Here is a 57671-nt window from a genome sequence, read left to right as displayed (position 1 = left end):
AATGCCCGAAGTGTATGAACAAAAATTTAAAAATATATGAACAGTTAGCAAAGAGTAGAATTGTTTCAGCTCGTACCGGAAAGGTATTAGTAAAGAAAAAATTTTTAGAAATAACATGTTGGAATTATCTATGTAAATGCGGTTGACATAGCGAGATAACTACCCCATAATCCGAGAATGATAATTAGCTTATGAAAGGAGCTATTAAATTAATTTAGACCATTTAACATTTTAAAAAACAAGGGGGTTTTACAAATGAGAGTCTACTTATTTTCTATAAATTTAATAGGTGGCAAACAAAAAGGGATAGTTTTTGTTGAGGAAGAATGGGAAGTGACAAGTAATTTAGGAGCCTATTATGGTTCGACTGAAGAAGAGTTATTAGCAAATGGATTGGAGTACAAAGAAATCAAAGATTTGAGTGAACTTCAGCCTTTAACAAGAAATCCTGACATGCTCACAATCTTTAAAAATACATTGACTAAATCAGCAAAGAGTAGGAAGGGAGGAAGTTGTATAATACATATTTTTGATCATTTTTTGTAATAACCATCATGATTAAAGGTCTATTGATCAAAAAAATATCATTTTACCCTTGTGTTCAACTCAACCTCCTGTAAATAAGCGTTTTTTATGCTTATTCTATTTTTAAGGAAAGGGAGGATTATGTATTGGAAGAGGGAATCTCAACTGAATTTATTAGGAGCATGTTTTCTACTACAACAACATGAAAAAGGAAAAGTGGAGATTCATGAACAGACTTTAAAAGAAGCTCAGAAATTAGTTTTATTGGCACAAGCAGAGTTTATTGCTATGAAAGAACAGATTAAAAATAAATAAACACAAAAAAAAGCCCAGTGCACTGACCTAAATAAATGAGACAATTTAAAAACACCTTACGTTGAAAACGGGTATTGAATACCAGGAAATCAATGTGGAGGTGTTTTTTATGGGTACAAGAGTAAGTTATCCGGCTGAAGTTAAAATGAAAGCAATCGAAATGAGACTAGCAGGCATTTCGGTTAAACAGGTAATGGAGGAATTGAATATCAAAAATAAAACACAATTAATGACTTGGATGAAATGGTACAAAAACGGAGAAATGCATCGTTTCCATCAACCAGTAGGTAAGCAATATACCTTCGGTAAAGGGCCAGAATATGATTCAGAAGAAGCGCGACTACAAGTTGAGAACCGCTATTTGAAACAACAAATCGAAGTATTAAAAAAGTACAAGGAATTGGAGAGGAAGTGGTTGGACAAGTAGCGGTAGAATTAGTGGAATCATTAAAGGGTTCCCTTAGTATAAAGTTGATTTGTAAGCACCTTGGTATTGCTAGATCTACGTATTACAGATGGAAAAGAGAATCTAACGATCCTCGTAGTAAGAGGAGTATTGAACAGCGAATTGGCGTACTGTGTAAACAGCACAAGTACCGGTATGGCTATCGTAAAATAACAGCCTTATTACGAAAAGAAAAGTTAATAAACCATAAAGTCGTTCAGCGAGTAATGCAAAAATATAATTGGCGGTGCCATGTGAAAATAAAGAAACGTAAAAGAACAGGCCAACCTTGCTATGTAGCAGCAAATATATTGAATAGAAACTTCAAAGTTACAAAGCCCCTACAAAAGCTCGTTACGGATATTACTTACTTACCTTTCGGCGGTAAGCCATTATATCTTTCAAGTATCATCGACTTATTTAATGGCGAAGTCATTGCTTATTCAATAGGAGAAAAACAGGATACTACTTTTGTTTTAGATACTTTATCACAATTAAAGGATATACCTGATGGCTGCGTTCTCTACAGTGATCAAGGTTTAGTTTATACCTCATACGATTATCAACAAGCAGTAAAAGCAAAAGGCATTACCATGAGCATGTCCCGTAAGGGAACGCCGGCTGATAATGCCTCTATCGAATCGTTTCATGCCTCTCTAAAGTCAGAAACGTTCTATCTTGACGGTTGTACCAGAACGACAACGGCCATTGTCATCCAAACCGTTCAAGAATATATTAACTATTATAACAATACTGGAATTCAAACAAAACTAAACAACCAGTCACCGATAAAATATCGACAACTGGCTGGATAGCTGTTTTAGGTGTTTTGATCCCTGTCTTAAAAACGGGGGTCAGTTCCTTTTTCTCAGTAGGGTCTTTTTCTTGGTTTCAAAAGAGTAAGCAATCGTTCTTTTTGTTACCCCAATTTTAATTTTGTATCATCCGGATGGACATAATCTAATTCTCTTTTTATTGATAGTAAAATGGGGGATAGGTTTGCCCAGTTAAATATAGAAATTTATTTTTTGCCTAAAAATGTGAAGGTACTTTTTATATAATTAGCAATTCTTTTTGTATGCGAGAAGTTATGAAAGAATATTCGGATTTAGAATCATGCCTATCCATTATAGGGTTAAACCAGAGGCAAAACGCAACTACTATATCTAATAAGTGTTGACTTACCTTTTTTGTTTAATAACTATTTTCTACTAGAAAAGGCTTTTCGGCATGGTGACTTCCAGCAGTACGAAATAATATGCAGAAACCCTTAAAGGCGGAATGAATGTTCGAATGAAGTATAAGGTAATTGGGCAGAGGAAAGTAGTTAACGTAATAAATACTGATCACTTGTGTTAATTCTCTACGTCTGTTTTACTGCTGCGCAGCAATAGTACGATGAATAAAAAGCATGTTATACATAAGGAATAGAAAGAGTTTTCTAGCAAACTCAAATGATCATTTTTGAAATAGTCCCTAATCGTTAAGAAAGAAAATAGTATCGCAAAGAAAACGATAAAAAAGTATTTGCCGAATGTCGTCAATTAAAGCACCTCAATATGTATTTTATAGAAATGATAACATAAAAAGGATTTTATACTTAATGAATAATAAATAAAAATGAAAAGTAAAGTTAAATATTGAGCCTTAAAGGGTTTCTTTCTATATAGGAATTAAATAATATTAGCAGTCTTAACGCTCTTGCTGCTTTGAAAAAGTAAAAAACTATTACCAATGGAACAAAATTGTTCAGTATAGTTTCAGCTTGATTTCCAATACTAATTCTGTTTCAAAATACATTATTTAAGGAAGGAGGATTTAATGGTGAAATTTCTTACACTGGGTGTAATTGGAGCAGCAGTATGGGGTGTTGCTAAAGGGTTGCAGAATGGTACTCTTCAACAATTCACTAAAAATATTTCAGGCAAATTAAATATGCAGAATGCGGAGCAAATGATGCAGCCGCTGCAGCAAATGTCACAGCCATTCCAGCAGATGAATGAATCTTCACAACCGATACCGCAGCACAACCAGCAAATAAATCAATCTTTAAAGTAAATAAATTTCTCCTATAAATTGAAGCAGTATAGTACCTGATATATCCATTAAAATAGCAATATTATGACTCTTTTCCCTATAGACCTGTGTTTTGGTCTATAGGTTTTTACAGCAATATAAAAGCTCAACTGCTATGGGCTTTGAGACAAACTATGAGAAGCGCAAATTTTATAAAATACATAATAAAGTAATGATACTGTCATTTTTATGGAGGAAAGCAAGGTGTCCTAAATACATTTTAAGTAGTTAAGGGGAAAGTAAGTTTCAAAAAACATCGAGTAATTGAGTGGCTGTTATATTTTTATGAACATAAGAAATCTTCATATACATTCAGTCACCAACAGCTAATAAATATGTTGTTTTCATTCCATACACGCCCCTTATATAGTTTCTATATATGTACTTTCGGGCAAGGATGCAGCGAGTTTCAAAAATATGATATAAAAAGTCGCTGCGCATTGGCTGTGTTCCACTACCTTTTATATTTTGCTTCGCACAATTTCGTTACTATAAAGAGGAACGTTATTGTGACATGGTAACTAAAAGTAGAATACAGCTACTATTGTCAATATTATAAAGACTCTCCCATCCTGGGAGAGTCCTATTTATCTTAGTCATATATAATACGAAGAGCTTGAATATCTTGACAGTCTACGACGAAAATTGAGCCAGACGCTGCTTCTGGATCAGCAAAGAATGCACAACAATCATCCCGTTCGAAGAAGAGAAACACTAAGCCTTCTATGACCTGACCACCTTTTAAGAAAATATCAACTTCTGTTCTCCTCGGTAATTGTCTTAATCTATCACAAATACAACCTTTACAGTTGTTTTTACATGAACGGCTGCAATGTTGATCCCACTCTTCACCCCAAGGCTGATTAAACTTCATAGCTAAACCTCCTCGGTTATTTACTTTTTTGTAAGACGGGCCTTACATCATTAATATATGAACTAATAGCAAAATGAGGCGTGTGATATACCTAAGATAGAAACAAATTTCTTTTTACTATAGGAAAATATGTAAAACAAATACGGTTCGGTAATTGATTTATTACTATACTTATGTTGTGAAAGAAGGCTATAAAAATTAGAGGTTATTTGTTAAGCAATAGTTAAAGGCAACGAGGTTCAGACGAAATAATTCACTCCTTTTATGGTCCTTCATCATTATTAATTAAGAATTTTTTAGTAAAGGATTTGTGAAATAAAGGAAGTGAACGGGTGAAAGAAAGATGCAAGTTTTAGAAGAAAAAACTTCCTAAATAAACGAAAGAATAAATGATCTTCTACCTAACAAGTTTAAATCACGCTAAACGGGAAAAATTAAAATATGGAGGTGATTATTTTGGCAGAAGAAAAGCGAACTAAAAACGAATTGACTGAACAATATACATCGAATCTAAACCCTGATGATTTAGATGTACGTGACGAAAATGATATGACACAAGAACAAAAACAGAACTCTCCTGAAGCAAAACAGCACGATGATAAAAGTAGATCATCGAACAATAAAAACAAATAATTAAGTATGCATTTTACATCGCCACAATCTTGGGATTGTGGTTTTACTTTTAGACATAAGAAAAGCCTCCAAATAACTGGAGGCTTCAGCCTGTTGACAAACGTTTTCATCCAGCGTTGCTTGCCTCGCTCGTCTGCTCCTGCCGCTTTGCTTTCGTCGCAAATAAAGAGCCATTCGCTCATGAACTTAGGTTCTATTCGCGTCTTCGTTCGGCGGTGCGCCTTGTCTGGCAAACGTTTTCAAGACAGGCTGGCTAAAACTTTACTTTAAAAAACAGCTGAAAAAACGTGAAGATAAAGTCAACAAGTGACTTTGTCTTCACTCTGAAGCCTCCAAATAACTGGAGGCTTTTTATTAATCCTTGTTACCGCATATAACTAATCGATATAGCAGGCTGCACAGCCATTTGTACTTGCTGGGTGTGCGGGCGGGGAGGGAGCTTTGTTTCTATGAACAGTGTTGAATAATAAGCATCTCCAATTGTAACGAAATAGACTAAAAATAATAACTTTTTCAGTCAATGATCCAAAATAACTTCTTTTCTCCTTCTTGCAAACAAATTCAGTGAAGCTTCACCAACATTGCAATTCTAATTATATATACGTGTAATTCTCTAAATGGTTTCATATTTTTCATTATAGTTTAAACAACCCATTAGTTTAGAATATCCGCTAAACAAATGAGCGGATTGAAAGAATGATACTTTAGCTTATCGATAGCTCTTTACTAGAGAATTCTGCTTGGACTTTATTGAAATGTAAAGGCTCGTACTCCTTGGACATATATAAAGAAAATTCGTACATCTTATGGTAAGTAAGTTGTAGGTTAGCGAAAAATATGTTTTACTTGCATAGGAAATAATTGAGCGAATAGGGGTTAATTATGCAGCGAGTGAAAGGTTGGCAGTTAGGAGCCGCCATTGCGGCAATTTTCTTTGTGTCACTGAATTTACGGCCATCCATAACAAGTATTGGACCGCTTTTGAATACGATTTCGAGTGATTTGAACATTACTAATACACAGGTAAGTCTCCTTACCTCCATACCGGTATTTTGTATGGGCTTGTTTGCACCACTTACCGTACCGGTGTTGAGAAAGCTTGGCTATAGATGGGCTGTTAATTTATTGATCATAGTAATTGGTATTTCAACTGCCTTAAGAATTATGTTCGGCAGTTATGCGGCTCTAATTATAACGAGCTTTGTGGCAGGACTGGCTATTGCTATTATTAGCCCGATGATTAATGCTTTCATTAAAGAACGTTTCCCGCAAAAGCTGGAACCTGTCATCGGCGTATATTCATTGGCGATGGGTGCAGGAGCCACCCTAAGTGCAGGCTTTACAGGTATCTTCTTTGAAAAGTACGGCTCCTGGCAGATTGCATTAGGATTGTGGGGACTCCTTTCTATACCCGCTTTGATTTTATGGACAATAGCTTCAGGAAAACAAGAGCAGCTAGCAGTGCGGCAATTGCAGAGCACAGAGGTGCGAAATCCGTGGAAGACAAAGCGTGCCTGGTTTATCTTACTATTCTTTGGCTTGCAGACTTCTTCCTTTTTCAGTTTGACGACATGGCTCTCACCAGTTGCACAGGAGCAGGGGTTCTCGCTTGTAACAGCAGCTTCAGTGCTGACTGTAATGTCCATCGTACAAATAATCGGCAATATTATTATACCGATATTGGTTAACAGACTCCCGGACAGGATCAAGTGGTTATATGGCCTTCTTTTAATCGGTACGATTGGCGGGGGCATTATGCTGATTGATGCTGACTGGGCAATGTGGACAGGTGCTGTTCTATTTGGCCTGTCATTATCTGGACTATTCCCGATTGGGTTAATGCTGCCGCTTGATGAGGCAAAAAATAATGAAGAAGCAAGTTCCTGGAGCTCGATGGTATTGTCCGGCGGTTTTATGATGAGTGCCATTGTACCGCTTCTCATTGGAGCTGCTTATGATATGACGGGAACACATATTGTATCGAAATGGATTTTCATTGCATTGTTTTTATTGATGTTTCTTGCCGTATATATGGTCCAGGTCAATAAACGTCATGTATAATAGAAAGCAGTTCGGGAAACCGGACTGTTTTTTTTCGGAGAAGGTTTAGCCCATGTGGAGGAGAATATGAAACGAATAATTAGCTTATGTTTACTGTTACTGGTGGGCTGCTCCGACAGCGGCTTTGAATCGGTGAGCCAATCGCTGCCAGAAAGCGAGCCCGTAGAGCAGGAGACAATGAAACCAAATGTCAAAGTCTATAGTGTTGGAGGAAGTACGGATGGTACCGTTTTTCATGCGGATGGGCGTGATAAATGGATTGTAACAGAGGCTGCTGTGTTCCGAGATCATCCTGTTGCATTGATCGAAACGAGTGAGGGGCAGCAGGTAGAGGCGGAGCTGCAGGCATTTGATATAGAAAAAAATATAGCAATTGTACATATGCGTAATAGTGCAAATGTGAAAGCTGCGGAGCAGGAGAATCAGCAGGTGCTTGAAGTAATGCTGGAAGCAGATAAGCTGACAGCACGTGAAAGGTATAGGCTGCATGATGCATTTAAAGATACCGAAGTACCACAGAAATACGATTTAAAAGTGCTGGAGGAGTACGATAAACCGACCTTCACTTACAATCCGGATGCTATTGAATATTTCATCTATACTTTTAATGAAGTATTTAATCAATATGTTGAAAACGGTGATTTCTCGTTGATAGATCGCTATATTTTATCGGATTTATTAAAGGAGGCGCTGCAAAAAGAAGAAGCGCGGATTGTAATAGAAGATATGAAAGTAACTGAACTCGGACAGTCCGGTTTTGAATGGTATGTAAAAGGGGAGACAAATACATTTTCTGTGACTTATAAAATAAATCGTGTAAACGAAAAGTACTATTTGTCATATATGCACATAGATAAATAATTTTATTATGTAAACAAGAAGTAATTAAGGAGGGATTGGATTGCTGCAAAAAGCAATTGATGCATTACAACAATATTTCGGCTACTCGTCGTTTCGTGAAGGCCAGCAACAGGCAATCGCCTCTGTGCTGGCAGGGGACGATACGCTTGTCATCATGCCAACAGGAGGAGGAAAATCCCTCTGTTATCAAGTACCAGCACTGACATTGCCGGGGACAACACTCGTCATTTCTCCACTGATCTCGCTTATGAAAGATCAGGTTGACATGCTCCAGGCAGCAGGGATTAATGCCGCCTTTATTAATAGTTCTTTAAGCTATGAGGAAGCAGAGGATGTCTTGTACCAGGCGAGAATGGGCCAATTAAAATTGCTGTATATTGCACCGGAACGGCTGGAAAACGAGGCGTTCTGCATGACACTTGCCCATTTGCAAGTGCCGCTTATTGCTATTGATGAGGCTCATTGTATTTCTCAATGGGGACATGACTTCAGGCCAAGCTATAGAATTGTCAACCGAATCAAAGATTTATGGGCGCTCCCGCCGACGATTGTTGCATTGACGGCTACTGCTACGCCACATGTAAGAGAGGATATTTGTAACTTATTAGACATTTCAGATGATCATACATTCATTACTGGCTTTAGTCGTCCGAACTTAACGTTCTCCGTGCTGCGTGGGGAAAATCGCGATCAATATATTATGAAATATGTAGGGAATAATAAACAGGATGCAGGCATTATCTATTGTGCAACGCGTAAAGCGGTAGAGCATATCTCTTCATTATTAGCGAAGAAGGGGATAAAGGCAGGAAAATATCATGGTGGCTTAGCGGATGAAGAAAGGACAGAGATGCAGCAAAAGTTTTTAGAGGATGAGCTGACTGTCATGGTGGCAACAAATGCCTTTGGAATGGGGATCAATAAGACGAATGTGCGCTTTGTCATTCACTATCAGATGCCGCGTAATATGGAGAGCTACTATCAGGAAGCAGGACGCGCTGGACGTGACGGCCTGCCAAGTGACTGTATTTTGCTGTATTCTTCAAGTGACGAACAAACGCAGCGTTTTTTGATTGATCAAGCACAGGATCGTTCACGGATTCCGTTAGAGCTGACAAAACTACAAGAGATGATTGATTACTGCCATACCGAAGATTGCTTGCAAAATTATATTACAAGCTATTTTGGGGAAGAAACGACTGAGTTATGCGGGAAGTGCAATCGCTGTATCGATGAACGGCCACAAGTTGATATGACAGTGGAGGCCCAAAAGGTATTGTCATGTGTTGTTCGGATGGGTCAAAAGTTCGGTAAGGTACTCATCAGCCAGGTGCTGGCGGGCTCAAACAATAAAAAAGTGCAGGAATTCGGCTTCAATAAACTTCCTACATACGGTATTTTGAAGGAAATGAATGCAAAGGAAATTGCTCATTTTATTGAATTTTGTATTGCAGAAAAATTGCTGGCAGTTAGTAATGGGCAATTTCCAACAATTTTAATGACCGAGCAGGGAAAAGAAGTGCTCATGGGTAATCGGAAAGTATTGCGTCGGAGTGCTCCGCTTGTAAAAGCGATATCGGATGAGGATCCGCTGTTTGAGCATCTGCGTAACATACGAAAAGAAATTTCAGCAGCTGAAGGGGTACCTCCTTACGTTGTCTTTTCGGATAAGACATTAAAGGAGCTAAGTGCAAAAAAACCGACAACATCCGAAGACTTTTTAGAAATTAACGGCGTAGGGGCAAACAAGCTCGAAAAATACGGTGATGCATTTATAGAAGCCATCTCGCAGTGGAAACTGGAGAAAAGCAATAAGTAAGAAACATGCCTCCTTTCCTTGCAAAGGAGAAGTCAGAGTAAAGACAAAGTCGTTTTACGACTTTGTCTTTACGTTTTTTCAGATAGATTTTTAAAATAAAGGTTTAACCAGCCTGTCTTTAAAACGCTTGCCAGACAAGGGATACCGACGAGCGAGGCAAGCAACGATGAATGAAAGCGTTTGTCAACAGGCTGAAGCCTCCTTTCAAAGGGGGCTTTTCTATGTTTGCCGGTGAATATAAACATAGAAAAGCGTGTTAAAACCCTTGCATATGAAAATTTACATACTTAACGTACTTTTTATTTAAAAAAAGATCTGGGGATGATGTGCTGCTTGGCATAATATTAGGAATCCAGGATTTTAAGAAAAACATTATCTTTTCTCTGATTGCTTGCTTGTAAATATAATTTTATTATGTAAACTGAAGTAATGATAAAGAACTGCCCGCATGCGGGCAGTTCTTTTATTTCCAATGATCTTGTAAAAATTCATCACGTCCGGATTTTTCTCGGTCTTCCTTATAGTGGCCAGGTTCTTTCTTATAATAGTCTTGATGGTAGTCCTCGGCAATGTAAAACGTTTCTGCAGCACGGATTTCTGTCACAATAGGCTTTTTGAATCTGCCGCTTGCAGCAAGGTCAACCTTCGATTTTTCAGCTTTTACACGCTGATCTTCGCTATGAACAAAAATGGCCGTCTTGTAAGATTCGCCGCGGTCATGGAACTGCCCGCCATCATCTGTTGGATCAATCTGCATCCAATAAATTTCTAATAATTGCTCATAGCTGAAAATTGAGGAATCAAATTCAATTTGAACAACCTCCAAGTGACCTGATGTTCCTTTTTTTACGTCTTCATACGTAGGATTTTCTATGTGACCGCCCATATAGCCGCTCGTTACCTTATGTATGCCTTCCCACTGATCAAACGGCTTCACCATGCACCAAAAACAGCCGCCAGCAAATGTTGCTTTTTCCATAATAGACACCTCCTAAAAAATATCATAATTGTAGCATGCCGATACGTTTATATACAAAGAATTGGATTAGCAAATTAATCGGCAAATTTGTACCATGCGTAGTATAATGAATGAACAATAATTGGAAACATAATGAGACATTGGTGCGTCCAATAGATGAGTAATTATAAAGGGGTTTTATTTTATGGAAGAACAAAAACAGCGCCGGTACAAAAAAAGAAAAATGCGTAAAGGCCGTGTTTTCATTACAGTGTTGTTGCTCTTATTAATAGCAGTAGGTGTCTACGGCTACAGTCAGTACCAGGCTGGCTTAAAACTAGCGGGTGATGCCAATTCAACTATGGAAGTAGAAGATTTTGTACCGGATGAAAAAGATGGGGAGACTGTAAATTACCTCCTGCTTGGTGTGGATACACGAGGAGAGGAACAATCTCGTTCCGATACAATGATGCTTGTCTCTTGGCAGAAGAAAACAGATGAGATAAAGCTTGTATCTTTCATGCGGGACATTTACGCTGAAATTCCCGATTATGGAAACTATAAGTTGAATACTGCCTTTTATTTAGGCGGGGTGCAGCTAACCAAAGATACGATAACAGAGATGTTTGACGTACCGATCCATCATTACGCATTGATCGATTTTAAAAACTTCGAATCACTCATTGACATAATGGCTCCAGACGGGGTTGAAATTGAAGTAGAGAAGGATATGTCCGCACATATAGGCGTTACGTTAACCCAAGGAGTGCATCAATTAAATGGACAAGAGTTACTCGGGTATGCACGTTTCCGCCATGATGCGCAAGGGGACTTTGGTCGAGTAGAGCGTCAGCAGAAAGTGATTGAGGCGCTGAAAAATGAACTGCTGTCTGTTGGAAATTCAAAAAATTTACCGAAGCTGGTTGGTGCCGCACAGGGGTATGTCACAACTGATGTCTCATCTGCTGATCAATTAAAAACAGTACTAAGCATGGCAGTAGGCGGTGTTGATGTATCAAAAATGACAGTCCCAGCTGAAGGAACGTACACAGATCAGAGAATCAGTGGACTTGGGTTGGTTCTTGATATTGATCAAGAGGCTAACAAGCAGTTACTGCAGGATTTTTTAGAAGGTAACTAGAGTAAAATCATACAAGATATAATAATTAGTGCTACAATATAAATACAATAATCAGAGAATGTGTCGGGGTGGTTTTTTGGAACAGGAAAGTCAGAAAGAGCAGTTGCCGCAAGAGAAGTCCCATTTTTTCTCTACACGGTTCATCCGCTTTCTTGGCGGTAAAAATTTATTATTCTTATTAATTATCACTTTGTTGCTCGGCTGTGTCATTTTTATCTTTGACAAAATAGCATTTATATTCCAACCGATCCAGGTGTTGTTTGAAGTTGTGATCCTGCCGGGAGTGCTCGGCGTTATTCTTTATTACTTGCTTCGCCCGTTCCTGCGGATTTTAATGCGGTGGAAAGTGCCTCGCATTTGGGCTATTCTCATCATTTTCGTTGGACTTATCAGCTTGATTACAGTCCTGATTTTATTAGTGTTCCCTTTCCTCCGTGAGCAGTTTACAAATTTACTTCAAGAGTTTCCGATCTATTTTATGTCGCTTCTTGATGATGTAATAACGTTTATAAATAATTCGCGGATCAATGAATATTTGGCGAATGCCAATATAGACTATAATAAGGTATTGGAAGATATCACGGACAACTTAACGACTACAGTCAAAGATACTGCGACGACTCTGGCAACGAATGTTGCATCAGGTCTTACGGGTTTTGTCACAACATTAACAGGAATTTTACTATCGCTCGTTATCGTGCCATTCATTTTATTTTACTTATTGTGGGAAGGCGAAAAAATGCCGCATTTTATTCTTCGTCTATTCCCGCCGCGCATGCGTAAATTCGTGGATGATGTAATGGTAGACATGGATAATCAAATTAGTTCCTACATTCAAGGGCAAATTTTAGTATCCATTTGTATCGGTATTATGGTAACGATTGGGTTCTTTATTATCCAGCTGCCTTATGCACTTCTTTTAGGTGCCTTAGCAATGTTGACAAGCGTTGTCCCGTATCTAGGTCCCGTAATTGCGATTACCCCAGCACTAATTATCGCCATCGTAACTGATCCTTTTATGGTTATCAAGGTGGGTATTGTATGGACGATTGTACAATTAATCGAAGGGAAGTTTATTTCGCCACAGATCATGGGTAAATCTTTAAGTATACACCCGATTACGATAATATTTGTGCTGTTGACAGCAGGCTCCCTGTTTGGAGTAGTCGGCGTCATACTTGGTATTCCTTCATACGCTTTATTGAAAGTAATTGTTCAACACTTCTATCAGTTATTCAAACAGCGCTATAATAAGTTCCAAGTAAATGAAGAAAATCAATATGAAGATATTCACTAATCGGTAGCTTAAGCTGCCGATTTTCTACAAAAGGGGATGAATAGTATGATTAACAAGTGGTTTACAACAATGGAATCTAACGGAGTAAAGATCGACACGGTTGTCGACAAAACAGACTTAGTAGAAGGAGAGATACTGACTGGAAAGGTATATGTGACGGCAGAGTCAGATGTTGAGAAAATCGACTGTATCATTTTGCGTGTATTAAAAAGGGTAGGAGATTCAACTCAAATTATCGGTAAATCTTCAGTGGAGCTTGTAGGAAGTGTTCATACGAAGGGGTCGGAATTTGTGCCGTTTGAAATTATTCCGGATGATCGATGGGCATGTGAAGAAACAGATGAGATTATTTTCCAGACTGTTTTAGTATTTTTGGACGGAACGGAAATAGAGGATGAGGGTGTTATTACATATACGTTTTTGGAAGAATAAAAGGACGCGGCTGAGAAAGCCGCTTCTCAGAGTGAAGACAAAGTCGCTTTTCGACTTTGTCTTTACGTTTTTTTAGATAGATTTTTAAATGAAGGTTTACCCAGCCTGTCTTGAAAACGCTTGCCAGACAAGGCGCGCCGACGAGCGAAGACGCGAATAGAACCTACGTTCATGAGAGGACGAGCGAGGCAAGCAACGATGAATGAAAGCGTTTGTCAACAGGCTGAGAAGCTGCTTAGATAGCAGCTTCTTTTTTTATTGTCATATTGGAAAGTCTTTGGACAGCTTGCGTCAATTTTTCAACTTCCTGTACTAGGGCCAATCTCATATAACCTTCACCAGCAGAGCCGAATGCAGTTCCTGGTACCATGACGACTCCCGTTTGTTTAATGGCTTCAAAGGCAAATGACCTACTATCGATGTCGTATGGATGTTTTGCCCAAACAAACATACCGCCTTCACTTGGAGCAACTTCCCAACCGATAGAAGTGAGGCCCTCCATTAATGCTTTATGGCGTGCAGCAAATGTTGTACGCAGGCTGGCAGTAATTTCTTCAGCATGATCTAAAGCTTTAGCAGCGACTAATTGGATTGGCTCAAATATACCGAAGTCTAGATTTGATTTTAATTGCTTCAGAATAGAGATCATTTCTGCATTGCCGACGATGTAAGCAATCCGCGAGCCGGCAAGGCTGAAGCTTTTCGATAGTGAATTAATTTCCAATCCCACTTCCATAGCTCCTGGCGTAGCAAGGAAACTAATTGGAGCATCCCCTTTAAAGTAAAATTCTGAATAAGCAGCATCGTGTAAGACAATGACATTGTGTTTTTTCGCAAATGCCACCACTTCTAAAAAGTACTCTTTAGAAGGCATTGCCGGTACAGGGTTACCTGGCAGATTTAGAATAAGCAGCTTTGCTTTCTGTGCCACTTCTTCAGGGACAGCAGACAGATCAGGAAGGTAACCATTTTCTTTTGTTAAAGGCATATAATATGGTTCCGCTCCAGCTAAATGAATCCCGGCATCATAAGCGACATAGGCTGGGTTTGTTGTCAGCACTATGTCCCCTGGGTTACAGAACGCAACCGGGAGATGGACGAGTCCTTCCTGAGAGCCAATCGTTTGTACCACTTCTGTAGCAGGATCTAAATTAACCTGATTAACACGTTTATAGTATCGGCTCACAGAATCGTTAAATGTTTGAACGCCTGTTAATGTATAGCCGTATGATGTTTCTAGTTTTGTTAGTTCAGACATCATTTCCCGCAGGAAGGCGGCTGGAGGAATATCCGGGCTTCCAAGGCTTAAATCAATTAACTGCATACCTTTTGCTTGTTGTTCTCGCGCACATTGCTTCAAATCTCCAAAGATAGCTGGCGCAAAAAGGGACATTTTTTTTGATGGTTGAACTTTCAAAGTAAACACTCCTAAATATTAAAATATAACTAATATTGTACCATAACAGTTCTATCAGAAATGGTGGATTTCAGAAAATAGAATCTTTTCATGCTATAAAGCGAATTCTTACAATATCGCAGGAATTTGCGTAAAATTTTGTTCCTCAACTTACGAATTTTCGTTTACACTGAAAAGAAGAGGTGAGCCAGATGGAAATTTACTCATTAAGCGGCCCAAGCGGCACCGGAAAAAGTACTTCGGCACTAGAATTTGCCCATGAGCATAATATTGACGGCATAATAGACGATGGGCTGCTCATTGTAAACGGGGAAAAACGGGCAGGCGTAAGCGCAAAATTCGAGAAAAACACGATTAAAGCAGTTCGCCGTGCAATTTTTCATGAGGATTGTCACAGGGAAGCTGTACTAGAAGCACTTAAAGAAGCAGACATACATTCATTACTGATTATCGGCACCAGTGATAAGATGACAAAACGAATTGCTGAACGTCTTGGCGTAGGGCCTATTCTGCATTATCATTACATCACTGATATCCGTACATCGCAGGAGATTCAGTTGGCACGGTTTATACGAGAAACCCAAGGAAAACATGTCATGCCAATTCCAGTCATGCAGGTAGAGCAGAACTTTTTTAAACGCTTTATTCAAAAAGGAAAAGAAATCATTTTTAACAAGAAAAAGATAGGGGAAACAACTATTGTTCGGCCTGATTTCCATCACGAAATTATTGAGATCTCTAAGGTAGTATATGTGCAGGTGCTCGAACATGAGCTAAAAAAGAATGCACTTGTACTCCGTCCGGATATTTTAAAGCTTTCTGTGGAGCTGATTCCAACAATGACTATTGAAATCTCATTAAAGGCCCCTGTTACATATAGTGTGCCGGAAGTACTTCGAGATTTACAACAACAGATTTCTGAAACATATCTTCTTCATTTTGGTATTGCTCCTGAGGAAATTGATCTTATTGTCAGAGGGATTAAGTAAAGGATCTTGCTGGAAGGATCTTTAGTATTTACTATATAATATCTTCAATTTCCCCAGTAAGTTCTGGGAAATGAAAAGCCCCCTCTAGTCAAGAAGGGGCTGATTATTACTTCGGCTGGCGTTTAAATTCAGGTTGCCGTTTTTCAACAAAAGCCCGCACGCCTTCTGAGAAATCAGTTTGGGAAACAAACGGGGTGGAGTCCTGCCAAAGTGCAGGTGTCGAATCGATACACTCACGAACCGAGCGTTTTACGGCGAGTAATGAATCCGGTGACATTCCAGCAACTAGTTTACCCATACGGATAGCGAAGCGATTCAGGTCTTTTTCAGCAACTAAATAATTTAACATCCCAGCTTTGTACGCCTCTTCAGCCTTATACATACGCCCTGTAAACACAAAATCCTTCGTAGCGCTCGGGCCTACAAGGTCCACAAGACGCTTCGCGAACTTGTTGTTTAGGGTGATACCAAGCTTACCGACCGGGATGCCCATTTTCGCCTTGTCAGAACCGATCCGGATATCGCATGCCAACGCAAGCTCAAGACCAGCACCCATCGCCGGGCCGTTAATAACACCAATAACGGGAAGGGGAAGATGTTCAATAGTGGAAATAGTTTTTTCCATATGTAAGAAAGCTTCCTCGGCTTTCTCTAAGGAAATGGAATTAAATTCTTTAATATCCGATCCAGCAGTAAAGTTTTCTCCTGAGCCGCGCAGAATTAACACTTTGTTTTTTGGGTTTTCAAGCGTTTGCAGTGCAATCTTTGCCAGCTGATCCCACATATTTGCCGTTAAAGCATTTTTCAGTTGTGGACGATGGATAGTAATGATGGCTAGACCGGCTGTTTCCTGATAAATAATCTTCGCTTCTTCAGCTTCCAATCGAGTCGTACGTACTTGCATGCTATGTCCCCCTGTAATTAAATTATCCTTATTATATACTACAATAATAATCTCACATACAATTTAGCGAATATTCAAGTAAAAAACCGTAAAGATATCCATTTTTTCGTATCTGTTACAATACAGAAAACTTGCTATGCTAACCATATTAGCATAAAAAAAGGGATTTCTTAATAATTAATCAAAAAAGGAAAAAGAGACCCAACAAAAAAATTGACATTTCAAACATATTATCCGACAATAGAGAGTATAAAAATAAATATTTATACGCGCCACTTAAACTAATAAACAAAAATACACACGCAAGCCACTAAGGAGGTTAAAGCATTGGCAGATCATTATACTGAGGCTTTTCGTGCTTTTCTAATTGGGTTGAACAAATCACAGCACACAATTAAACAGTATGTTAATGATGCGAAACAGTTTGAGAAATTTTTAGATGAAGAGTCTTATCGCGAAAGCTTTTCTGAAGGATTAAAAGCGTATATACATCATTTGCATACAAAGTATACTACTGCAAATTCCATCAATCGGAAACTGGCTGCACTTCGTTCATATTTGGAATTTCTTTATAGCCGGAAATATATTAAAGTTTATGATGAAACGTTATTAGAATCTGTAGCGAAACAGCATCCGAAATTAGTTGCTTTAACAGATAAGGAATTGCGTAGCGTATTGAACTGCTGGCATCAAATGTATAGTATCGCGGAAACAGATGAAAATGCATGGCTGGCCATGAGAAATCTTGCCATTACGTATACAATTGCAATGCTTGGTATCAAGCCGGCAGAGCTTGTGAAGATGAAATGGTCCCATATTAATGAAAAGGAAATGACGATCAATATTATGGAACGTCTTTCTTACAGAACATTAGAGATGCCATCTGATTTACTGTCAATTTTATTGCAGTATAAAAAGGAAACAGAAATCTTCTTTTCCCAGCTTGAAGAGATAGATGAAATGTGGCTTGGTGTCGGTAACAAACTTGGAGAACCAATTACAGTCAAAACGGTAGAACGTATTTTTCTCCAACTCTCCAAGCTGCTAGATTTTAAAGTAACATGTACAAATTTACGCTACACAGTTATTGAAATGTATATGAAACAGCAAGAAGATGACGATTTATTTGCCAAATTCGGGTATGCACGAAAAGGTGTGCTTATAGAACGGCATAAACGTCTACTAAAGGAGGAATAATAGTATGGACATCAGCTTAATGGAAGCATATATTATAGAAACACTAAAAGGATACGGAATTTCTTTTGAAGAAGTAGAACAGCGTATGGCGGAAGACCGCCTGGCTGAATGGCAGGAGCAATTCAAATTCGACTTCACGCTGTTAAAAGAGATGGAGACGGAAAAATTGCAACAAGCCTTTTCTGGAAACTACCGTATTAAGTTTGTGACAATTAATGGATTGAAAAATTTATTGCGCATGCGTTTTGATATTCAAGATATTCATTATAAGGAAGTGGAGAACGGTTTGCTAAACCTATCGATTGATGAAACAATCGAGAAACAAATCCGAGGCATGCTTTCTTCAAACTGGACGGTTAAGCGTGCAGGGGATGAAATCTCAATTTTAGTTGAGGGGTAAGGTAATGGAACTTTTACTTGCAGTGATCATATTTTTAATCGTTATTGCGATTTTATGGGCAATTGCAAAGAAACTCATTAAATTTGCATTAATCATATTCATTTTTTATATTCTCTATCAATTGTTCATGAATATGTCCAGTGTATAATACAAGGCCTGCTATCAAGCGATAGCAGGCTCTTTGTGTTTTGTTTTATGAAACCTCTTTACAAGTAAATACATAAATCTTCGCAAAATGTAATAAACTCAATTCTGGCGGCCTTTGTTTAAGTCCGGACAAGGCTCTATCTCTTGCTAAGGCTTCTGCCCCCATCATTCTCCCAGCGGTCAATGTCCCGCTCATCATATATTTCCCCATTGCAGGGAAGCGTGCCGAGGCTTAGTACCAACTTTCGCATATTAATAACACTGACAATTTTACCATCATCCTTTTATAAAAATTTGATAGCTATTTCTATAATATGTAATGAATAGATTTACGTTCGTACATAAAATAAACGGGTTCTAACTAATAAGCCTGGCTTATGCCAAGGATTTTAGGGTAAAGAAAGTGTAAATAATAGGACAGCAATAAAACTCCTATTACAGGATATACTTTACTGAAAAGATAGTGCTAAAAAAGTTTGTTAGGAAATTAGTTAAAGGAGGAGATTCCAATGAACGTAATGTATTTAGGGGGATTAGTGTTTTCATTTGTATTGTTCATCGTAGGTATGCTGTTCTCTTCAGAAATCCCTGTATTATATTTCTTCGGCATTCTCGGTTTGGCAGGTACAGCATATTTTGTGACAAGAATTATTTCCGACTTATATAGAAGTCTCCATCAGTGAATACTAGCATTTGTATGGGATTAAAAAACAAGAGGAGTGTTTACATCCTCTTGTTTTTTGTAGGCTGAAACGGCATAAATATTGTTTATCGTAATTTGATCAGGGAAATTAGCTAATATATAAAGGCCAAAAGGAGCGTTATACAATGAAAAAAACGGTTGCAGAAGTAATAGTGGAGCAGCTTTCCTACTACGGAGTTAAAAAAATATATGGGGTAACCGGGGATGCAATTATTGGGTTACTTGATGCCATCGCTAAACAGAACGAAATTGAGTTTATTGCAGTAAGGCACGAATCAGTAGCGGCATTTATGGCCTCTGCTGAAGCAAAATTAACAGGGAATATTGCTGTTTGTACAGCTACAATGGGTCCAGGTGCAACAAATCTCTTGAACGGTCTTGGAGATGCCTATTCGGATAAGGCGCCTGTTTTAGTTATTACCGGCCAAGCTCCTACAGATAAAATTGGTACTGATTTTCAGCAATATGTCGACCAGCAGGAGTTATTTAAACCATTCGCAGCCTACTCTGCCAACTTGTCAAATGGAGATACAGTGGTCGATATTATGCAAAAGGCAGCACAAGTATCAGTACAGCAGCGTGCTGTTTCCCATATATCGATTCCTAAAGACCTCTTTAAAATGGAATCTGCGGCTCAGGCAAAACCATTACCGACTGTTTTAAAAGGGACTTTCTCCATAGATCTTAAAGGCTTAGAAGAGGTAGTCGCGGTTATGAAAAATGCCAAAAAGCCAATGATTCTAGCAGGAGCTGGAGCAGAAAAAGCTGCTCCTACTATTGTAAAGCTGGCTAAGCAATGGGGGGCAGGCATACTTTACAGTCTAGGAGGGAAGGGCATTTTTCCTAATTCCACGGAGCATTTGCTGCAGGGAATCGGGGAAGGTGGCAACCCTTATGCAAAGGACATTTTTAAGGATGCTGATGTTGTGCTTGTAGCTGGAGCAACATGGTGGCCGGATGGATATGTACCCGTAAACGCAAAGATTATCGTAATTGATCTTCATATCGAAAATGCTAATAAACGGATGCCTGTCGATTTTGGGATCAAAGGGGATACCCAGCATATAGTTCCAGTCCTTCTGCAGGGAATCGCAGACTACGTAACGAATAAAGAATGGGTGGAGCGTGTCACACAGACGAAGGAGAAATGGGAAGAAGTCAACGAGTCTGAAGGGCTTGTCAATGGATTCCCTGTTCATCCGTCTAGAGTTGTCCGCGCGATTGAACGAGTAGTAGAGGAGGATGCAATTATTGCGCTGGACACGGGGAATGTAACTGTCTGGATGAATCGAAATTTCCGTCAAAGCAACCAAAAAATCTTATTCTCAGGCTACTGGCGTTCAATGGGGTTTGGACTGCCAGCAGCTTTAGCAGCAAAATTAGCTTGTCCTCACAAACAAGTTATAGCGGTTGTCGGAGACGGTGGTCTGCAAATGACATTGGCAGATTTATTGACAGCCTCCCAATATAAAATAGACATTACCGTTATCGTCTTTAATAACGGTTCCCTTCAGATGGAAAGTGATAAGATCCGGGCAGCGGGCGATGAAGAGGAAGGAACTCAAATGCTGAATCCGAACTTTGTCAGCCTTGCACTTGCCTGCGGATGGAGAGGTTATCAAATAGAAGAAGGCCAAGAAATGGAATTAATTTTAGAGGAAGCTATCCGAATCAAAGGCCCAACGCTAGTTGATGTATTCACAGAGCAAGCCTTTTTCCCGGAAACAGAGGAATAAACAGAGCAGCTGCATCTGTCAAAACGGATGTGGCTGTTTCATTCATACATACTTTTGCCTTCTTTCACGGTGAATGTGTTAGAAGGATTGCTAACCTAATAAGGAAGTGAAATCATTATGCCGAATATGAAGCAGCTAATGAGTGGACACGATGGCTAAATATAAAATTTACATGTTAATGATTGGTATTATGTTTTTTTGGGGGATGAATGTCGTTGCACTCAAATTGCTCGTTTCCTTTTTTAACCCATTAACTATGACAGCTTTTCGAATTTTCATTGCCGCTCTTACAGTCGTTCTAATAGTAATAGGGTTAAAGAAATTCAGATGGCTTAACTGGCAGGAATGGAAGTGGGTATTACTGGCTAGTCTTCTTGGCATCGTCATCCACCATATGCTCCTTGCTACAGGAATGGCCGGTACATCTGCCGTGAAAACGAGTATTATTATAGGGTTTAGTCCGCTTGTCACAGCAATCTTTGCCTTTTTATTTCGCTTTAGCCGCTTTCAAATTCTTCAATTTGCAGGGTTTGTAATAGGGGCTTTTGGTGTAGTGATGGCGGTATTAAACGATGGAGGAATGGGAGATTCGCTCGAGTGGGGAGATATTCTCGTATTTCTATCAATCATCTCACAGGCGCTGAGTTTTTTAGTCATAAGAAAAGTATCAGCAGAGGTAGACAGCTTTTTACTGACAGGCTATATGCTGCTTGCAGGTTCGCTCTTCCTGCTGCTTGGCAGTTTAGCGATAGACCCAGGAAGCTGGCGTGAGATTTTTGGGGCTCCGTCAGAATACTATTTACTCCTAATAGGATCAGCAGTGCTGGCAACAGCTATTGGTCAAACCGCCTATAATTATGCTATTTCTCAGATCGGTGCGGCAGAAACAGCGATTTTTGGAAACTTTAATACGATTTTTGCTCTAATAGGTACTGCAGTTTTCCTGAAAGAAGTGATTCGTGGAACACAACTGATTGGGTGCTTGCTTATCATCTTTGGAGTACTGTTAGGAACGGGTGCTTTGCAGGAAATGATCATTAAAAGAAGAAGAATAAAAGAGCAGCTATAAAAGTATATGCAGGCCTTGACATAAAAAAACACCTCTACGTTGAATCATGATATCCTATACTCATTTTTCAATGAAATGGAAGGTGTTTTTAGTTTTATCAAGTTTAGGCCAGTGAAAGACTGGCGAAGGCAATTTAAATAGATGCAAAACGTTATCTAATTGTAGAAGTATACAGCTAATCACACCTGCTGCGACAAACTCGTCTCAGCACTAACGTTACAGGATTATCTTTTATTATTAATCTAGATTTAAGTCCTTTGCCAATAAAGAATACATGAATAAATCATCATACTTACCGCATGTATATTCATAGCTTCGCAGGAGCCCTTCTTTAGTAAACCCTTGTCTTTCAAATAGTTTCTGGGAGGCAAGATTCGCTGGTTCAATCAAAGCTTCAATTCGTTGAATGTCCATGTGTTGAAAGCCGTAATGGATAACTGCGTGTAAAGCTTCACGTGCGATTCCTCTATGCCAATAATCACGGCTCAATTCTGTTCCGATTTCAATGCGGCGATGTTTTGCGACACGGTTTAAAAAACCGCAGCTTCCGATTACCTTCCCTTCCTCTTTTAGGGTAATACCCCATCTGATCCCCGTCCCGTCTTTAACAATCGAGTCGTACCAGGCAATCTCCTCCAGCGCATCATTTGTTGTTTGAAAAGGCTCCAGTCCAATATGCCTCATAACGTCCTTATCTGATAAATACAGCAGCATGCTTGCCGCATCTTCTTTCGTTACTCTTCGCAAAATCAATCGTTCTGTTTCCAATGTCGGAAATGTAGTTATTTTCATTTTCTATGTAGCTCCTTTCATTCGAGCTGCAAAAATTCAGCTCCATGCAATTTCCAATATATTGTAGCATAAATAGCAAATTGATAAATGACAAAGGAGCAGGTTAAAAGAGGTATTGAAAAGATGGCAGGACAGGTATAAGATAGCGTTCACCCGGCTAGCGCTTTATAAATAATCTAATGTATTGAGAATCAGGATGACACCGATAATACTCATACCCCACGATAAGGCAGAATCTGTACTAGCATCCATTTTTGTTCGTAAAGCTGCCAGCGGTTTTTGCATCCATTTTGCAAAAAGAACATGAAGAAAATATAAAACGACCGGCGGTAATAGTATGAGAACATTATAGCCAATTAGAGTCGGAAGCCACTCCCACATTGGCAATTCAGCGGTCACCATCAAACCGATTGCGGCGAAATAAGGTACTGCCAACCCAATCTCGAGCAGGGCAGTTGTAATACCGATCCCGATCATTGGAAGTAATCCTGACGATTTTGGCAAAGTAGACGTTTTTCCGCTTCGTTTCGGAACATAAAAGCTGCCAATAAGTAAAAGCAGACCGATGAAAAATATAACCCGGCTCATCAATTGGCTTCTGAAAACCTCAGCCATAGAATCCAATACATACTCAAGTCCAAGCATTAACAGTAAACCACAAATAAAGTAAATACCCCCAATGGTCAAAAGGTAAACAAATAAGCGTGTGGCAATTTTCCGCTTATGAGTTAACAGTAAATAAACAGTCACGCCTAGTGCAGTGGGACTGAGCATATCTAAAATAGCTAGGCCGCCAATCATCAAAAGCATTGAAACACTCATTATTTTTCTCCTTCCGTCTGGTGGCCGGATAAGTATACAGCATAAGCACTATCCATAAATTCGAGTATCGTCTGCTCAATCGGATACATGCCTGCTTTTTGTGATTGCTCTGGAGACATGCGTGTTTTCCAGAGTTTATCGATGAAATCGTCATGTCCGCCAAATGATTCAAGCCGTTTTTCATCCATCCTTCCTATAATAGCTTGGACGTTAGGGGAGTGAACCCCTTCATGCATACAGTGAGTAAGCTGATTGATGAGCGAAATCCATTCCTGGGTTTCAACGGAATCCTCAGCCATATTAGGTACCTTTTTTAGAAGTGTAAGTTCTTGGTTCGTAAATAATGATCTTCGAAATTGCTGTCTTATTTCCTCATGTTGTGCAGAGAGCTGCAGAAGATTTTGAATGGCTTTATCCTCGTTATTTCCTTCCAATGAGATACTATTAATCAGCTCTCTTAAAGCAGTCTCCATATTGGCAAGCTTCTTTTGTTCTTCTAAGACAGATGCCAGCTGATTCTTTAAGCTTTGGCCCCAGTCCCAATCTGGAGAGTCTAAAATCCTCTTTATTTCTTTTAGCGAGAAACCGCCCTTTTTTAAAAATTGGACCTGCTGCAGCCTCTTTAATTCTTCAACAGCATACAATCGGTGTCCGCCTTCAGTTTTTGCAGCAGGCTGAATTAATCCGACTTTATCATAGTAGCGAAGGGTCCTTACTGTAACCCCCATCAGTTCAGCAGCTTTATTAATATGGAGCATCGGAATCATCCTTTCAAATTAAGATGTTTTAAGCAAGACAATCAACCTTCTTAACATCGTAAGGTAGAGTAAAAGTGACTCAATGCTGGCTTTTCCCCGCTAAATATTGCAGAAGAAATCCAACCCCTAAGCCGATCAACACAAATTGAAAGGCATTTCCTGTCAACAATCCAATTCCTGCCCCGATAATCACACAACCATAAATTATTAAATCATTCATTTTCATTCGTTGATAACCTCCATTCATATGCTGGGATTTTATGAACATCTCCTTCAGTTATCAATAAGTATAATAAATGACGTTGCGTCAGCTTCAAGTGTAATTATTAGAAAACCTACATGAAACCAAAAAATACAGAGCCGGCTTAAAAGAAAAAATAAGAATTACCTTGCAATCAAGCTTTTCGGTACTCTTACTAAACTGAAGAGGCATAGAACCATATAAATTCCGGTACATAAAAAGGCAAATGAATGAATAGGCAGGGAGAAAACCTTATTTAGTCCGAACAAGGGCATGATGAAAAAAACATAAAGCGGATACCGGATTGCACCCAGGAAATCCAAGAAAGCAATTTCGATAAGGGAAGATTCCATCGCAAACAAAATTCCAGTCAGGCAACTGCATATAGTACAAAGAAACAGGATTGTTTTATTACGTAAACTAAACAACGCAAGAAGATATATACCCGTAGTTAGTAAACCTACTATACTTGGTTCGACATCTGGGTATTTTAAGCCTGCCCAAAAGTTCATTCCCAACGTAAGAGAAAATAAGAGCAATATGATAAGGCCACGCATTATTTATCATTCCTCCATTTAGTATGTATTAGTGTAAATTTACACTAAAAGGGAGCAAAGTGTAAAGGGCTTTTTAGCTCATTCATCATTGCAACCGATTGTTTGTACTGATAGAAAATTAAACAAGAAGATAGAGGTGAACGGGGAACAGTGGTAACCAAGAAGGACAACACTTATTCAAAAATTCGAAGGCAGCTTTTTTCACAGGGCAAGTAATATGTCGCAGGACAATGGAGGTCACTAAGAAAAAGAATGCACTGGTGAAGTCATTACTGGCAGGAAAGAAAAGATAGCAAAACGAGGAGAAAGCGGACATTACAATAGTACATAATGAACAAGCGAAGGAATGAGGAAATTTAAAGAGAGTCTTTCAGAAGAGTCATGTTATGTCATTTGTATGAAAACGCAGAAAAAAATCTGCTTTCTGGTAATGGGGGGAACAGTGAAAAGGTGAATTGTACATGATTAATAATTGAATAATGGATCTAGCAGTAAGCGAGGCTGTCCCCATAGAGGAGAATAGCTCAAGAAAAGATTAATCGATCCTTGACCTGTTGTTTCTATCCTCCATGGAGGCCTTGTCCTTATAAATAATCGAGGCAAACAAAAATCAGCAATAGACCAAACATACTAACAAACCAAGAAAGCGAGGTATCCCTGTTGTTTTCTACCTTGGATCTCCATTTTTCGAACCGCTTGTACTTTCCATTGGAAAAGAAGCGGAAGAATAGAAAAACGAGGATGGACGGTACAAGCATCAACGCATTATAAGCGATAAGGATCGGCAGCCATTCAATCCATGTCAGTTTAGCTGAGGTCATTAACCCGATTGCTGCAAAATAAGGGAAAGCCGTGCTAACTTCAACCAATGCAGTCGTAAAGCCGATTGCAACCATTGAATACATGTTATTTAATGTCGGCATTGGACGTTTGTTTTTCTTTTTCCCTTTTCTCGGTAAATAGAAGCCTGTAATAAATAAGGTTGCCCCAATTAATAAAAGGCCCCAACTAATCAAATTATCTTGGAAAATGTCACTTAAAAAACGGAGAATATAGCCAAGCCCTAACATTAATAAGACGCCGACACCAAAATACAGGCTCGAAACGGTAAATAGATAGACAAATAGATGCCTTGTCACCTTTTTTTTCATCGTCAGCAGCAAGTATAGGGTAATTCCTAATGTAGCAGGCAGCAGCATATCAACAAAGGCTAATCCAGCAATGATATAGAGCAGAGTGCTCATAAATCCTCTCCTTCAGTGAATTTAAAAACAGATCGTAAGGCAGCAGTCTTCCTAACGTTAACGTATTTCGGTTGCATTCTGCATATGTTTTAGATTCTATAGAACCGGCTATTCAGAATATGAAAGAATGACATTTATTAGAATCTGCTGCCGATGAATTTTTGGCTTCATCAGTACATGAACATGTTTGCTCAGGATAGACAGGAGCGGAAGAAAATATGACGAACAAATAGATATAGGCAGATCCGTGAAATCAGATCCGCCTGTATAATGACATTGTAACTAGATAGAAACGTATAAGGGGTTACGTTGCAGGTAATATACTTTCAATATAGTGTTCAATGGATTGATCGGTCATTTCGCCCGTCACAATCCGTTTGACCTTACCCTCCGGATCGATGAGAATCGTGGTAGGTAAGGGGCTAATATTATAGGCAGTTAGTACACTTTTGTTTGCATCTATAACGACAGGAAAAGTCATGCCCATTTGCTCCACGTATTTTGACACTTCTAATTTTGACTGCGCGATATTCACCGCAATCATTTCAAAGTTCTCCCCAGCAAATTGATGATATTGGCGCTCCATTGCCGGCATTTCACGCTCACAAGGTTCACACCAAGTTCCCCAGAAATTCAGAAATACCCCTTTTCCCTGTTTAGTATAATCAGAAAGGCGATAAACTTGTCCGTCTAGACCAGCCAATTCGAAGTCAGGGGCAGGATCACCAACTTGTAATACCGCCACTTGATCTTTCGTTAGCGAAGAGTAGACAGTATAGGCAATGGCAGCAAAGAGTGTAAGTAAGATAATGCTTCTTGTCATTCTTCTATTCTTTTTCTTCATTTTTCAGCATTATGACTCGGTCGATAGAAAAAATTCATGAACTACCTCTTCAGGTGCATCTCCCACAATTCGAGCCACTTCTTCTCCATTTTCAAAGTAAATGAGTGTTGGAGTAGATTCGATTTTATACTCATTCCAAGCCATATCAAACTCCAACACATTTAGTTGATCGATCGTTTTGCTATATTGCTCTGCAATAGGCATAAGAACAGGCGTGAAAGCTTTACAGTACTGACATGTTGGACTGAAAAAATATGCATATGTACCTTCATTACTGTCGATTTTACTTTCCAAATCATCAGGGAGGATAATATGTTGGTAATTTTCATCTGCTAATAACTCGATGGTAGATGGCTCTAAGTTATCTGTACCGTATGGATTATCATTAGCTTCTAGAATGTCATTTTGCGATTTATTCGTCAGCAAAATAATTCCGATCACCAATACAGCAATAATTCCACCTACTATAGCTAACTTTTTCAATAATATTCACCTCCTTGCTAGCCATTGTAAAAAGAAAATATTTCGAATTCAAGATATTCTGCTGATTATTAAACGATTATTTATCAATTTGTGGAGAAAATAGGGAGGTTTTGTGAAAAGAGAATTTCACATTTTTCATTAATGCTAATGAATAAGTGGATATCAAAAAGGGAAATTCAACTGTACAGCAAGATACAAGTAATGGTACTATTTACATTATGCATCTTAAAAACATGTTAATTTTAATTAGTTTCATTATGAAGAAAGCATTTCTTTATCAATGGCAGCGGATTGAGAAAAGAAAATCCGATCTACTGTGAATCCATGATAGATTAATAAACTTCTTATCACAGAGAGCTGTACCTTTGTTGGCTCGAAAATATATTCATTTATAAACGAGGTTATTCATTAGTGGAAGTAAGGAAAGAGAAAATTGAATCGCTGAAGTTTATGCGCGTGACAGCCATGCTGCTCGTCGTACTCATTCATGTGACAGGAGGGGCTCTAGGAAAGCTGTCTCCAGACGATCCGTTCTATTTTATATACTTAATACTCAATCGGTTCACTCGCTTTGAAGGTGCGGTATTCGTATTCCTGAGCGGGTTACTATTGTTTTACAACTATGCTTCACGTCCCTTTACAAGAGAAACATGGGAAAACTTTTATAAAAAACGCTTTCTCTATATTTTGGCTCCATTTTTCGTATGGTCTATCTTTTATGAATGGTTTGCGGTCTATATAGGGATGAGGGAGTATGAGGGAATAGGTCCGGTAGTAAAAAGTATAGTGACAGGACAATCGTTTTATCAATTGTATTTTATCCTCATTTTAGTGCAGCTATATTTTTTATTGCCATTATTCATTTACTTGATGCATAAATTTCATTGGTTTAAAAAATATTTGCCGATTATAGGAATCGTTGTTGAAGTAGTAGTGCAGACAGTAATGAAGCAAAACGGCATTCATTTTGGCTTCCCGCTGTTTACAGTCTATATTGCAAGCTTCTTCTTCGGAGGGTGGGTAGGCGTCTACTATCCAATCTTAAAAAAGGAATGGTCGAAACGGTGGCTGCTGTTAGGCGTTATGTGTACGGTCATACTCGGTCTGGTATACACGGCACTGTATTATTACCGCAATATCATTGGTTTGACAAACATCCCATATATACCATTTAAGTTATTAGCAGTTGTCTATTTTTTAGCAGCCTGCTATGTACTCTTTAAGGTCAGCATCTGGCTTGAACATCGTGGATCTACGAGGCTGAATAAATGGGCGGAGCATCTGCGTATTTACTCTTTCGGCTTTTACCTGGTCCACCCATGGCTTTTATATGTATGGCAGCAGATTTTGGTGCCGGAAACGATTACTCAATATCATGCCTACATGCTTATTTGCTATCTTGCTGTACTATTAAGCTGCTATTTATTCATTCGTACTGTGCATCTCTTGTTCCCGCGGGCATGGATGCTGTTTGGCAAGCTGCCGCAAAAGTGAAAAAATGAAAAAAATGCCTTCAGAGATGAGAGGCATTTTTTTTATGGAATATGGTAAATTTAATTCTAATTTCAAAGCCTAAGAGCAGGGAGTATGTCATTATTTATAAAGTCCTCTTGTGATAATGAAACAATTATCTTTGTTTTTTATCAATTAATATTGAGAGAACTTCATGGAATTTACTTTTATCTTTTTCATTTTTAAGTACTTTATCAAGATCTACGGCTCCAATAACATAGCGGATCTCCTTATTTTCCATAAAAAGTCCCGTATGATTGGAAAAAAGGTCTTGAAACCATGCTTCACACCTCAGTTGCTTTAAATTCTGGTTAATTTTTTCTTCTGTAGGATAAGCATTTTTTCCACCCCAAAGTGTAATGAAGGTTTGCAATATGTCGCTAAGCATCCAATCAGCTCCTTAAAACTAATAAGAATGAATGATACAGTAGGTTCCCAAATTCCGGCACTTCGAAAAAGCACGCTCTATTGTGTTTTGCCCGTAATAAATGGCTAATGTATTTGTCATTTCAAGAGATGAGAAATAACTTTCGTCCATTGTATTAATACAATCAAAATATTCAAAATCCCTTTATTTAAAGCATTAAATATTTCGTGCCTACCCGGTAAGGCTTTTCATCGCCTTTTGCAATTCACGAATTAACCGGAAGGCTACAGGGCATACGCTTCCGTTTGACATAATGACACAGCGCTTCTTTAGATTAATTTCAACTACATGGTTTAAGTTAATTGTACAGCTCTTATGGCAACGAAAAAAATATTCGGAGAGCGTATCAAGTTCCTTTAGTTTCCCGTAAAAGACATGACGTCCATTTTTCTCATATAGTTCAAGTTTGTGCGGATGAACCGAAGATTCAATATAGTAAATATCTTGGAGTCTAATATTCTTTATCTTTTCTCCAACCTTGTTTTGCAACCATTTCGAGGTGTCTACTGTCCCAATTTGTTTATGCTTTTCAAAGGCTGCCTGTAATGCCTTTATTACATCTAGCGCCATTTGTTCAGGGGATTTTTTGATGATAAAATCTAATGCCGCAAGCTTATAAGTAAATGTTAAAGGCAGCCGATCAGCGTGGTTTGTTATGAAAATTATATGAGCAAAAGGATCCATGCGCCTAATTCTTTGAGCTAACTCCATTCCATCTATTTGATCATTCAGCTCAATGTCCAATAAATAGCAGTCAATTTTGCTGAATTCGTTATGCTGAATGAGATCCTTAAGAGAACCTGTACATATAGAAATTTCAATTGAAGGCTCCTGAAAAAGAGCATAATTTCGAATGCTTTTTAAAAGTAATTCTCGATGAAATACATCATCTTCCAGAATAGCTACTCTCATTTACTTTCCTTCCTTTCTATTAATAATTCCTGTATAAACCATTCGTTTTCTAAATATGTATTTAGCGTAATAGCAGGGTACTTTGACAAAATTTGTTTTACATTATATAGTCCAGAGCCTCTGGAATTTTCTTTAGTAGAATAGCTTTCCTCAAATAACCTGCTCATGTCTGGAAATGGCTGCTTGAGAGTATTATTGATTACAATCAATACACCATTATTATGAGTATTTAAAAAGGCAACTTGTATTTGAGAAAATTCCTGCACCGCGCTTGCTTCAATTGCATTATCCAATAAAATCCCTAAAATTCTTGACAAATCGATTTTATCAATTGATATATAGTCAATTTTTTCGGGGATTTCTACTTGTGCTGAAACGGAGAGATCGCCCGCTTTAAGTAATTTTGCGGCAAGCAAGCCCTTGATCTCCGAAATGTACATATTCTCGAGAGAAGGAAAAACCCCAGGCTCATGATGACCTGTCTTTAAGACAAATTTATTAAAATAAGCGGCCAAGCCTTTCATATCCTGATTTTGAATATAGCCATTTAGGGACAGGAGGATATTGGCATAATCATGCTGCAGAGTTCTCATTCTTTTATTTGTTTTTTCTAATTCGGTAGAATACATTTCAAAATAGTAGCGTTCGGCTTCTTTTTGCTTTAATTCAACTTCTTTTTTCCAAATCGATGCAATCAATTTAAATGAAAGTAATAAAAATAAAGAATAAACAATAAGGATTATAAGATTTAACATAGTAACTTGCAGCTCGCCATTAGCAGCAGGTACAGGTATTTGTAAGTAGAAAATGAAAAAAGAAACGACCGCTATTAGGAATAGATAGCGACTCCATTTAAATTTAGCCATTTCATCTATTTGTAAGAATAGAGAAGGCACCCGTTTTTTATAGAGGGAAAGACTACCGAAAAGCAGCCCTAAAATAATGACTCCGTGTAACGTGAGCGGAATAGGAACCGATGCTGCAACAAATAAAATAAATGATTCAATTACAATCGTAATTAGATGGATATTGATAATATGTAAAAAAACAAACCAGTTTCTTGTAAATACATAAAATAAACTCTCGCCTAGGAAAACGCATAATAGGATAGGGAGCCACTGCATCTCCTGAAATTCTGCAGCCGCGGTCGCGATAAAAAGATTCAGTAAGAAGCAGGACATCAGCCGTTTGAAAGAGGGGTTAATATCCAACACGTAAAAGAGGGAGATAAAAGTAATGATAAAATTAAAAATTGCCATCGAATAAATTTCCATTATTTTTCTCCTTTTAGTGAAATGATATCATTTATTGCGTTTAAGATGAGTTTTATATCGTTCATGATAAATACCATACAAGTAGCAGGACGCTTTTTATAATAAATTTGGTTGCAAATTTGTCATAGAAAGTTGGAAGTAATTTGAATAATGAAAGTTTATTGTAAATTAGCAGTGTTTCCCTATTTGTTTCTTTTACCTTATTACTCTTGGCAATTATTCCGTTAGGGCTGTCAGTAAAATCTAAAGGCGGCGTAATTACAAAAATCGGTATGGTGATCGCTTATCTAGCATTTATTCTCCAAATTAGTTACTTCCTTTTAAGGTGGATGGCAGTGGGACATGCTCCCGTCAGTAATATGTATGAATTCATGACTTTTTTTGGTATCATGCTTCACGGCGCATTTCTGGTGAGCCATTTCATTTACAAACAAACGATGATTGGGCTTTTTTCAATTCCAATTACCCTGTTGATAATCGGATATGGCAGTGCTTTTTCGAATGAAGCATCTCCATTACTGCCTAGCCTGCAAAGCAACTGGCTGGCAATTCATGTTATTACGGTAGCGGCCTCCAGTGCCATTTTGTCGATTGCCTTCGTAATGGGCCTTATGTATTTACTTCGTACCATTGATGTTCATCAAAGATCTGTACAGAGTATCTGCCTAGAAGCTGTCTTTTATAGTTTGATGATCGTGTGCGGTTTTGTCGTTAGTTCGGTATCGTTCAATCTTTTCTACACTCCTGTAACCATGCAAATTAGTAATATTGAAGAGGCTGCTCAAACCGTCACCTATACGATGCCCCCTATAATAGTCAATGAATTGGCTGAAATTAAAGATACTGGAGGTATATGGGAAATCCCAAATACTATTGATGCAAGGAAGCTTACTACCATCCTTTGGTCGTTCATCGCTGGGACTATTATATATATCTTTGTCCGTTTAGGAACAAGAAAAAGTATCATTCAATTAGTAAAGCCTTTTACCCAAAAGGCAAATCCACTGCTGCTTGATGAAATAGCTTACCGAGCTATTTTAATAGGTTTTCCATTATTTTCTCTGGGTGGACTCTTTTTTGCGATGAGATGGGCACAAATTGCTTGGGGAAGGTACTGGGGGTAGGATCCAAAAGAAGTATGGGCGTTGATTACCTGGCTCTTTTATGCTGCATTGCTGCACCTTCGTTTATCTAAAGGATGGGAAGGACGACGGACAGCTTGGCTATCCATTATCGGTTTCGGGCTCATTGTATTTAACCAGGTATTTGTAAATTTAGTGATTGCAGGTCTTCATTCATATGCTTAGAATAAAGGGGACTTCTCTTGAGTTAAGTATTATGTAGCTTTTAAAATCTCTGTTCTTAAAAAAGGCAGGGGATATATTTCTCTATTGCCTATTTTATAAATATTGTAAGTTATGGGCATTTTTATAATATAGTAAATCATACTAGATAATTATTCAACTTTTTTGCAAAAAGAGGTGTTTGAAAATAAGTATATCAATTGAACAAGAGATGTATGATGCAGTGTAACAGTTAATTGAACAAAGATATCCGACTGGCTGGGGGGAGCCGCGGAAATCCGGGTCGAAGACGGAACAATTTATACGAGTGTAGCCCCAGATTGTATAAATGATTCTACGGCACTGTGCATGGAAACAGGGGCTATAGTAGAAGCTCACAAATTCGGTAAGAAAGTGACGCACTCTATCTGTTTAGCGAGAGCTGATGAAAGTTCTGAACTGAAAATACTGTCACCCTGTGGCATCTGTCAGGAGCGGTTGTTTTACTGGGGACCCCAAGAGTGCAATGTGCTAGACCAATCCAAAGCAAGCAGTCCATTTCAAGCCGTTAAGTGAATTGCAGCCGTATCATTGGACAGAGGTAGATCACGATGAGCTGTTAGAAGAGTGGAAAAGTAGATAATACAACTGGTTACTTCAGTAAGCCTGACAATGAAACCGCCCATATAAGCAGTGGGCGGTTTATTTCATTCAATGGTATTTAGTTTCTACAGAGGTGAGGAAAACATAAAGTCACTTATCTAAAAGTTTTTGAACTTCCTCCGTTAGTATTTTAATACCTTTTATTAACTCATCTTCCGTACAATATGCAAATGACAAGCGGATATGATAAGCATCATCCGGCCAATAAATATAGCCTGGGTTGATCAATACCTTTTTCTTCAAAAGCTTCATAAACAGCTCAGTCGTCACAATCGGCTCATTAAATTTTAGCCAAATATAAAATCCGCCTTGAGGAGAGTTCCAGGTAGCCGCATGGTGTAAATGCGTCTTCAATGACTCATCCATCAATGCTGCTCTGTCTTTCAAATGGCCCTTCAGCTTTTCAATATGCTTTTCATATAAACCCGACCGTAACCAATACTCGACAACTTGCTGCGAGATAGCACTAGATCCATAATCAATTTGCATTTTAATATCTGCCAATCGATGAATGACAGGTGTAGAGGCGATTACCCAACCGATGCGTAATCCAGGGCTTAATGTTTTTGAGACGCTGCCAATGTAGATAATTTGGTTTGTACGGTCCATCGATTTCATCGCAGGCGGGGATTTTTCGAATAAAAGCTCAAAGTAAACATCATCTTCAATAAGTGGTACTTGGGCGGCTTCACAGGCACTCAACAGGCGCATTTTTTCCTCAAAATCCATGGTTGTGCCTGTTGGATTATGAAGGGTAGGAATTGTATAAAGGATGGATTGCTTCTTCTGATGAATCTGTTTCACCATTTCTTCAGGCCCTATATTTTCTGACAGGCTGTATAAATTCATTCCGAACGATTGAAACAAATGCAGGGAATTTAAATAAGAAAATTGGCTTTGAAAGACAAAAGAACCCGGCTTCAGCAATCCAAGTGCAATAAGCTGGAGCGCTTGCAATCCGCCAGAGACGATGCAGATGTTTTCCGGGGAGGTGTCAATTCCCCGTTTTTTAACGTAGTCGCAAATTGCCTGCCTAAGCGTATAGCTTCCTTGCGGAGAAGAATAGCCCAGTGCTTTTCCGTCGAAATCAAGATGACGGAGTGATTCTTGAATATCATCGGTTGGTAATAAAGAAGGACTTAGTTCGCCAGTGCCTAAACGAATAATGGAATCCATTTGTTCGAACTCATTAATCAATTGGATTGTATGAAAGTTGGCTTTATGTATTCCTGTTTCGATAAAACGCTGCCAATTAGGCTCCTTTTGTTTTACAAGAATATGCCAGGAGTCATTTGCTACATATGTGGCAGAGCCCGTTTTAGAAGCTAATAGTCCATCAGCTTTTAATTCATCAAGTGCTTCCTGAAGCGTACTTCGGTTGACACCAAGTGAAAGAGCAAGTTTACGCTGAGGAGGCAATTTTGTACCAATTGTCCATTCACCCTGTTGAATTTGTTCTGTCATCCACTGAGCGATCTGCTTGGATAAACTCATAGGTGATGAGCGGTTCGGCTGCCAGTTCATTTTTTCCCTCCTCTAAAATTGGATGGATAAATCCCCAACCAATTGGACCTTTTCTTCTAGTTATAACACATGTAGGATATACAAGGAAGGAGGTGAGCGGATGGAGCCGATTATTCACGGAGTTTTATTAGCTTTTGGACTTATTTTACCTTTGGGTGTTCAAAATGTTTTCGTCTTTACGCAAGGGGTTACACAACCTGGTCTTATCAAAGCCTTGCCCGCTACTATTACAGCAGCACTTTGTGATACGCTCCTCATTATACTTGCTATTTTGGGGTTATCATTAATCGTCTTGCAGTTTGAATGGCTCCGTATTGTTTTATTAGTCGGAGGGATTGTATTTCTTTTCTATATGGGAAAAGTGATTTGGTCATCAGAAGCAGCCAATATGCAAGGGCAGGAAGCATTGTCGGTAAAGAAACAGATTCTTTTTGCGCTTTCTGTTTCATTACTGAACCCACATGCCTTATTGGATACAATCGGTGTTATTGGTACAAGCGCAGTAAAATATAATGAACAAGATCTCGTATCGTTTGCACTTGCCTGTATTTTTGTATCGTGGGTTTGGTTTTTTGGCTTATCAATATTAGGTGCCACAGTAAAGAAGATCAATATCTCTCCCAAAGTATTCGTCTTGTTTAATAAATGTTCTGCCTTATTTATATGGGGAACAGCACTTTATTTGGTGAAAAGCCTTTTTAGTTGAATGCTATCTTTAATTTATTTCGCCAGATTTAAGGATGATTTCGCCAAATCAGAGAGTAATTTCGCCAAAAAAGCAATTAAATTCGCCAAAGACATTACATAATGGCAAGTAGAGTACGTAAATTGGAAAGGGGACGGGGAATGAAGTTATTCAATCCTGAAGTTTTAACAACCTGGCTGCCGCCGCACTCCATTGAATGGTATGCGCAGGTGAGCAGGCTGCGGCCACGGCGAGTTTACAATACAATGCAGTTCTTACGCAAAGGAGATTGTCGGTTTTGATGTTACGAAAGGGTTTGTGGATATTGGACAGAGCAATAGCAGAGCTAATGTATCCTTTGTAGTTGGGAGCGCAAAGAAGGGTTTACCGTTTGAAGAAGGGGAATTCGACTTTGCTTATATTCGGAAAGGGCCGACTTCTGCTTACCCAGATCTAAAACGGGTAGTAAGAGCAGAGGGGAAAGTTCTCGGATTGCATCCTGGAGACGATCAGGGAAAAGAGCTGGCTGAGCTTTTCCCTGGCCTTTTTCCATTAACGAGTGGTACCCCAATTTTAGATATGATCCACCACCGTCTTGAACAAAGCCGCTACCAGTCCGCCACAGTAGAAACCTTCAGCACCATCGAGTATCTGGTTTCGCCTGCAGACGTCATTAAGGTAAGGTGCTTCGGCCAATGTCCTGATGTTATGGAAGCAGTTCTTGAAACAAATCTTTCAGACATTACAAAGATTTTTGAACAGCATGCTTCGTTAAAAGGTTTACCGGTCACATATTCACGGTATATTGTTCGTGCCATTGTATAGAAAATAGGAGAGCGTTATGAGGCCTAACCATACAAGAGGCAAGTTTTATTCTTCAAAAAACTCCATATGTGTTTTTTCATTTTTATAGAAGTCTAATCGATCCTGCAAACTACCGGTATGAAACTCAAATTTATGACCATCCGGGTCGGTAAAATAGATGGATTTCTTATCTCGTTCATCTCTTATTCGACCTGGTAATGTATTGACCCTCTGGTGCTCCAGTCTTTTAAATACCTCATCAAAATCAGTTTCTTCTATTGAAAAGGCGATATGTGTATAAGAGTGACTAATTTCATTCCGTGGTATGTCTTTCTCTTCATTAAGGGCAAGCCACATCCCGCTTAGATCAAAATAGGCAGTCGTTTTTCCTTTTACCAGCAATTTAGCACCCAATACATTCCGATAAAACGCAATCGACTTCTCTAAATCAGAAACTGAAAATAACAGGTGGTTTAGACCGTTGATTTTCAAAATAATCACCCCTGTATCATACATTTACTTAATAGCTACCTTACAATTTTACCATAGCTGACCAGATAGAATGAGAGGGAAAGCAAGCGGAACAATTAAATCCTTCCTTAACAAAAGGAGTAGATGGTAAGTACTGGTTCTTCAATCCAGCATCTTTACATCTACTCCAATTGCTCTTGCGAGGCGATATACTTTCTGTACTTTTCCACAATCCTGCTGAATTGTGAGGCAATGACCTGCTGGAACAGCATACCGAAAACGATCGGTATCGCTACCTTAGGGGGGAAGTAAGAACTCGCGATAACGATACCAATGGCAATGTTTCTCATCCCGCCGGTAAAGACGAGGGTCGACACGACTGTCGGATCTCGCCAGATATAATGGCCAAGCAGTATCCATAAAATATAACCGGAAACAGCAACGAAAAAAACAACACCTATAATACCCGCAAGTTCCCATGAAATGTCTTTTATATAAGGAGCAATAATACTGCTGTTGATAAAGACTATAAAATAAAGAGATATTTTCGAAAACGGTGCAAGTTTTTTGCCGAGTGTCTTCTCGACTCGCCCATCAGTGTATTCATTTAATATCATGCCAAGAATTGATGGAAGGACAATCATCCATAATAAGTCAATAATTAAGGAGCTCATGTCTATATCAATCGCCTGTCCAACTACAATATGGACAATGGCAGGCATGATCAGTGGAGCCAGTAATGTATCAATCAAGATAATGGACAGACACAGCGCTTTATTACCATGTGATATGCTTACCCAAATAAAGCTTGTTACACCTGTGGGTACCGATACGGAGAGTACAAATCCGATCATGAGAAGGTGGTCATCAAAAATCAATGTCGACACAAAATACGCCCACAGCGGCATGATGACATGAAGCCCAATAATCGTCAATAAAATCATATAGGGATAACGAATGAAAACCTTCAACGCCTGAAAATCAAGGCCAAGACTCCCGGCAAATGTCATGAAGGCGAAAAGCCAGACCACGAGAAATGTCAGCTGGGCTCCTATATCCTCGAACACTACTCCTAGTATAAGACTAAGCGGCGTCAGAATCGGCATTAATTTTGTTAATCGAGCATTCAACGTCTCCAGCATATGCAAGCCTACTTTCAAAATTAATAAAATGTCTCTCCTTCAATGATAACACTCATTGTGAGAGGAATTAAAAATTCGAGCAGCTTTATTAGCAAAAGTGTATCCTTTTTCTGTCCGGTCTAATCGACACGGCGACTCTTACTAGCGGTGCATCGGCAACTTTTAAGAGGATTTTCCGTCCATTGTATAATAGAAAACACATGGAATATATTGATAACAATCCATTTGTATTTCCATTACTGATCATTTATGGAGTAAAATCAAGTAAATACGCCCGCAAAAATCGATCGGCTGCAAACAGGTTTTCCTGTAACAGGAAATGGCTCATGAAAGTCAGACAATCGATTATCAGCATTGAGCGTAAAAGGGGGATTACATGAAAAAGGTACTTTATATTATTGCAGGTTTTATCAGTCTAGTATTAATCGGCTTTGGTATTTTGGCGTTTATTTTCATAATGGAAATGAAGCCGGATAAAGAACAGGAGCAGGCTGTGATGGAACAGGGAGAGGACTATATAAAGGAATATTTGTCAGAGGATTTTGTGGTTTATGATGCACTTTACGATAACATGGGAAATTTCGAGTTCGAATATGCAGCAATGGCCGAACAGAAGAGCTCCGGTATTCAATTTTTGATTTACGAGGATAGTGAAACCGGAAATGTAACGGATACATATATTGCAAAGAGGTGGACTACAGAGCTGGAAAAAGCAGCCCGACCATATATAAACAAACAGATTCCGGAGGCATCGGACCTTTTTGCTTATTTTGAAGACAATGCGGGAGAAACATTTGCCGTAGATCCTTTAGCACCATCTAGCTATACAGACTATGAGGTGGAACCGACGCTATGGATGACAATTTCGAGGAAAGCAAAGGAGGAGGACGATCAATTGTTTAACGCATTTATCGACCATCTTCAGGCAGAAAACATTCTGAAGCACGGGTCACTTATTGTAGAGTATATTTCAGAGAAGGGCGAACTTCTTGAGGAAGAAGGTTGGAGTAAAGAGTTTTAAAAACAATACTAATTTTTAGTGGTCTCTAAATAGTCAGGCTTCTAATTAATGGTTTCTCTAAACAGTAGATAGAAGGCCTGCTAGCATTCCATACAAAAGTATTCTGGCAGGCCTTGGTCTCTTTGCTCATTCTTCTATAGAAAGTGTTTCAGAAATGAGCAGTCCTTGTTTTCCTTCAAGCAAATGCCAATCCTTTACTGCTTCTTTATCTAGTATTAGATGGGTTAGGCTCTGTACTTCAAGTAGGGGCTTAATCGATGTGATATTTGTTCCTCTTATGTCTAGTGTTTCAATGCTCTTATGCCGAGCTAGTGGAGAAAGATCCGCTACTTCTGTATTGGCGATTAGAAGTGTTTTTAGATTAGGAAGATTTCTCGCAAACTTCAAGGAGTGAAGGGGATTATTACTTAATGCGATGTTTTCAAGCTCAGAAAGGTTTTTCAATATATCTGCTTCCTCGATTTGGTTAGTTGAAGCATAGAGGACATTCAAGCCCCTGAATTCCTTCAAAGGGATAAGAGAAGTCACTGCATTATTGCTGATGGATAAAATTCTCAAGGAACTAAGAGGTTGTAATGGAGATAAATCCTGAATGTCATTATCCTTTAACCAAAGAGTGTGGATATTATAGGGAAGGGAAAGGCCGTCAATATGCTGCAGATGGTTATTCGAAAGGTATAAAGTGTCTAAGGATTGAAATATTTTAAAATCGAGTTCCGTAATCACATCTTCATTATCTTGAATATTCAAGTAGCGTAACTGATCTAACAACGATAGCATAGCAAGCTCCTCAAGAGGGACATTTACCCGCAGCATTTTTATATCCTGCATCGCTTTTAATGCAGCTGGTAAACTTTTATCATCAAGGTTGATTGAAAAATCAATCATATGTTCAATATGGTCAGTTTGCAGGTCTTGTGTAGGGATATTTTTTTGTGAGGCGATATCCTCTTTTAAAGCATGAGAAATTTCCAAATCTGTATTGACCGAGGCAGCTGATTTTGAATGTTGAGTAAAAGAAGCATCACAACCTCCTAACATCAAAAGTAATATAGGAATTACCCATTTCCTCATCATCACACTCCAACTTTATATTATTCGGACCGATATGTAGGATCCTTTCCATATTTATATTTGAAAAAACAGTTTTAAATGAATCGCTCTGCCATTATTTAAAAAAGGACCAGCCTAAAACCATAGTAGGCGGTCCCATTTTTATTTAATCAGGTAGTATTGTGTCTGGAAACTTATATTCTTAGCAGCCGGCTTGAGGAAATTCGCTGCTAAAAGTGATAATCGTCTTCTGTAATGAGGATATCTTTTGGATCATAAGGCTCTATATGAACGAAAGCCAATGCTTGTGAGTCCATAGCTTGCACGTTTTCTTCAATTGTCTCAGCAATGTCGTGGGAACGGCGCACACTCAAGTTCGGATTGACAGCAATGGTAATATCTAAAAGCATAAGGCTGCCATGCTGCCTTCCCCGGACTTCCCGGATTTCTCGAACTTGAGGAATCGCCTTAATTTCTTCTCTAATATGATCCAACATATCGCTGTCAAAACCATCTGTCAATAAATACACGGCTTCTTTAAAAATTTCTATGGCCGTTTTGATAATAATAATGCCAATGAGGATAGCTGTTATCGTATCGACAATAGGGAAACCAAAAATTGCGGCTGTAATCCCGATGGCCGTACCAATGCTGACTAATGCATCTGATCGGTTATCATAAGCTGCAGCTTTGACAGCGGTGCTTTTCACTTTTTCAGCCAGCTGAAGATTATAGCGATATACACCATACATAACCAGGGCACTAAATATTGATACAGCTATGGTCACGATATCAGGGCTTTCATGGGTTGTAGTGAACATATTTTTTGTAGCGGTGATAAGAACCTCGATCCCTACATAAATCATAACGAATGCAGCAATTAATGAAGCAACTGTCTCGGCACGCAAGTGGCCATATTGATGATTATGATCAGGCGGCCGCTGGGAAATACGTAATCCAATCAATACAGCAATGGATGCGATGATATCGGTAGTATTATTTAATCCGTCTGCACGCAAGGCCTGTGAATCACCGAAGTAGCCGACAGCCAGTTTTAATGCGCTGAGTACAATATAAGCGGCAATGGATAAATAGGCGCCTTTTTCCCCGGCACGCAAGTTTGTATATAACTCCAAAATGTTTCCTCCTCGCAAAACTCCTATAAATACGAAAGAGGCCACACCACCCGCAGGTGATGCAACCTCTATTATGTAAGTTGGGAAATATTCAACTTATTTAATATAACACATTTCAGTGAAGAATGGCTAAAAAATATGAATAATGAGCAGTTACATTCTGGAGTGAGGTTTTAGTCCTAATAAAAGAGAAGCCCCAACTACCCTATACGGGGTTGGGGAAGTGAATTACTGTAGGAGAGTAGAAGCAAGTTCAATGAAATACTGTATCGACTTTGGGTTTGCCATGGCATCACGATTAATAGAAGAATTAATATCTTTCCCAAGCAGGATTTTCCGCACTGGAACCTCCAGCTTCTTACCGTTTAACGTCTTTGGTACTTCCTTAATTTCGTAAATGGCATCTGGCACGAAGCGAGGGGATAGGTTTTCGCGAATACGACTGTTAATCGTCTGTTTCAGTTCTTCTGTTAGCGTCGCTTCTGGCTTCAATACGACAAACAGGGGAAGGAACGATTCCTTGCCGCTGTACTCCAGGTCAATAACCAGACTCTCTAGGATTTCAGGAATCGCTTCAATGATTTTATAAATTTCACTCGTACCCATACGCAGCCCAGAGCGGTTAATTGTTGAATCCGAACGTCCATAAATGATACAACTGCCATCATCATTTATCTGAATCCAATCACCGTGCCGCCAAATGTTTGGATATATTTCAAAGTAACTTTCCAGATATCGTTCGTTATCCTTATCATTCCATAAGAACAGCGGCATAGATGGCATTGGCGCTGTTACAACAAGCTCCCCTACATCATTGAATAGGGGGTTGCCATGATCATCATACGCTTCCACTTTTGCGCCTAATGTACGTGTAGGAATGATACCTGCGCGCACCGGCAGTACTGGTGAACCTCCGACAAACGCTGTACATACATCTGTTCCTCCACTTGTAGATGCCAGCCAAATGTTATCCTTCACGTTTTCATAAACCCATATAAAAGCATTCGCTGTCAGCGGGGAAGCGGTTGCTAAAATTGAATGGAGACTTGAGAGAGAGAAATGCTCATTAGGCTTGTAACCAAACTTCATACACACATCAATATAAGCAGCGCTTGTACCAAACAGTGTGGTTTCTGATTTATTCACATACTCCCATAGGACGCCTAAATTAGGGTAGGAGGGGCTGCCATCATATAGAACAATTGTCGATCCCGCAACGAGTCCGCCGAGCAGTAAGTTCCACATCATCCAGCCTGTTGTTGTAAACCAGAACATGCGATCATTCTCCGTCAAATTCTGTTCAATCATGAGCGTCTTAATCTGATCAATAAGGATACCGCCATGTCCATGTACAATTGGCTTTGGCAGCCCGGTTGTCCCAGAGGAGTACAGAATCCATAGCGGATGATCAAATGGTACTTGTTCAAAGAAAAGCTCTGCTTCACGTTCCATTATCTCATCCCAGCTTGTCGTATTTAAAAGCTCAGCAAGCGGAAAACAGTTCATATAAGGGATCAAAATGGTTTCCCGAATACTCGGAACCTCGTGCTGAATGCGCTCTATGACTTCCTTCTTACTATGCAGCTGTCCATTATATTGGTAACCATCAATCGTAAATAAAAAGACGGGGTCAATCTGTTTAAATCGATCAATAACACTGTTTGATCCAAAGTCCGGGGAACAGCTTGACCAAATGGCACCGATGCTTGCGCAAGCTAGAAAGACGATTACTGTCTCAGGAAGGTTTGGCATATAGGCAACAACCCGATCGCCTTTTGTTACCCCTTGCTCTTTTAAATACTGGGCAACTGCAGCCGTCTTTTGTTGGAGTTCACCCCAAGAAACCTCTGTATATTCTTTATGCTCGGATTGGAAGATGAGAGCTGTCTTCTCAGGTGCTGCTTTTCGGAAGCTATGCTCAGCATAATTTAAATGTGCCCCCTTGAACCAGTTGGCACCCGGCATCTCCCGCTCAGAAAGGACTTCCTTATAAGGAGTGCTTGCTTTGATTTCCCCGTACTCCCAAACGTATGCCCAAAATGTTTCAAGCTCGTCAGTTGACCATTTCCATAGCGCTTGAACTGAGGAAAAGTCCAGCTGTTTATGCTCCTTCAGCCAATATTGAAAATGGGTGAGGTTACTATTTGCAATATCTTTGTTCGTTGGCTGCCAAAGAATTCTTCCATCAATTGTTGTACTCATACTGTCATCCCCCTGGAAAACAAAATATATAAATGCGTGTAAATATCAGAGAATTCACACGAAAGATACCATAAAGAAGCAGGGAAATCAAACGCTCCTTGTAGAATCAAAGGAAGAAAGACTTCACCTAGAAAAAGTAAAATGAGCAGCTTATTTTTATGATTACCCGCCGACATACAGAAATCTAGGTAGTCGGTGGGATGAACTCGTAATCCAGATATTGTATAATAATAAATATTATTACTTCGAAAGGAGAATGCATATGCTAGGATATTTCATGATAGCGCCTTTCTTAGTTTTAGTAATAAGTATAGCTTTTTCATTCTTGTATCGAAAGAAAAAGAAAAAAGACAAAGGTTTTGCATTTGTTTATTACGGTCTTAGCTACAGAAGAAAAGTGATTCGAACACTATGGACGCTGCCTGTGGTCTTACTGATTCTTGTCGCTTTTACAGTTTTTATTGAGATAGATATCCGGGAAAAGATTCTCGTCTGGTTATTCTTACTGACACTCTTTTTTGCCCAGTTATCTTATAACTATTATAAATGGAAGAAGCATGAACAGGAAGGTATAGAAGCTGGTTAGCCAGCAAACGAAAGAGGTGGAGACTCCTTTAATCATTTTGAACCGCAGTAATTAAGTAGTTGCTCAAGCGGATTAGTAGTAAATTAGCCCAATTCCTGAGTGGATTTATTATACTAATGGATAAATAAGCGCATTTTAAAGTTTATAATATAAAAGGTGAGGATGAAGCAAATGAAACTTGCGATGAAGTATGTCATTCTTTATGTAAATGATTTTGAAAAAACGATGCATTTTTACAAAGATATTTTAGGATTGCCTGTCAAAATGCAACAGGGGTCTTATGTTGAATTCGATACAGGCGTAATAACGCTCTCCATTAATACCCGCCAATCTGTTAAAGAAGAAATTGGACTAGATGTACCTGAATCGCCTTTTTCAACCCAAACTCTCGAAATCGGATTTATTGTAGAGGATGTCCCTGCGACAATTGACAAGCTCCGTGCTCTCGATGTACCGGTTATTAAAGAGCCTGTGACTAAGCCATGGGGCCAGACTGTTGCATACGTAGCTGATCCAGATGGACATTACATTGAAATTTGCACTTCTATGGAATAGTGTAGTTTTGAAATAAAGTCGTATTGATTATAAAAAGTTGATCCGGAATTTCCTATCTGTAAAAAGAGTAGATTTCGGTTTTTCTTGTATATTCTTAAATAAGAAGTGAATCACATATATTAATTTTATGCTAATGCATGGTATGAATGACTCCCACATTGATATATGGGGAAATTTAAGTGAAAAATAAAGCGAGCATGATAAAAGGGGAGCTCGCTCTATTCTTTTTTAGTAAATACCAAATCACAAAAATAGCTGCTAATTACTAAAAAAACATTATAATATATTTGGAATTTTGGAATATCAGCATTAAATACAGTAAAACTCTTGTCCTAAGTAGGGGTATCAAAATACATAAAAGGCTAAGTTCTTATTACGTTAAGTTTTCAATCAGATAGCTCTTTCAGTACTTTCATACGATAATCTTTACTACTAAATACCTTTGACTCAAACGAATTGAGATTATTACTTAACAATAAACGTTCGATGAAATTAAGATCATCGTTTAGAATGACTAGTTCATATTGATTGCCGTCAAGGTTTTCAGCATACATTGCGTTGTTTAGAACGAACATCGTAGATCCCCCTTTTGCGCCAATATGAGCAAAACGCTTATGATTATCCTTGTTTAATTGCATCGGCCATTCCAGTAAATCTCTTATCGTTTCAGCGGCAACATTCGGTAACTCGTCATTTGAAATGATAGCAAGTAATTTACCATAATCATCTGCGGAAGCACCAATTAAGCGATCTGACCATACCCTTTGTAGGTCGGGAGACAAATCAAATGTTATATCATTTACGTTAAGTGCACCTGTTTTCATGTCTTGACTTAATTGCTCAGATAAAGAACGGTAGTCATCGATAGACAGCTCTTCGAGTTTATTTACTAATTCTTTCTCGTCCATATCTTCCTTTTGAATATGGCCTGGAATGAGGAGCGCGCTGACAATTGGATAAAAGTCCTCATGTTGTGAAATGCCTAATGCTGCTGCGCGTGCATTGATAGAATCAATGCCAAGCTTGTTGATTAAATAATCTGTGTTGGCATTTGAACTGTATGTAATCATACCTTTTGCTACATCATGGAGTGATACTTCATGATTTTTTATTTTCCCCTCACTTTTCATGGTGCTTAACCATGCTTCATGAGCTCCGCCATCTGAATTTTTTAAATAATAGCGGTTTAATTCATCTAATGATACGGTGTGATTCCTCTGAATGATGTTTGTATCTACTTGCATGGCATATTCAACAGCAATTAGTATTTTGACTGTACTTGCTAATGGTCGTACAATATCAGATTGGTACGTAATAAGTGGTGTACGATTTTCAGCTAGATATAGAGAAGAGCTTTGCGGATTTTCTTTTAAATGTTTTAGTACATAATCAGGATTGTCCCGGAATATTGCATAAGCTGTGATTCCAGCTACAAGCAGCAGTAAGCCATAAATGGATAATCTTTTCTTTGTATATGTTTTACGATCTAATAAAATCATTGCAAGGAATCCAAATAGTAAAGCTACAACATAATTTACATTAAAAAATGATACGGCAATGATAATTCCAATGACACTTCCAACCGTTACAATTGCTTTTCGTATTTCCACAGCGGACCTATTTTTTTGATTAACTAATGGTAACACCGTAAAAAAAACAATTCCTAACAATCCAATCCATGCCCAACTATTCATCCACAACCGTCCTCTCTCTATTTACAAAAATATGATTTAATATTTTCGCTTTAATATCGAAATGTTTGTTGCATGAAAAATCATCAATCCGGTAATTAAAAACCAAATAACTAATTTATACGTATCATAATTAAGTTGGAGAATAAATTGGTCATATAACTCAATCCCTAACCAACCTAGTGGAAGCAGAGGGAATACAAGCCCATAAGATTTATTTGATATACTTTTTCCACGTTCGTCTTTGCTTTCTTCTCCTACTTCAAATTTCAATACAACAAAAATGGCAATAAAGAAAATAAGTACATAAAGAATACGCAAAATAGCAATGAAAACATCCATAGTTAACGCTCCTTTTCAAAATCATATTGAAAAACTTCTTGTAGTTCTACGCCAAACAATAATGCAATTTCAAATGCTAACTTTAAAGAAGGGTTATAACGATTTTTCTCAAGGGAAATGATTGTTTGGCGGCTAATGCCTAATTGATCTGCTAACTCTTTTTGAGATAAACCTCTTTCCGCTCTCAATACAACAATTCGGTTGTGAATTATTCTCTCTCTATTTAATGGCATCTACGATCACCTCTTATCAAATAACAATGTAATATATTTCTTACTTATAGTAAAGTATTTTTTACATTAAGTAAAAGATAAATTACTTTAGTTGGGTAATACATGGAACCATGTTAGGCTGGAAATCAAAAAAAAGGTTAAGGAAAACGTTATACAAAGTAAATTTTTCTAAAAATAAATATCCTTTTTTACTGTGCATGAACTAAATCAGGAAGATTACTATATAACGTTTTACTTAGCATAATTTCTAGCTGAAGCGAGTTAATGTGTTGTAGCGGCAAACAGTCCTGGTTGAAAATCTAATACAAATTGCAGCAAGAAAAAGAAATAGGTTGACATATTACCCTATGGGGTATATCATGAAGCACGTAAGCAATACCTGAGACTTTGATAAAAGGGTGAGCATTTATAAGAGATGGTGCAAAAGCAATTCATCATGTAACTCGCATTAAAGGACAGCTGCATGCAGAACTTCGGATTAAGGAGAAAGATTTTAGGGAAGTCATCTCGCGCCATTAATGTCACAGCAACCGAAAGTCTGCTAATTTGTATCTAGATAGAAAGATACCAGGGGAGATGAAGCCATTATACAGCCTATGGAGCTGGTAATGAAAAGCCGATCAAATCGGCTATATTTTTCCGCAAAAATAATACCCTAGGAGGTAACTGATATTCAAATGGAGAAGAAAAGAACGACGATCGTGTTATTTAGTGGAGATTACGATAAGGCGATGGCTGCTTATATCATTGCGAATGGGGCAGCTGCTTATGATCATGAAGTAACAATTTTTCACACATTTTGGGGAATCAATGCTCTACGGAAGCAACAGCCTGTACAAGTGAAGAAGGGCTTTCTGGAGAAAATGTTTGGCAAAATGATGCCAAGGGGTGCCGAGAAGCTGGGTATTTCCAAAATGCAGATGGCAGGGATGGGCCCACAAATGATCAAGCATGTTATGGCAAAGCATAATGTACTATCATTGACCCAGTTAATCGAGATGGCACAAGAGCAGGACATCAAATTAGTTTCGTGTACGATGACAATGGATTTATTAGGTCTTCAGAAAGAAGAACTGCTTGATGGGGTTGAATATGCAGGGGTAGCCGCTTATTTAGCAGATGCGGAAGACGGCAACGTAAACCTGTTCATTTAAGGAGAAAGCAATGGAAACTTTGATCATCATGGTTGTAATGATTGCCTTCTTTGTTTGGCGGATAAAGCCGGGTAAAGGGATTAATTCAATTTCAGCAGCAGAATTAAAAGGGATGTGGAATGATAAAGACAAGGTTTTTATCGATGTTCGAACATCTGCAGAGTATAAATCACGCAGTATTAAGCAATTTAGAAACATGCCGCTCGGCAGTGACTATACCAAGCTGCCGAAGGATAAAGAGATTGTAGTGATTTGCCAAAGCGGTATTCGCTCAGGCAATGCGTGTAAACAGCTGAAAAAATTAGGCTATGAAAAAGTAACAAATGTCCGTGGCGGAATGAATGCATATTAGGAGGAAATGAAAATGAAAGAAATTACAACAATCAAAGTGCAAGAATATCTTGAATCCGGCGAGCAATTGCATCTTATTGATGTACGAGAAGCTGCAGAAGTACAGGAAGGTCATATTCCTGGGATCGTAAATATTCCGTTAGGTACATTGCCTGAGCGGTTGAATGAGTTAGATAAAAGCAAATCATACATCATGGTATGTCGTTCAGGAGCACGAAGCGGCCAAGCGACAGCTTTCCTTGAAGCTGAAGGATTTAATGCTGCAAACATGACAGGTGGAATGCTTGCTTGGGAAGGCGAAGTGAAATAAAAAATTTTTGATAAAAATAATACCTACGGGGGTTTTTGAATGATTAAATCAGATATCCAATTAGATGCAAAAGGTCTTGCTTGCCCAATGCCAATTGTCAGAACAAAAAAAGCAATGAATGATGTTGCCGAAGGCCAGGTATTAGAGATTCAGACTACTGATAAAGGATCAACAGCTGACTTAGCAGCTTGGGCAAAAACAGTGGGTCATCAATATATCGGTACAAAAGAAGAAGGCGGTGTACTTTACCACTATATCCGCAAATGTTCTGCAGAAAACAGTGATTTCATTGAAAAGGCATTTGAACAAACAATTTCAAACGAGGAAATTACTGCACGTAATGGTCTTATTCTAGACGTACGTGAAGCAGCTGAATATGCATTTGGTCATATTCCAGGTGCTAAATCAATTCCAATGGGTGAATTGGAAAAGCGTTTAGCTGATCTTGATAAAGAACAGGAAATTTACGTCATTTGTCGTACAGGTACACGCTCAGACTTGGCTGCACAAATGTTAGCCGAAAAAGGATTCACAAACGTGTATAATGTTCTGCCGGGCATGAGTGGCTGGAACGGAGAATTATCAAAAGAGATATAAGGAGGTAGTTTTTATGTCAAATAAAGTCGCAATTATTGCATCTACTGGAGGATTGTTTGATGCATACAAAGTATTCAATATTGCCACAGCAGCAGCTGCTTCTGAGAAGGAAGTCGCCATCTTCTTTACATTCGATGGATTGAATCTGATTCATAAACAAGCTATGTATAATTTAGAAATGCCTGCTGGCAAAGAACATTTTGCAGAAGGCTTCGAAAAAGCTCAAGTACCTAATATTCCTCAGCTTGTAGAAGTGGCAGGAGAACTAGGTGTTAAATTTATCGCTTGTCAAATGACAATGGATATCATGGGCCTCTCAAAAGAAGATTTTGTTACTGGTATCGAAGTAGGCGGAGCGGTTACATTTCTTGAATATGCAAAAGATGCATCACCTGCATTAACGTTCTAAAATTATTAATCTAATCAGTTATTGTTCACAACAAATCGTCTTTAAGAAAAAGTGTGCAGGGATTTAGTATTCCCTGCAAAAAAATTAATAAAATCAATACCTTAGGGGGTAATGGAATGACGGTTAATAAAATGACGGCCGCACAAGTGGCGCGAAAAGTAATTGAAAACAAAGAGTTATTCATTTTGGATGTACGTAATACGGATGCTTATGAAGACTGGAAAATAGAAGGGCACAAATTCGACTACTTAAACATTCCCTACTTTAATTTATTGGATGGTGTGGAAGAAATCATAGATAAAATACCTGCTGATAAAGAGGTTTTAGTTGTATGTGCCAAGGAGGGCTCTTCGCTCATGGTGGCAGAAATGATTTCCGATGCAGGGCGTGATGCGTTTTATCTAGAGGGCGGCATGAAGTCGTGGTCCATGTACCTTGAGCCTATTAAGGTTGGGGAGCTAGCTAATGGCGGTGAATTATATCAATTCGTAAGACTAGGTAAAGGCTGTTTGTCTTATATGGCCATCTCTGAAGGGGAAGCAGCTATCATAGATGCAGTACGGTTTACTGATGTGTTCACGAACTTTGCGGAAGAAAAAGGCGTGGAAATCAAACATGTATTTGATACACATTTACATGCAGATCACATTTCAGGCGGCCGACATATTGCAGAGCAAACTGGTGCAGCATATTATCTGCCGCCAAAAGACGCTGAAGAAGTGGTATATGAGTATACACCGCTTACAGAAGGCTTAACAGTTACACTTGGCGCATCCCAAATTGAGGTAGGGGCTCTATACTCTCCTGGTCACACAATTGGTTCAACATCATTTGTAATTGATTCACAATATTTGCTGACTGGGGACATTCTGTTTATCGATTCAATTGGGCGTCCCGACTTGGCAGGGCTTGCTGAAGACTGGGTTGGCGACTTACGGGAGACGCTTTACACTCGTTACCGTGAATTAGCAGAAGACTTAGTTGTCCTTCCAGCTCACTTCATGATTATAGAAGAGCTGAATGAAGATGGGACAGTAGCAAAACGTCTCGGTGATCTTTTTGCAGAAAATCACGGTTTAAATATAGAAGACGAGGCAGAGTTCCGTAAAACCGTGACAGATAATCTGCCGCCACAACCAAACGCGTATCAACAGATTCGGCAGGTGAATATGGGGAAAATTACGCCGGATAATGATGAATTAACGGAAATGGAAATTGGTCCGAACCGCTGTGCCGTCCGCTAAAAGTGAGCAGCCTCTGCCACGTCCTGTGGCAGAGGCTGTATGACCGCCGACATGGCTTTAAAATAAACGAGAAAAAGAGGGAACTACAATGAAGGTGACAAAAACATTAGACGCTAAAGGATTCGCATGTCCAATGCCAATCGTAAAAACTAAAAAAGCAATTGACTCAATTAACTCAGGTGAAGTTCTGGAAGTGTTTGTTACAGACAAGGGGGCATTAAATGATTTTGCCGCCTGGGCAAAAGCAGGAGGGCACACAATTTTAGAGCAAAAAGAAGCAGCAGGTGTACTTACTTTCTATATTCAAAAAGCATAGTCCACTGGATTGGCGAGTAGCAGCAACTACTCGCTTTTCTACTAGATACGACCATTGAGTGAGAACTCTTCGTTTATTTCATGAAATAACTCTCTCAAACAGAAAGAAGGAAAATAGATGGATTTGTCATTAACGTATATCATCGTCATCTTTGCACTTGGTTTCATAGGGTCCTTTTTATCAGGAATGCTGGGTGTCGGTGGTTCGATTATTAAATATCCTTTACTTTTATATATTCCGCCGTTATTTGGGCTTGCGGCATTCACAGCCCATGAAGTATCGGGAATTAGTGCCGTACAAGTATTGTTTGCCTCTATTGCAGGGGTATGGGCATACCGGAAAGGCGGGTATTTGAACAAGCAGCTCATTCTTTATATGGGGGGAGCCATTCTCGTTGGCAGCTTTATAGGAAGCTATGGATCAGGATTTTTATCGGAAGAAGCAGTCAATATTGTATACGGTTCGCTTGCATTAATCGCAGCAATTATGATGTTCATTCCGAAGCAAAAGGTCGATGATAAACCGCTGAGTGAAGTAACCTTCAATAAACTATTGGCTGCAGTCCTTGCTTTAATAGTCGGAATCGGATCGGGGATTGTAGGAGCTGCAGGAGGCTTCCTGCTTGTCCCGATTATGCTGACAGTGCTCCATATCCCAACACGTATGACAATTGCAACAAGTCTTGCCGTTACATTCATCTCTTCAATCGGTGGCAGCGTTGGAAAGCTTATAACTGGTCAGGTTGATTACTGGCCGGCGTTCATTATGATTATTGCAAGTTTACTGGCCGCTCCACTCGGCGCAAAAGCGGGTAAGGTATTAAATACAAAGATACTTCAAATTATATTAGCAGTTATGATTGCAGCTACGGCCGTTAAAATTTGGGTCGATATTTTATGGTAGGTGAGGAAAATGAAAATTGAAATCTTTTCAGACTTTGCATGTCCGTTTTGTTATATCGGAAAAAAGCGCTTGGAACAAGCAATTCATGAATCAGGATTAGAAAAAGAGATTCATATTGAATACAAGTCTTATCAATTAAATCCGAACTCTTCAAAAACAGAAACAAAGTCATTTTATGAAGGTATGATGGAGAACTATGAATCTACACGTGAAGAGATCGAAACGATGACTTCCTCTATTCAAGAGCGTGCGAACGAAGTAGGATTGATGTATGATTTTGAAAAAATGAAAATTGGAAATACAGAAAATGCCCACCGCTTATCTAAATGGGCGCGTAAATACGAAAAAGAAGCAGCTTTTATTGAGGCGATGATGAATGGGTATTTTACAAATGGTCTGAATGTAAATGATTCTTCTGCGCTTGTCCAGATAGCTAAATCAGTCGGCTTGCCTGGAGAGGAGGCGAAATCCGTAATAGAGAGCAACCGGTTTGCCGAAGACCTAGCAAAGGATCGATATGAAATACAGCAGCTGCAAGTACAAAGTGTGCCGTTCTTTGTATTCGAAAACAAATACGGCATTATCGGGGCTGAGCCTCTCGAAGTTTTTACTAGAACATTGAAGCAGGCAAAGGAAGCGGCAGATCAAAAGCTAAATATCGCAGGTGGCGATGATGTGTGCGGGCCGGATGGCTGTAAATTTTAGTAGCAGGAGGTCGGCAGATTGTGATTCTCCAGCTGTGCTTATCCGTTGTCTAGACGGGTACGTACAAAGCATCGTGGTTGAAAAATGCGGAATATTCCTTTGTCCAATTTTTTTACTTAGTATGTAAGTGGAAATGTAGAAAATAGTGACCGCATTGTACTTATGAACCCCGAATACCCCATGCTCTTTCCTAGGAATCACACTGTGGGAAATAGTGTAGAAATCAAGTTGAAAAGCGTGAGCCGGTTGTGACACAATATAGTTTTAGATAGAAAATAGGCAGGATGGGCAAGTTGCTTATCCTGCTTTTTGTAGGTGATGCAAATGGAATACTTCTCGATTAGTTCAATTAATATACCTATCTCCTGGATTGCTTTCTTCGCTGCCATTCTGTCCCTTGAATGGATTAGCAGAAAGCTTGGCGACTCCTGTAAGAAGAGTCTCGATACAATATTCTGGCTTTATATCGCCGTATGGAAGGGGAGTTATGTACTGCTCTTCTGGGACTCTTTTATACAGGCACCGATGTCTCTCCTCTATTTCGATGGCGGCATAAAAGGGCACCTCATCGCTGTACTTGTATTATGTATGTATATTTGGAAGAAACGGCAAAGCCTATCCATCTCTACAATGTGGCAACTATGGCTTCGTTTCCTTGCGATCTATCAAGTAGTATTTACTCTATTCACGCAGCAATGGTTACTCGCAGTATTATGGATTGCTTTACTTATAGCTGCGATGTGGAAAAATTATCAATCCATCTGGCTTTTTCACGTTCTTCTTCTTATATGGCAATATACATGGAATGATGGACTTCTCGTTACTTTTATTCTTTTCTTTTTATTAAAAATAATAATGGTCAATCAAGCACAACGAAAGCAGTTATTCGCACTCGGTCTTATAGCAGGATTAACAGGTGTGCTGCTTGGAGACGTAGAGTTCAATAGAAAAACGGAAGCGACTGAAAGAACTGAAATTTCACTGGAAACGAAAACAGGCGAAGTATATAACTTAAAAGAAAAAAGAAACAAAATCACCATCGTAAATTTCTTTGCGACGTGGTGTCCACCGTGCAAAGCAGAAATGCCGCACCTGCAATCCTTCGCTGAACGGTTGCCGGAACAGGTAGAGCTTATAGGCGTTAATCTAACTGCCAGGGATGATGGGGAAGCTGCACTTTCCCGGTTTATCAAAAAGTATCATGTAACTTATCCGATTCTTTTGGATGAAAAAGACCAGGTCGGAATAAATTTTGACATTCTATCAATTCCAACAACAGTCATACTAAATGAAAATGGGCAGGAGCTAGAACGCATAGTCGGTCCTGTCAGTGAGGCTGTTCTTTTTAAACTACTGGAAATCTATTTAGAAAAGAATACAGTACAATAACACGCTTATATTTAAAATTATTGTTATAATAGCATCATGGAAACAATATTATTTGAACTATTTGAAATAAACTTGCTAATTGCTATTCTAATTAGCATATTATTAAACATTTTCATTAGTATTGCCGGTGTGCTGCCAAGTACATTTATTACCGTTGTCAATTTAGGCACCTTTGGGTTTGCATTCGGTTTAATACTCTCTATCATAGGAGAAGCGATTGGGGCAATCGTCAGCTTTTATTTATACCGAAAAGGACTGCAAAAATGGAACATAACAAAAAAATTTACCCATCCATACTTTAAACAGTTGTTACAGTCGGAGGGAAGAAGTGCGATGCTGCTTATTTTTTCCCTTCGATTAATGCCTTTTATGCCGTCTGGAGCGGTTACATTTATCAGTGCTTGCTCTCGAGTAAAGGCAGTTCATTTTGCTATCGCCAGCACAATAGGCAAAATCCCTGCCTTGCTTTTGGAAGCATTCGTGATCTATGGTGTATTTCAGCTGGATACGCACATTCAGTTTCTATTATTTGCAGTTTTGGGATTGCTGCTCATTGTTGTCTGGCTCAGGCGCCGCTTTACTCAAGGAAAGATATAAAATGAAAATTAACACCGCGTATTGATCTTTAACATGTTCAACAATATGCGGTGTTTTTTAAGATGAAGGGCAGTTAATTAATTGTCTCGAATTCGAGATAAAATGCTTGTCTTCTCATCATTTGATTAGTAAAGTGGTATTCGAGAAGAGAATAATAAATAATACGGAACATAATATCGGGGGTTCACTCATTTGGCTGCGGCTCACTCACTTTACCCTTAAGAGTAACTTGCTAATTTAACAACTGCACAATGTAATATGTTAATTCAAATACACACTTATGAGTCGATAACACAAAGTGAGTTAGTTCGAAAAGTTACGGTAACACAGGATCGTACTTCTCGTACGCTCGCCCGAGAAAGGAAGCTTTTAAACCTTTCCCTTGAGTAGTTAATCTAATAAAAGGAGGAGAACTAAATGTATACAATTCCAGGGCATCATCATATCTCTATGATCACAAAGGATGCGAAGTATAATAACTATTTCTATCGAACAGTACTTGGGCTGCGTCGTGTTAAAAAAACAGTCAATCAAGACGACCCATCCATGTATCACTTATTTTATGGGGATAAAACAGGGAGTCCAGGTACTGAGCTATCGTTTTTCGAAATGCCGTATGTTGGACGTACCCACCGAGGTACAAATGCGATTACCCAAATCGGCTTACTTGTCCCGACAGAAGAAAGTTTAGTCTTCTGGAAAACACGGTTTGATGAATACGGTGTCCATCATAGTGAAGTTACAAATTACGCTAACCGCGCTGCACTTCATTTTGAAGATGATGAAGGATTACGCATGGTGCTCCTCGTATCGGACGGGAAAAAAGTAGGGCACTGGGAGACGTGGGAAAACTCTGACGTTCCTGTTGAACACCAAATTCAAGGGATGGGCAGCATAGAAATCACTGTCCGCAAGCCTGATAAATTAGCCAGAACCTTAACAGAGGTATTTGGCTATATAGAAGTTTTACGCACTACAGATGAAGCTATTTTCCAATCAGTCAAAGGGGAAGTATTCGGAGAAATTTTCGTGAAGTTTGCCGAAGGTCCGACTGAAAGACCCGGCCGCGGCAGCATTCATCATTTAGCAATTCGTGTAAAGGACGATGCGGAGCTTGCCTATTGGGACGAACAAGTAAGAGCAAGAGGATTCCAGTCATCCGGGATTGTTGACCGTTTTTATTTTAAGAGTTTATATTTCCGTGAATCAAATGGTATTCTATTTGAAATTGCGACAGACGGTCCTGGCTTTACGATTGACGGAAATATTGAGACTCTTGGCGATACATTAGATTTACCGCCATTTTTAGAGAGTCGCCGTCAAGAAATTGAGCAAAACCTAAAACCCATTGAGTAAAGTTAATTATTAAAAAGTGGCTGCCAATCCGTAAGTTTTTAGTGGCCGAGAATACTGTACTATTTAAATTAGATTCGACAACATGTTCATTATTTCTATATAGAAAATGGAGGCATGCCTTGAACGGGTATGCCTCCTCATTTTGGATTCAGTTATTTTCTTGCTTTCCGAAAGCCGTCAAATATATTAATAACCGCCGCTATTAAAAAGCCGCAAATGCTGCCCCCGATCATCCATAATTCTAATTTACTTACCGATACCTCGAATACACCCGATAATTCATCCATAAATGTAGAATTGAATAAATTTGGATTTTTAATAATCATAATAAATGCCACAGTCACTACAATTTGAAGCAGGGCATTAAACCATGCCATAGCTTTCGTCCATTGTCTTTCGATTAATTTATAAATAGACAAGGAAATTTCAAGACCAATGATCACTAGAATAATCGGCCAATATTGAAGAAGCACTGCTTCATCCATTGCAGGGGCAATAAATTCAAGGCCCTCAGGACCGTTTCTATAAATACCAAGAAGATGATCAGCATAGAAATAGACTGTTGCCCAAATCGCTGTCCAAATTAATCCACCGAATACTTCATACTTTGGAATCGCCTTTTGTTTCGGGATAAGCGGTGTATGTTTTAAGTCTTCTACTGTCCATTCAGTAAGGTGCGGGGTAAGGGGGTGAGAGTCATCTGACTTATAAACTCGTTCCATAATCGCGAAAACGACGGTTAGCCAGAAGAATACCTGCATGCCAACAACAATAATTCCCCATACTCCTTCAGCAATCAATAAGATAATCATATTTAAAACAGAAGTATCCCTGTCATATCCGATAATGTGTTCTGCTGCAAGTACAATAAGAGAAATAGTAGCTGCAATAGGCAGAATCATTTTTAGCAGTGAAATATATGCGTCAAAATAGCGGGGTCCAATCAAGTACCTCGAACGGTCTCGGTACCCTTCGGCAAGCGCTGCCGGACTGCCCATCTTTTCGAGCACTGTTTCAACGTTTTTATCAGTATAGCCCTCGGGCAGCATATCCTCGATCGTCGACTTTAATTCGAGCGCAATAT

Annotated in this window: 60 protein-coding genes and 2 pseudogenes (1 of these 62 only partly in view); 38 read left to right on the top strand and 24 right to left on the bottom strand. The window is 38.9% G+C overall.

Annotated elements, in window-relative coordinates; all coding sequences use genetic code 11:
• The first annotated feature begins 255 nt into the window (after positions 1-255).
• From AA0Y26_RS12155 to AA0Y26_RS12140, 4 genes are all read left to right on the top strand, one after another.
• The gene (locus tag AA0Y26_RS12155; protein WP_413361992.1) at positions 256-546 is read left to right on the top strand and encodes a hypothetical protein; all 291 of its coding nucleotides are present in this window, start codon (positions 256-258) and stop codon (positions 544-546) included.
• A 120-nt stretch (positions 547-666) separates the two neighbouring features.
• Positions 667-840, top strand: coding sequence for a hypothetical protein (locus AA0Y26_RS12150; RefSeq protein ID WP_413361990.1), 174 nt, complete (start codon positions 667-669; stop codon positions 838-840).
• A 109-nt stretch (positions 841-949) separates the two neighbouring features.
• A protein-coding gene (locus tag AA0Y26_RS12145) for an IS3 family transposase (RefSeq protein WP_413361988.1) occupies positions 950-2100 on the top strand; the annotation gives its coding sequence in 2 pieces (ribosomal slippage) (positions 950-1223 and positions 1223-2100; 1152 coding nt in all).
• 1006 nt (positions 2101-3106) lie between these two features.
• Positions 3107-3343: a hypothetical protein gene (locus AA0Y26_RS12140; RefSeq protein ID WP_413361986.1), complete on the top strand. Its 237-nt coding sequence runs from the start codon at positions 3107-3109 to the stop codon at positions 3341-3343.
• A 610-nt stretch (positions 3344-3953) separates the two neighbouring features.
• Here the strand turns inward: AA0Y26_RS12140 and AA0Y26_RS12135 are convergent.
• Positions 3954-4235 carry a hydrolase gene (locus tag AA0Y26_RS12135; RefSeq protein WP_413361985.1) on the bottom strand — a complete coding sequence of 94 codons (282 nt, stop codon included), beginning with the start codon at positions 4233-4235 and terminating at the stop codon, positions 3954-3956.
• A 456-nt stretch (positions 4236-4691) separates the two neighbouring features.
• Between AA0Y26_RS12135 and AA0Y26_RS12130 the strand changes: the two genes are divergently transcribed.
• The 4 genes from AA0Y26_RS12130 (at position 4692) to recQ (ending at position 9609) form a co-directional block, all read left to right on the top strand.
• Positions 4692-4868 (top strand): hypothetical protein, encoded by a 177-nt coding sequence (locus AA0Y26_RS12130; RefSeq protein WP_413361983.1) that lies wholly within the window; start codon positions 4692-4694, stop codon positions 4866-4868.
• Between the two features lie 882 nt (positions 4869-5750).
• Positions 5751-6929 (top strand): CynX/NimT family MFS transporter, encoded by a 1179-nt coding sequence (locus tag AA0Y26_RS12125; protein WP_413361981.1) that lies wholly within the window; start codon positions 5751-5753, stop codon positions 6927-6929.
• Positions 6930-6995: 66 nt separating this feature from the next.
• The gene (locus AA0Y26_RS12120) at positions 6996-7790 is read left to right on the top strand and encodes a hypothetical protein (RefSeq protein WP_413361979.1); all 795 of its coding nucleotides are present in this window, start codon (positions 6996-6998) and stop codon (positions 7788-7790) included.
• A 40-nt stretch (positions 7791-7830) separates the two neighbouring features.
• Complete coding sequence (gene recQ, locus AA0Y26_RS12115; RefSeq protein WP_413361977.1) at positions 7831-9609, top strand: DNA helicase RecQ; 1779 nt, start codon at positions 7831-7833, stop codon at positions 9607-9609.
• A gap of 463 nt (positions 9610-10072) precedes the next feature.
• Here the strand turns inward: recQ and msrA are convergent, their stop codons facing one another.
• On the bottom strand, positions 10073-10588 hold the full coding sequence (gene msrA / locus AA0Y26_RS12110) for a peptide-methionine (S)-S-oxide reductase MsrA (protein ID WP_413361975.1): 516 nt from the start codon (positions 10586-10588) through the stop codon (positions 10073-10075).
• 184 nt (positions 10589-10772) lie between these two features.
• Between msrA and AA0Y26_RS12105 the strand changes: the two genes are divergently transcribed.
• The 3 genes from AA0Y26_RS12105 to AA0Y26_RS12095 all read left to right on the top strand — a co-directional run bounded on the left by AA0Y26_RS12105 (position 10773) and on the right by AA0Y26_RS12095 (position 13437).
• Positions 10773-11708, top strand: coding sequence for an LCP family protein (locus tag AA0Y26_RS12105; RefSeq protein ID WP_413361973.1), 936 nt, complete (start codon positions 10773-10775; stop codon positions 11706-11708).
• Positions 11709-11784: 76 nt separating this feature from the next.
• On the top strand, positions 11785-13005 hold the full coding sequence (locus AA0Y26_RS12100; RefSeq protein WP_413361971.1) for an AI-2E family transporter: 1221 nt from the start codon (positions 11785-11787) through the stop codon (positions 13003-13005).
• 45 nt (positions 13006-13050) lie between these two features.
• On the top strand, positions 13051-13437 hold the full coding sequence (locus tag AA0Y26_RS12095; protein ID WP_413361969.1) for a cysteine synthase: 387 nt from the start codon (positions 13051-13053) through the stop codon (positions 13435-13437).
• Positions 13438-13672: 235 nt separating this feature from the next.
• On the opposite strand, the gene AA0Y26_RS12090 is transcribed toward AA0Y26_RS12095, so the two are convergent.
• Entirely contained in the window at positions 13673-14854 is a 1182-nt protein-coding gene (locus tag AA0Y26_RS12090; protein WP_413361967.1) for an aminotransferase class I/II-fold pyridoxal phosphate-dependent enzyme, read from the bottom strand.
• Positions 14855-15045: 191 nt separating this feature from the next.
• Between AA0Y26_RS12090 and AA0Y26_RS12085 the strand changes: the two genes are divergently transcribed.
• On the top strand, positions 15046-15843 hold the full coding sequence (locus AA0Y26_RS12085) for a hypothetical protein (RefSeq protein ID WP_413361965.1): 798 nt from the start codon (positions 15046-15048) through the stop codon (positions 15841-15843).
• Positions 15844-15949: 106 nt separating this feature from the next.
• Here the strand turns inward: AA0Y26_RS12085 and AA0Y26_RS12080 are convergent, their stop codons facing one another.
• Positions 15950-16747 (bottom strand): enoyl-CoA hydratase/isomerase family protein, encoded by a 798-nt coding sequence (locus tag AA0Y26_RS12080; RefSeq protein ID WP_413361963.1) that lies wholly within the window; start codon positions 16745-16747, stop codon positions 15950-15952.
• Positions 16748-17074: 327 nt separating this feature from the next.
• Here AA0Y26_RS12080 and AA0Y26_RS12075 point away from each other — a divergent pair, with 327 nt between their 5' ends.
• The 6 genes from AA0Y26_RS12075 to AA0Y26_RS12050 all read left to right on the top strand — a co-directional run bounded on the left by AA0Y26_RS12075 (position 17075) and on the right by AA0Y26_RS12050 (position 21999).
• On the top strand, positions 17075-17944 hold the full coding sequence (locus AA0Y26_RS12075) for a tyrosine-type recombinase/integrase (protein WP_413361961.1): 870 nt from the start codon (positions 17075-17077) through the stop codon (positions 17942-17944).
• 4 nt (positions 17945-17948) lie between these two features.
• Entirely contained in the window at positions 17949-18344 is a 396-nt protein-coding gene (locus tag AA0Y26_RS12070; RefSeq protein WP_413361959.1) for a hypothetical protein, read from the top strand.
• 4 nt (positions 18345-18348) lie between these two features.
• Positions 18349-18492 carry a hypothetical protein gene (locus AA0Y26_RS12065; RefSeq protein WP_413361957.1) on the top strand — a complete coding sequence of 48 codons (144 nt, stop codon included), beginning with the start codon at positions 18349-18351 and terminating at the stop codon, positions 18490-18492.
• Between the two features lie 508 nt (positions 18493-19000).
• Positions 19001-19174, top strand: a complete 174-nt coding sequence (locus tag AA0Y26_RS12060) for a hypothetical protein (RefSeq protein ID WP_413361955.1) — start codon at positions 19001-19003, stop codon at positions 19172-19174.
• Positions 19175-19319: 145 nt separating this feature from the next.
• Positions 19320-20930: a thiamine pyrophosphate-binding protein gene (locus AA0Y26_RS12055; RefSeq protein ID WP_413361953.1), complete on the top strand. Its 1611-nt coding sequence runs from the start codon at positions 19320-19322 to the stop codon at positions 20928-20930.
• 151 nt (positions 20931-21081) lie between these two features.
• Positions 21082-21999 (top strand): DMT family transporter, encoded by a 918-nt coding sequence (locus AA0Y26_RS12050; protein WP_413361951.1) that lies wholly within the window; start codon positions 21082-21084, stop codon positions 21997-21999.
• Positions 22000-22236: 237 nt separating this feature from the next.
• Here AA0Y26_RS12050 and AA0Y26_RS12045 read toward each other — a convergent pair whose 3' ends face one another.
• The 7 genes from AA0Y26_RS12045 to AA0Y26_RS12015 all read right to left on the bottom strand — a co-directional run bounded on the left by AA0Y26_RS12045 (position 22237) and on the right by AA0Y26_RS12015 (position 27740).
• Positions 22237-22791 carry a GNAT family N-acetyltransferase gene (locus tag AA0Y26_RS12045; RefSeq protein WP_413361949.1) on the bottom strand — a complete coding sequence of 185 codons (555 nt, stop codon included), beginning with the start codon at positions 22789-22791 and terminating at the stop codon, positions 22237-22239.
• Between the two features lie 165 nt (positions 22792-22956).
• The gene (locus AA0Y26_RS12040; RefSeq protein WP_413361947.1) at positions 22957-23613 is read right to left on the bottom strand and encodes a GAP family protein; all 657 of its coding nucleotides are present in this window, start codon (positions 23611-23613) and stop codon (positions 22957-22959) included.
• Positions 23613-24371, bottom strand: coding sequence for a MerR family transcriptional regulator (locus tag AA0Y26_RS12035; RefSeq protein ID WP_413361945.1), 759 nt, complete (start codon positions 24369-24371; stop codon positions 23613-23615). The genes AA0Y26_RS12040 and AA0Y26_RS12035 overlap by 1 nt, the downstream gene beginning before the upstream one ends.
• A 79-nt stretch (positions 24372-24450) precedes the next feature.
• Positions 24451-24597: a hypothetical protein gene (locus AA0Y26_RS12030; RefSeq protein ID WP_413361943.1), complete on the bottom strand. Its 147-nt coding sequence runs from the start codon at positions 24595-24597 to the stop codon at positions 24451-24453.
• A gap of 1156 nt (positions 24598-25753) precedes the next feature.
• The gene (locus AA0Y26_RS12025) at positions 25754-26413 is read right to left on the bottom strand and encodes a GAP family protein (RefSeq protein ID WP_413361941.1); all 660 of its coding nucleotides are present in this window, start codon (positions 26411-26413) and stop codon (positions 25754-25756) included.
• A 304-nt stretch (positions 26414-26717) separates the two neighbouring features.
• Positions 26718-27257: a thiol-disulfide oxidoreductase ResA gene (resA, locus tag AA0Y26_RS12020; RefSeq protein WP_413361939.1), complete on the bottom strand. Its 540-nt coding sequence runs from the start codon at positions 27255-27257 to the stop codon at positions 26718-26720.
• Between the two features lie 9 nt (positions 27258-27266).
• Complete coding sequence (locus tag AA0Y26_RS12015; protein ID WP_413361937.1) at positions 27267-27740, bottom strand: thioredoxin family protein; 474 nt, start codon at positions 27738-27740, stop codon at positions 27267-27269.
• Positions 27741-28151: 411 nt separating this feature from the next.
• Here AA0Y26_RS12015 and AA0Y26_RS12010 point away from each other — a divergent pair, with 411 nt between their 5' ends.
• Positions 28152-29234 (top strand): acyltransferase, encoded by a 1083-nt coding sequence (locus AA0Y26_RS12010; RefSeq protein WP_413361935.1) that lies wholly within the window; start codon positions 28152-28154, stop codon positions 29232-29234.
• A 133-nt stretch (positions 29235-29367) separates the two neighbouring features.
• On the opposite strand, the gene AA0Y26_RS12005 is transcribed toward AA0Y26_RS12010, so the two are convergent.
• The 3 genes from AA0Y26_RS12005 to AA0Y26_RS11995 all read right to left on the bottom strand — a co-directional run bounded on the left by AA0Y26_RS12005 (position 29368) and on the right by AA0Y26_RS11995 (position 31457).
• Positions 29368-29640, bottom strand: coding sequence for a hypothetical protein (locus AA0Y26_RS12005; RefSeq protein WP_413361933.1), 273 nt, complete (start codon positions 29638-29640; stop codon positions 29368-29370).
• A 210-nt stretch (positions 29641-29850) separates the two neighbouring features.
• Positions 29851-30591, bottom strand: coding sequence for a LytR/AlgR family response regulator transcription factor (locus tag AA0Y26_RS12000; protein ID WP_413361931.1), 741 nt, complete (start codon positions 30589-30591; stop codon positions 29851-29853).
• Positions 30588-31457, bottom strand: coding sequence for a sensor histidine kinase (locus AA0Y26_RS11995; RefSeq protein WP_413361929.1), 870 nt, complete (start codon positions 31455-31457; stop codon positions 30588-30590). Before AA0Y26_RS11995 ends, AA0Y26_RS12000 begins: the two co-directional genes overlap by 4 nt.
• Positions 31458-32032: 575 nt before the next feature.
• Here AA0Y26_RS11995 and ccsB point away from each other — a divergent pair.
• Positions 32033-33172, top strand: a pseudogene (gene ccsB, locus AA0Y26_RS11990) (c-type cytochrome biogenesis protein CcsB).
• 232 nt (positions 33173-33404) lie between these two features.
• A pseudogene (locus AA0Y26_RS11985) lies at positions 33405-33791 on the top strand (cytidine deaminase).
• Positions 33792-33901: 110 nt separating this feature from the next.
• On the opposite strand, the gene AA0Y26_RS11980 reads toward AA0Y26_RS11985, so the two are convergent.
• Positions 33902-35335, bottom strand: a complete 1434-nt coding sequence (locus AA0Y26_RS11980; RefSeq protein WP_413361927.1) for a PLP-dependent aminotransferase family protein — start codon at positions 35333-35335, stop codon at positions 33902-33904.
• Between the two features lie 100 nt (positions 35336-35435).
• On the opposite strand from AA0Y26_RS11980, the gene AA0Y26_RS11975 reads away from it, so the two are divergent.
• Both AA0Y26_RS11975 and AA0Y26_RS11970 read left to right on the top strand, forming a co-directional pair.
• A complete protein-coding gene (locus AA0Y26_RS11975) occupies positions 35436-36041 on the top strand; it encodes a LysE/ArgO family amino acid transporter (RefSeq protein WP_413361925.1) in 606 nt (201 codons plus the stop codon).
• Positions 36042-36281: 240 nt separating this feature from the next.
• Positions 36282-36845 (top strand): class I SAM-dependent methyltransferase, encoded by a 564-nt coding sequence (locus AA0Y26_RS11970; protein ID WP_413368183.1) that lies wholly within the window; start codon positions 36282-36284, stop codon positions 36843-36845.
• Positions 36846-36890: 45 nt separating this feature from the next.
• Here the strand turns inward: AA0Y26_RS11970 and fosB are convergent, their stop codons facing one another.
• Both fosB and AA0Y26_RS11960 read right to left on the bottom strand, forming a co-directional pair.
• Positions 36891-37316 (bottom strand): metallothiol transferase FosB, encoded by a 426-nt coding sequence (gene fosB, locus AA0Y26_RS11965; protein WP_413361923.1) that lies wholly within the window; start codon positions 37314-37316, stop codon positions 36891-36893.
• A gap of 161 nt (positions 37317-37477) precedes the next feature.
• On the bottom strand, positions 37478-38455 hold the full coding sequence (locus AA0Y26_RS11960; protein ID WP_413361921.1) for a bile acid:sodium symporter family protein: 978 nt from the start codon (positions 38453-38455) through the stop codon (positions 37478-37480).
• Positions 38456-38813: 358 nt separating this feature from the next.
• Between AA0Y26_RS11960 and AA0Y26_RS11955 the strand changes: the two genes are divergently transcribed.
• Entirely contained in the window at positions 38814-39458 is a 645-nt protein-coding gene (locus AA0Y26_RS11955) for a hypothetical protein (RefSeq protein ID WP_413361919.1), read from the top strand.
• 126 nt (positions 39459-39584) lie between these two features.
• Here the strand turns inward: AA0Y26_RS11955 and AA0Y26_RS11950 are convergent, their stop codons facing one another.
• The 3 genes from AA0Y26_RS11950 to AA0Y26_RS11940 form a co-directional block, all read right to left on the bottom strand.
• On the bottom strand, positions 39585-40502 hold the full coding sequence (locus tag AA0Y26_RS11950) for a leucine-rich repeat domain-containing protein (protein WP_413361917.1): 918 nt from the start codon (positions 40500-40502) through the stop codon (positions 39585-39587).
• Between the two features lie 239 nt (positions 40503-40741).
• Positions 40742-41647 (bottom strand): cation diffusion facilitator family transporter, encoded by a 906-nt coding sequence (locus AA0Y26_RS11945; RefSeq protein WP_413361915.1) that lies wholly within the window; start codon positions 41645-41647, stop codon positions 40742-40744.
• A 228-nt stretch (positions 41648-41875) separates the two neighbouring features.
• On the bottom strand, positions 41876-43849 hold the full coding sequence (locus AA0Y26_RS11940; protein ID WP_413361913.1) for an acetoacetate--CoA ligase: 1974 nt from the start codon (positions 43847-43849) through the stop codon (positions 41876-41878).
• 262 nt (positions 43850-44111) lie between these two features.
• Between AA0Y26_RS11940 and cydS the strand changes: the two genes are divergently transcribed.
• Complete coding sequence (gene cydS, locus AA0Y26_RS11935) at positions 44112-44435, top strand: cytochrome bd oxidase small subunit CydS (protein ID WP_413361911.1); 324 nt, start codon at positions 44112-44114, stop codon at positions 44433-44435.
• 171 nt (positions 44436-44606) lie between these two features.
• Positions 44607-44990, top strand: a complete 384-nt coding sequence (locus AA0Y26_RS11930) for a VOC family protein (RefSeq protein ID WP_413361909.1) — start codon at positions 44607-44609, stop codon at positions 44988-44990.
• Between the two features lie 386 nt (positions 44991-45376).
• Here the strand turns inward: AA0Y26_RS11930 and AA0Y26_RS11925 are convergent, their stop codons facing one another.
• Genes AA0Y26_RS11925 through AA0Y26_RS11915 form a run of 3 tightly spaced genes read right to left on the bottom strand, consistent with a single transcriptional unit; the run spans position 45377 to position 47256 of the window.
• On the bottom strand, positions 45377-46684 hold the full coding sequence (locus AA0Y26_RS11925; RefSeq protein ID WP_413361907.1) for a serine hydrolase: 1308 nt from the start codon (positions 46682-46684) through the stop codon (positions 45377-45379).
• Positions 46685-46720: 36 nt separating this feature from the next.
• Positions 46721-47023 (bottom strand): hypothetical protein, encoded by a 303-nt coding sequence (locus tag AA0Y26_RS11920; protein ID WP_413361905.1) that lies wholly within the window; start codon positions 47021-47023, stop codon positions 46721-46723.
• A 2-nt stretch (positions 47024-47025) separates the two neighbouring features.
• Complete coding sequence (locus AA0Y26_RS11915; protein ID WP_413361903.1) at positions 47026-47256, bottom strand: helix-turn-helix transcriptional regulator; 231 nt, start codon at positions 47254-47256, stop codon at positions 47026-47028.
• A gap of 677 nt (positions 47257-47933) precedes the next feature.
• On the opposite strand from AA0Y26_RS11915, the gene AA0Y26_RS11910 reads away from it, so the two are divergent.
• From AA0Y26_RS11910 to AA0Y26_RS11855, 12 genes are all read left to right on the top strand, one after another.
• Positions 47934-48410 (top strand): DsrE/DsrF/DrsH-like family protein, encoded by a 477-nt coding sequence (locus AA0Y26_RS11910; RefSeq protein WP_413361901.1) that lies wholly within the window; start codon positions 47934-47936, stop codon positions 48408-48410.
• A 10-nt stretch (positions 48411-48420) separates the two neighbouring features.
• Positions 48421-48762: a rhodanese-like domain-containing protein gene (locus AA0Y26_RS11905; RefSeq protein ID WP_413361899.1), complete on the top strand. Its 342-nt coding sequence runs from the start codon at positions 48421-48423 to the stop codon at positions 48760-48762.
• A gap of 12 nt (positions 48763-48774) precedes the next feature.
• A complete protein-coding gene (locus AA0Y26_RS11900; protein WP_413361897.1) occupies positions 48775-49071 on the top strand; it encodes a rhodanese-like domain-containing protein in 297 nt (98 codons plus the stop codon).
• A gap of 39 nt (positions 49072-49110) precedes the next feature.
• Positions 49111-49668, top strand: coding sequence for a sulfurtransferase TusA family protein (locus tag AA0Y26_RS11895; protein WP_413361895.1), 558 nt, complete (start codon positions 49111-49113; stop codon positions 49666-49668).
• A 13-nt stretch (positions 49669-49681) separates the two neighbouring features.
• The gene (locus AA0Y26_RS11890; RefSeq protein ID WP_413361893.1) at positions 49682-50077 is read left to right on the top strand and encodes a DsrE/DsrF/DrsH-like family protein; all 396 of its coding nucleotides are present in this window, start codon (positions 49682-49684) and stop codon (positions 50075-50077) included.
• A gap of 116 nt (positions 50078-50193) precedes the next feature.
• Entirely contained in the window at positions 50194-51321 is a 1128-nt protein-coding gene (locus AA0Y26_RS11885; RefSeq protein WP_413361891.1) for an MBL fold metallo-hydrolase, read from the top strand.
• An 88-nt stretch (positions 51322-51409) separates the two neighbouring features.
• Positions 51410-51637, top strand: coding sequence for a sulfurtransferase TusA family protein (locus AA0Y26_RS11880; RefSeq protein ID WP_413361889.1), 228 nt, complete (start codon positions 51410-51412; stop codon positions 51635-51637).
• Between the two features lie 117 nt (positions 51638-51754).
• Positions 51755-52540: a sulfite exporter TauE/SafE family protein gene (locus AA0Y26_RS11875; protein WP_413361887.1), complete on the top strand. Its 786-nt coding sequence runs from the start codon at positions 51755-51757 to the stop codon at positions 52538-52540.
• A gap of 9 nt (positions 52541-52549) precedes the next feature.
• On the top strand, positions 52550-53245 hold the full coding sequence (locus tag AA0Y26_RS11870; RefSeq protein ID WP_413361885.1) for a DsbA family protein: 696 nt from the start codon (positions 52550-52552) through the stop codon (positions 53243-53245).
• A 318-nt stretch (positions 53246-53563) separates the two neighbouring features.
• Positions 53564-54634: a TlpA family protein disulfide reductase gene (locus tag AA0Y26_RS11865; protein ID WP_413368181.1), complete on the top strand. Its 1071-nt coding sequence runs from the start codon at positions 53564-53566 to the stop codon at positions 54632-54634.
• Positions 54635-54670: 36 nt separating this feature from the next.
• Entirely contained in the window at positions 54671-55231 is a 561-nt protein-coding gene (locus tag AA0Y26_RS11860) for a TVP38/TMEM64 family protein (RefSeq protein WP_413361883.1), read from the top strand.
• A 417-nt stretch (positions 55232-55648) separates the two neighbouring features.
• On the top strand, positions 55649-56587 hold the full coding sequence (locus AA0Y26_RS11855; protein WP_413361881.1) for a ring-cleaving dioxygenase: 939 nt from the start codon (positions 55649-55651) through the stop codon (positions 56585-56587).
• Between the two features lie 152 nt (positions 56588-56739).
• Here AA0Y26_RS11855 and AA0Y26_RS11850 read toward each other — a convergent pair whose 3' ends face one another.
• Positions 56740-57671, bottom strand: the 3' portion of a protein-coding gene (locus AA0Y26_RS11850) for an HAAS signaling domain-containing protein (RefSeq protein WP_413361879.1). The gene runs 64 nt beyond the window's last position; the window shows 932 of its 996 coding nt (coding positions 65-996); its start codon lies off the right edge, out of view; the stop codon is at positions 56740-56742.

Source organism: Lysinibacillus canaveralius (genome assembly GCF_047301505.1).
Lineage (GTDB): Bacteria > Bacillota > Bacilli > Bacillales_A > Planococcaceae > Lysinibacillus_B.
Note: the sequence above shows the minus strand (reverse complement) of the source record. Positions and strands in the feature narration are given on the sequence as shown.

Coding starts and splice junctions, on each gene's coding strand:
- AA0Y26_RS12045 (WP_413361949.1), bottom strand. CDS start 22,791: ATGAAAATAACTACATTTCCGACATTGGAAACAGAACGATTGATTTTG.
- AA0Y26_RS11890 (WP_413361893.1), top strand. CDS start 49,682: ATGTCAAATAAAGTCGCAATTATTGCATCTACTGGAGGATTGTTTGAT.
- AA0Y26_RS12140 (WP_413361986.1), top strand. CDS start 3,107: ATGGTGAAATTTCTTACACTGGGTGTAATTGGAGCAGCAGTATGGGGT.
- AA0Y26_RS11895 (WP_413361895.1), top strand. CDS start 49,111: ATGATTAAATCAGATATCCAATTAGATGCAAAAGGTCTTGCTTGCCCA.
- AA0Y26_RS12025 (WP_413361941.1), bottom strand. CDS start 26,413: ATGAGCACTCTGCTCTATATCATTGCTGGATTAGCCTTTGTTGATATG.
- AA0Y26_RS11980 (WP_413361927.1), bottom strand. CDS start 35,335: ATGAACTGGCAGCCGAACCGCTCATCACCTATGAGTTTATCCAAGCAG.
- resA (WP_413361939.1), bottom strand. CDS start 27,257: ATGAAGAAAAAGAATAGAAGAATGACAAGAAGCATTATCTTACTTACA.
- AA0Y26_RS12150 (WP_413361990.1), top strand. CDS start 667: ATGTATTGGAAGAGGGAATCTCAACTGAATTTATTAGGAGCATGTTTT.
- AA0Y26_RS11855 (WP_413361881.1), top strand. CDS start 55,649: ATGTATACAATTCCAGGGCATCATCATATCTCTATGATCACAAAGGAT.
- AA0Y26_RS12035 (WP_413361945.1), bottom strand. CDS start 24,371: ATGCTCCATATTAATAAAGCTGCTGAACTGATGGGGGTTACAGTAAGG.
- AA0Y26_RS12030 (WP_413361943.1), bottom strand. CDS start 24,597: ATGAAAATGAATGATTTAATAATTTATGGTTGTGTGATTATCGGGGCA.
- AA0Y26_RS11915 (WP_413361903.1), bottom strand. CDS start 47,256: ATGCCATTAAATAGAGAGAGAATAATTCACAACCGAATTGTTGTATTG.
- AA0Y26_RS12040 (WP_413361947.1), bottom strand. CDS start 23,613: ATGAGTGTTTCAATGCTTTTGATGATTGGCGGCCTAGCTATTTTAGAT.
- AA0Y26_RS11880 (WP_413361889.1), top strand. CDS start 51,410: ATGAAGGTGACAAAAACATTAGACGCTAAAGGATTCGCATGTCCAATG.
- AA0Y26_RS12080 (WP_413361963.1), bottom strand. CDS start 16,747: ATGCAAGTACGTACGACTCGATTGGAAGCTGAAGAAGCGAAGATTATT.
- AA0Y26_RS11875 (WP_413361887.1), top strand. CDS start 51,755: ATGGATTTGTCATTAACGTATATCATCGTCATCTTTGCACTTGGTTTC.
- AA0Y26_RS12120 (WP_413361979.1), top strand. CDS start 6,996: ATGAAACGAATAATTAGCTTATGTTTACTGTTACTGGTGGGCTGCTCC.
- AA0Y26_RS11975 (WP_413361925.1), top strand. CDS start 35,436: ATGGAGCCGATTATTCACGGAGTTTTATTAGCTTTTGGACTTATTTTA.
- AA0Y26_RS11925 (WP_413361907.1), bottom strand. CDS start 46,684: ATGAATAGTTGGGCATGGATTGGATTGTTAGGAATTGTTTTTTTTACG.
- AA0Y26_RS11870 (WP_413361885.1), top strand. CDS start 52,550: ATGAAAATTGAAATCTTTTCAGACTTTGCATGTCCGTTTTGTTATATC.
- AA0Y26_RS12070 (WP_413361959.1), top strand. CDS start 17,949: ATGGACATCAGCTTAATGGAAGCATATATTATAGAAACACTAAAAGGA.
- AA0Y26_RS12005 (WP_413361933.1), bottom strand. CDS start 29,640: ATGCTTAGCGACATATTGCAAACCTTCATTACACTTTGGGGTGGAAAA.
- AA0Y26_RS11940 (WP_413361913.1), bottom strand. CDS start 43,849: ATGAGTACAACAATTGATGGAAGAATTCTTTGGCAGCCAACGAACAAA.
- AA0Y26_RS12060 (WP_413361955.1), top strand. CDS start 19,001: ATGAACGTAATGTATTTAGGGGGATTAGTGTTTTCATTTGTATTGTTC.
- AA0Y26_RS12085 (WP_413361965.1), top strand. CDS start 15,046: ATGGAAATTTACTCATTAAGCGGCCCAAGCGGCACCGGAAAAAGTACT.
- cydS (WP_413361911.1), top strand. CDS start 44,112: ATGCTAGGATATTTCATGATAGCGCCTTTCTTAGTTTTAGTAATAAGT.
- AA0Y26_RS11920 (WP_413361905.1), bottom strand. CDS start 47,023: ATGGATGTTTTCATTGCTATTTTGCGTATTCTTTATGTACTTATTTTC.
- AA0Y26_RS11885 (WP_413361891.1), top strand. CDS start 50,194: ATGACGGTTAATAAAATGACGGCCGCACAAGTGGCGCGAAAAGTAATT.
- AA0Y26_RS12105 (WP_413361973.1), top strand. CDS start 10,773: ATGGAAGAACAAAAACAGCGCCGGTACAAAAAAAGAAAAATGCGTAAA.
- AA0Y26_RS11995 (WP_413361929.1), bottom strand. CDS start 31,457: ATGGCTAAATTTAAATGGAGTCGCTATCTATTCCTAATAGCGGTCGTT.
- AA0Y26_RS12065 (WP_413361957.1), top strand. CDS start 18,349: ATGGAACTTTTACTTGCAGTGATCATATTTTTAATCGTTATTGCGATT.
- AA0Y26_RS12050 (WP_413361951.1), top strand. CDS start 21,082: ATGGCTAAATATAAAATTTACATGTTAATGATTGGTATTATGTTTTTT.
- AA0Y26_RS12125 (WP_413361981.1), top strand. CDS start 5,751: ATGCAGCGAGTGAAAGGTTGGCAGTTAGGAGCCGCCATTGCGGCAATT.
- AA0Y26_RS11910 (WP_413361901.1), top strand. CDS start 47,934: ATGGAGAAGAAAAGAACGACGATCGTGTTATTTAGTGGAGATTACGAT.
- AA0Y26_RS11930 (WP_413361909.1), top strand. CDS start 44,607: ATGAAACTTGCGATGAAGTATGTCATTCTTTATGTAAATGATTTTGAA.
- AA0Y26_RS12000 (WP_413361931.1), bottom strand. CDS start 30,591: ATGAGAGTAGCTATTCTGGAAGATGATGTATTTCATCGAGAATTACTT.
- AA0Y26_RS12055 (WP_413361953.1), top strand. CDS start 19,320: ATGAAAAAAACGGTTGCAGAAGTAATAGTGGAGCAGCTTTCCTACTAC.
- AA0Y26_RS11860 (WP_413361883.1), top strand. CDS start 54,671: ATGGAAACAATATTATTTGAACTATTTGAAATAAACTTGCTAATTGCT.
- AA0Y26_RS11905 (WP_413361899.1), top strand. CDS start 48,421: ATGGAAACTTTGATCATCATGGTTGTAATGATTGCCTTCTTTGTTTGG.
- msrA (WP_413361975.1), bottom strand. CDS start 10,588: ATGGAAAAAGCAACATTTGCTGGCGGCTGTTTTTGGTGCATGGTGAAG.
- AA0Y26_RS12095 (WP_413361969.1), top strand. CDS start 13,051: ATGATTAACAAGTGGTTTACAACAATGGAATCTAACGGAGTAAAGATC.
- AA0Y26_RS11900 (WP_413361897.1), top strand. CDS start 48,775: ATGAAAGAAATTACAACAATCAAAGTGCAAGAATATCTTGAATCCGGC.
- AA0Y26_RS11865 (WP_413368181.1), top strand. CDS start 53,564: ATGCAAATGGAATACTTCTCGATTAGTTCAATTAATATACCTATCTCC.
- AA0Y26_RS12135 (WP_413361985.1), bottom strand. CDS start 4,235: ATGAAGTTTAATCAGCCTTGGGGTGAAGAGTGGGATCAACATTGCAGC.
- AA0Y26_RS12155 (WP_413361992.1), top strand. CDS start 256: ATGAGAGTCTACTTATTTTCTATAAATTTAATAGGTGGCAAACAAAAA.
- AA0Y26_RS11955 (WP_413361919.1), top strand. CDS start 38,814: ATGAAAAAGGTACTTTATATTATTGCAGGTTTTATCAGTCTAGTATTA.